At 66.4% G+C, this 57671-nt stretch carries 48 protein-coding genes and 1 tRNA gene (3 of these 49 cut by a window edge); 35 read left to right on the top strand and 14 right to left on the bottom strand.

The window, feature by feature from the left end:
* A protein-coding gene (locus G452_RS0115190; protein ID WP_235619628.1) for an ATP synthase subunit I crosses the window boundary here: on the bottom strand, positions 1-6 show its beginning. 408 nt of this gene lie to the left of the window's left edge; the window shows 6 of its 414 coding nt (coding positions 1-6); it begins with the start codon at positions 4-6; its stop codon lies beyond the left edge, outside the window.
* A protein-coding gene (locus tag G452_RS0115185) for an AtpZ/AtpI family protein (protein WP_022663113.1) crosses the window boundary here: on the bottom strand, positions 1-277 show its 5' portion. 5 nt of this gene lie to the left of the window's left edge; 277 of the gene's 282 nt are visible here — the first part of the coding sequence; it begins with the start codon at positions 275-277; its stop codon lies off the left edge, out of view. Before G452_RS0115185 ends, G452_RS0115190 begins: the two co-directional genes overlap by 11 nt.
* A 443-nt stretch (positions 278-720) precedes the next feature.
* On the opposite strand from G452_RS0115185, the gene serB reads away from it, so the two are divergent.
* The 5 genes from serB to G452_RS0115160 all read left to right on the top strand — a co-directional run bounded on the left by serB (position 721) and on the right by G452_RS0115160 (position 5212).
* Positions 721-1938, top strand: coding sequence for a phosphoserine phosphatase SerB (gene serB, locus G452_RS0115180; RefSeq protein WP_022663112.1), 1218 nt, complete (start codon positions 721-723; stop codon positions 1936-1938).
* Between the two features lie 296 nt (positions 1939-2234).
* Positions 2235-2672: a glycine zipper domain-containing protein gene (locus G452_RS0115175; protein ID WP_022663111.1), complete on the top strand. Its 438-nt coding sequence runs from the start codon at positions 2235-2237 to the stop codon at positions 2670-2672.
* Positions 2673-2829: 157 nt separating this feature from the next.
* The gene (locus tag G452_RS0115170; RefSeq protein ID WP_022663110.1) at positions 2830-3267 is read left to right on the top strand and encodes a 4Fe-4S dicluster domain-containing protein; all 438 of its coding nucleotides are present in this window, start codon (positions 2830-2832) and stop codon (positions 3265-3267) included.
* Positions 3264-5060 (top strand): aldehyde ferredoxin oxidoreductase N-terminal domain-containing protein, encoded by a 1797-nt coding sequence (locus tag G452_RS0115165; RefSeq protein ID WP_022663109.1) that lies wholly within the window; start codon positions 3264-3266, stop codon positions 5058-5060. Before G452_RS0115170 ends, G452_RS0115165 begins: the two co-directional genes overlap by 4 nt.
* Before the next feature lie 76 nt (positions 5061-5136).
* A tRNA-Phe gene (locus tag G452_RS0115160) sits at positions 5137-5212 on the top strand.
* A 292-nt stretch (positions 5213-5504) separates the two neighbouring features.
* Here the strand turns inward: G452_RS0115160 and G452_RS0115155 are convergent.
* Together G452_RS0115155 and G452_RS0115150 are read right to left on the bottom strand one after the other, a co-directional pair.
* Entirely contained in the window at positions 5505-6197 is a 693-nt protein-coding gene (locus G452_RS0115155; RefSeq protein WP_022663108.1) for a hypothetical protein, read from the bottom strand.
* Positions 6190-6678 (bottom strand): hypothetical protein, encoded by a 489-nt coding sequence (locus tag G452_RS0115150; RefSeq protein WP_235619627.1) that lies wholly within the window; start codon positions 6676-6678, stop codon positions 6190-6192. Before G452_RS0115150 ends, G452_RS0115155 begins: the two co-directional genes overlap by 8 nt.
* A gap of 435 nt (positions 6679-7113) precedes the next feature.
* Between G452_RS0115150 and G452_RS0115145 the strand changes: the two genes are divergently transcribed.
* Positions 7114-8574: an MBOAT family O-acyltransferase gene (locus tag G452_RS0115145; protein WP_022663106.1), complete on the top strand. Its 1461-nt coding sequence runs from the start codon at positions 7114-7116 to the stop codon at positions 8572-8574.
* Positions 8575-8590: 16 nt separating this feature from the next.
* Positions 8591-9547: a hypothetical protein gene (locus G452_RS19845; protein WP_022663105.1), complete on the top strand. Its 957-nt coding sequence runs from the start codon at positions 8591-8593 to the stop codon at positions 9545-9547.
* On the opposite strand, the gene G452_RS19840 is transcribed toward G452_RS19845, so the two are convergent.
* Entirely contained in the window at positions 9544-11376 is a 1833-nt protein-coding gene (locus G452_RS19840; RefSeq protein WP_022663104.1) for a right-handed parallel beta-helix repeat-containing protein, read from the bottom strand. The genes G452_RS19845 and G452_RS19840 overlap by 4 nt on opposite strands.
* 798 nt (positions 11377-12174) lie before the next feature.
* Between G452_RS19840 and G452_RS19835 the strand changes: the two genes are divergently transcribed.
* The 7 genes from G452_RS19835 to G452_RS0115090 all read left to right on the top strand — a co-directional run bounded on the left by G452_RS19835 (position 12175) and on the right by G452_RS0115090 (position 20828).
* Positions 12175-12660 (top strand): LexA family protein, encoded by a 486-nt coding sequence (locus tag G452_RS19835; RefSeq protein WP_081650643.1) that lies wholly within the window; start codon positions 12175-12177, stop codon positions 12658-12660.
* A complete protein-coding gene (locus G452_RS0115120; protein WP_022663102.1) occupies positions 12660-13934 on the top strand; it encodes a Y-family DNA polymerase in 1275 nt (424 codons plus the stop codon). Before G452_RS19835 ends, G452_RS0115120 begins: the two co-directional genes overlap by 1 nt.
* Positions 13935-14035: 101 nt before the next feature.
* Complete coding sequence (locus G452_RS0115115) at positions 14036-15313, top strand: MFS transporter (protein ID WP_022663101.1); 1278 nt, start codon at positions 14036-14038, stop codon at positions 15311-15313.
* A 457-nt stretch (positions 15314-15770) separates the two neighbouring features.
* The gene (locus tag G452_RS0115110; RefSeq protein WP_022663100.1) at positions 15771-16550 is read left to right on the top strand and encodes a FadR/GntR family transcriptional regulator; all 780 of its coding nucleotides are present in this window, start codon (positions 15771-15773) and stop codon (positions 16548-16550) included.
* Positions 16551-16622: 72 nt separating this feature from the next.
* Positions 16623-18281: a choline dehydrogenase gene (gene betA / locus G452_RS0115105; RefSeq protein WP_022663099.1), complete on the top strand. Its 1659-nt coding sequence runs from the start codon at positions 16623-16625 to the stop codon at positions 18279-18281.
* Positions 18278-19768: a betaine-aldehyde dehydrogenase gene (gene betB, locus G452_RS0115100; protein ID WP_022663098.1), complete on the top strand. Its 1491-nt coding sequence runs from the start codon at positions 18278-18280 to the stop codon at positions 19766-19768. The genes betA and betB overlap by 4 nt, the downstream gene beginning before the upstream one ends.
* A 103-nt stretch (positions 19769-19871) precedes the next feature.
* Complete coding sequence (locus G452_RS0115090; protein WP_022663097.1) at positions 19872-20828, top strand: ABC transporter substrate-binding protein; 957 nt, start codon at positions 19872-19874, stop codon at positions 20826-20828.
* A gap of 57 nt (positions 20829-20885) precedes the next feature.
* Here the strand turns inward: G452_RS0115090 and G452_RS0115085 are convergent, their stop codons facing one another.
* Positions 20886-21071 (bottom strand): hypothetical protein, encoded by a 186-nt coding sequence (locus G452_RS0115085; protein ID WP_022663096.1) that lies wholly within the window; start codon positions 21069-21071, stop codon positions 20886-20888.
* A gap of 292 nt (positions 21072-21363) precedes the next feature.
* On the opposite strand from G452_RS0115085, the gene G452_RS19830 reads away from it, so the two are divergent.
* On the top strand, positions 21364-22278 hold the full coding sequence (locus tag G452_RS19830; protein ID WP_022663095.1) for a choice-of-anchor A family protein: 915 nt from the start codon (positions 21364-21366) through the stop codon (positions 22276-22278).
* A gap of 102 nt (positions 22279-22380) precedes the next feature.
* Here the strand turns inward: G452_RS19830 and G452_RS0115075 are convergent, their stop codons facing one another.
* The 4 genes from G452_RS0115075 to G452_RS0115060 all read right to left on the bottom strand — a co-directional run bounded on the left by G452_RS0115075 (position 22381) and on the right by G452_RS0115060 (position 26509).
* Positions 22381-24102 (bottom strand): uracil-xanthine permease family protein, encoded by a 1722-nt coding sequence (locus G452_RS0115075; protein WP_022663094.1) that lies wholly within the window; start codon positions 24100-24102, stop codon positions 22381-22383.
* A gap of 48 nt (positions 24103-24150) precedes the next feature.
* A complete protein-coding gene (locus tag G452_RS0115070) occupies positions 24151-24528 on the bottom strand; it encodes a response regulator (protein WP_022663093.1) in 378 nt (125 codons plus the stop codon).
* An 80-nt stretch (positions 24529-24608) separates the two neighbouring features.
* Positions 24609-25505, bottom strand: a complete 897-nt coding sequence (locus G452_RS0115065) for a deoxyribonuclease IV (RefSeq protein WP_022663092.1) — start codon at positions 25503-25505, stop codon at positions 24609-24611.
* On the bottom strand, positions 25502-26509 hold the full coding sequence (locus G452_RS0115060; RefSeq protein ID WP_022663091.1) for a hypothetical protein: 1008 nt from the start codon (positions 26507-26509) through the stop codon (positions 25502-25504). Before G452_RS0115060 ends, G452_RS0115065 begins: the two co-directional genes overlap by 4 nt.
* A 187-nt stretch (positions 26510-26696) precedes the next feature.
* On the opposite strand from G452_RS0115060, the gene G452_RS0115055 reads away from it, so the two are divergent.
* The 6 genes from G452_RS0115055 (at position 26697) to G452_RS0115030 (ending at position 35742) form a co-directional block, all read left to right on the top strand.
* Positions 26697-27179: a rubredoxin-like domain-containing protein gene (locus tag G452_RS0115055; RefSeq protein WP_022663090.1), complete on the top strand. Its 483-nt coding sequence runs from the start codon at positions 26697-26699 to the stop codon at positions 27177-27179.
* Between the two features lie 201 nt (positions 27180-27380).
* Positions 27381-27791 (top strand): Hsp20/alpha crystallin family protein, encoded by a 411-nt coding sequence (locus G452_RS0115050; protein WP_022663089.1) that lies wholly within the window; start codon positions 27381-27383, stop codon positions 27789-27791.
* A 4-nt stretch (positions 27792-27795) separates the two neighbouring features.
* A complete protein-coding gene (locus tag G452_RS0115045) occupies positions 27796-30330 on the top strand; it encodes a Lon protease family protein (RefSeq protein ID WP_022663088.1) in 2535 nt (844 codons plus the stop codon).
* A 217-nt stretch (positions 30331-30547) separates the two neighbouring features.
* Positions 30548-31759: a CDP-glycerol glycerophosphotransferase family protein gene (locus tag G452_RS0115040; RefSeq protein WP_022663087.1), complete on the top strand. Its 1212-nt coding sequence runs from the start codon at positions 30548-30550 to the stop codon at positions 31757-31759.
* Between the two features lie 46 nt (positions 31760-31805).
* A complete protein-coding gene (locus tag G452_RS0115035) occupies positions 31806-33590 on the top strand; it encodes a 6-hydroxymethylpterin diphosphokinase MptE-like protein (RefSeq protein WP_022663086.1) in 1785 nt (594 codons plus the stop codon).
* On the top strand, positions 33577-35742 hold the full coding sequence (locus G452_RS0115030) for an ABC transporter substrate-binding protein (RefSeq protein WP_162141316.1): 2166 nt from the start codon (positions 33577-33579) through the stop codon (positions 35740-35742). The genes G452_RS0115035 and G452_RS0115030 overlap by 14 nt, the downstream gene beginning before the upstream one ends.
* 48 nt (positions 35743-35790) lie before the next feature.
* Here G452_RS0115030 and G452_RS0115025 read toward each other — a convergent pair whose 3' ends face one another.
* Positions 35791-37137 carry a pyrimidine/purine nucleotide monophosphate nucleosidase domain-containing protein gene (locus G452_RS0115025; RefSeq protein WP_022663084.1) on the bottom strand — a complete coding sequence of 449 codons (1347 nt, stop codon included), beginning with the start codon at positions 37135-37137 and terminating at the stop codon, positions 35791-35793.
* A gap of 205 nt (positions 37138-37342) precedes the next feature.
* On the opposite strand from G452_RS0115025, the gene G452_RS21580 reads away from it, so the two are divergent.
* The 14 genes from G452_RS21580 to G452_RS19810 all read left to right on the top strand — a co-directional run bounded on the left by G452_RS21580 (position 37343) and on the right by G452_RS19810 (position 54007).
* Positions 37343-39052 (top strand): sigma-54 dependent transcriptional regulator, encoded by a 1710-nt coding sequence (locus tag G452_RS21580; protein ID WP_022663083.1) that lies wholly within the window; start codon positions 37343-37345, stop codon positions 39050-39052.
* 306 nt (positions 39053-39358) lie between these two features.
* The gene (locus G452_RS0115015) at positions 39359-40108 is read left to right on the top strand and encodes an ATP-binding protein (RefSeq protein WP_022663082.1); all 750 of its coding nucleotides are present in this window, start codon (positions 39359-39361) and stop codon (positions 40106-40108) included.
* Positions 40098-42692 (top strand): chemotaxis protein CheA, encoded by a 2595-nt coding sequence (locus tag G452_RS19825; RefSeq protein ID WP_022663081.1) that lies wholly within the window; start codon positions 40098-40100, stop codon positions 42690-42692. Before G452_RS0115015 ends, G452_RS19825 begins: the two co-directional genes overlap by 11 nt.
* A gap of 39 nt (positions 42693-42731) precedes the next feature.
* A complete protein-coding gene (locus G452_RS0115005) occupies positions 42732-43229 on the top strand; it encodes a chemotaxis protein CheW (protein WP_022663080.1) in 498 nt (165 codons plus the stop codon).
* Between the two features lie 44 nt (positions 43230-43273).
* Complete coding sequence (locus G452_RS20825; protein ID WP_022663079.1) at positions 43274-45433, top strand: methyl-accepting chemotaxis protein; 2160 nt, start codon at positions 43274-43276, stop codon at positions 45431-45433.
* Between the two features lie 56 nt (positions 45434-45489).
* Positions 45490-47703 carry a methyl-accepting chemotaxis protein gene (locus G452_RS19815; RefSeq protein WP_022663078.1) on the top strand — a complete coding sequence of 738 codons (2214 nt, stop codon included), beginning with the start codon at positions 45490-45492 and terminating at the stop codon, positions 47701-47703.
* A 54-nt stretch (positions 47704-47757) separates the two neighbouring features.
* Positions 47758-48264: a chemotaxis protein CheD gene (locus G452_RS0114990; RefSeq protein ID WP_027189307.1), complete on the top strand. Its 507-nt coding sequence runs from the start codon at positions 47758-47760 to the stop codon at positions 48262-48264.
* A gap of 45 nt (positions 48265-48309) precedes the next feature.
* Entirely contained in the window at positions 48310-49137 is an 828-nt protein-coding gene (locus G452_RS0114985) for a CheR family methyltransferase (protein WP_022663076.1), read from the top strand.
* A complete protein-coding gene (locus G452_RS0114980) occupies positions 49137-50195 on the top strand; it encodes a protein-glutamate methylesterase/protein-glutamine glutaminase (RefSeq protein WP_022663075.1) in 1059 nt (352 codons plus the stop codon). The genes G452_RS0114985 and G452_RS0114980 overlap by 1 nt, the downstream gene beginning before the upstream one ends.
* Positions 50195-50683: a chemotaxis protein CheD gene (locus G452_RS0114975; protein ID WP_022663074.1), complete on the top strand. Its 489-nt coding sequence runs from the start codon at positions 50195-50197 to the stop codon at positions 50681-50683. Before G452_RS0114980 ends, G452_RS0114975 begins: the two co-directional genes overlap by 1 nt.
* Positions 50684-50711: 28 nt before the next feature.
* Positions 50712-51104, top strand: a complete 393-nt coding sequence (locus G452_RS0114970; RefSeq protein WP_051142077.1) for a response regulator — start codon at positions 50712-50714, stop codon at positions 51102-51104.
* Positions 51098-51517, top strand: coding sequence for a chemotaxis protein CheX (locus G452_RS0114965; RefSeq protein WP_022663072.1), 420 nt, complete (start codon positions 51098-51100; stop codon positions 51515-51517). Before G452_RS0114970 ends, G452_RS0114965 begins: the two co-directional genes overlap by 7 nt.
* 27 nt (positions 51518-51544) lie before the next feature.
* Positions 51545-52003: a chemotaxis protein CheX gene (locus tag G452_RS0114960; protein ID WP_022663071.1), complete on the top strand. Its 459-nt coding sequence runs from the start codon at positions 51545-51547 to the stop codon at positions 52001-52003.
* A gap of 39 nt (positions 52004-52042) precedes the next feature.
* On the top strand, positions 52043-54007 hold the full coding sequence (locus G452_RS19810; protein WP_022663070.1) for a hybrid sensor histidine kinase/response regulator: 1965 nt from the start codon (positions 52043-52045) through the stop codon (positions 54005-54007).
* 48 nt (positions 54008-54055) lie between these two features.
* Here the strand turns inward: G452_RS19810 and G452_RS0114950 are convergent, their stop codons facing one another.
* The 3 genes in view from G452_RS0114950 to G452_RS0114940 are tightly spaced (at most 3 nt apart) and all read right to left on the bottom strand, a layout consistent with a single transcriptional unit that may run on beyond the window.
* On the bottom strand, positions 54056-55318 hold the full coding sequence (locus G452_RS0114950) for a glycosyltransferase (protein WP_022663069.1): 1263 nt from the start codon (positions 55316-55318) through the stop codon (positions 54056-54058).
* On the bottom strand, positions 55300-57168 hold the full coding sequence (gene asnB, locus G452_RS19805; protein WP_022663068.1) for an asparagine synthase (glutamine-hydrolyzing): 1869 nt from the start codon (positions 57166-57168) through the stop codon (positions 55300-55302). The genes G452_RS0114950 and asnB overlap by 19 nt, the downstream gene beginning before the upstream one ends.
* Positions 57169-57171: 3 nt before the next feature.
* A protein-coding gene (locus G452_RS0114940) for a cysteine hydrolase family protein (RefSeq protein ID WP_022663067.1) crosses the window boundary here: on the bottom strand, positions 57172-57671 show its 3' portion. It continues 682 nt past the right edge of the window; the window shows 500 of its 1182 coding nt (coding positions 683-1182); the start codon falls outside the window, past its right edge; its stop codon occupies positions 57172-57174.

Raw genomic sequence — 57671 nt, 5'->3', positions numbered from 1 at the left:
AATCATCTTCATCCTCGGAGCGCTCCGCGCCCGCGTCGTGTTTCTTGTCGGACCGCTGGATGTGCTGCACCTCGCGGATCACGCTGCGAAAGCCCGCAACGATTCCGAAGAGGAGCATGATCAGCAGCATCCACGGCTTGGTTCCAAGCCACTTGTCCAGAAACCAGCCCATGGCCAGGCCGATGAACGTGGACGAAACCAGGTTCAGGCCGATGGTTCCGGCGGTGGAGAGCTGGTCGATCAGCTCGCGGTGCCTGTCACCCTTGAAAAAGAACATCTTGATCCTTGTTTCCGGGGTCGCACTGAAGCCACCTCATACACCAAACAGGCAACTCGTGCAATCCTTCACAAGTGACCTGCGGCATAGCACAGCCTCGGCGCGGCAGTCAATGTGCAAGCGGGCAAAAAGCGCGGGAACCCTGGAAAAAAAGCATCCCCGCTGCGCTGCGCCGCTCGCCGGAGCAGGCGGGAAAACCACGCCCAAAGTCCGAAAAATGCGCATTGCCCGGCAGGCACATTGCCCCAACTCGGCTTTCGCGGCAAGCAGAGATTGCGGCCTTTCCGATCGCTTGTGAAACCCCGAACGCGCCGCGTCCGCGCGCCAGGGCCGGAGCGTTGCCGCGCAAAGCCCCGCTCCGCTTTACTGCCGGGCCGTTGTGTGCCACATTCCGACCCGGCGCGGGGCCGCCCCGCAGAGCCAGCAGATCCGGAGGAGCACGCATGAAGGACATCATACTCATCCACGTCACCGGCGGAGACAAGCCGGGCGTCACCGCGGGCCTCAGCGAAGTGCTCGCCGCCTATGGCGTGGACATCCTCGACATCGGCCAGGTGGTCATCCACAATTTTCTGACCCTCGGCATTCTCATCCGCATCCCCCCCGAGGCCGATTCCGCGCCCATCGTCAAGGACGTGCTCTTCAAGGCCCACGAGCTGGGCATTTCCCTGCGGCTGCACCCTCTGGACTCCGAAGGCTACGACCAATGGGTCGGCGCGCAGGGCAAGCAGCGGCACATCGTCACGCTCCTGGCCCGGCGCATCACCGCCGTGCACCTGGAGGCCGTGACCAAGGTGCTCGTGGGCAACGGGCTGAACATCGACACCATCCACCGGCTTTCGGGCCGCGTGCCCCTTTCGGGCGAGTCCCCGCGTCAGGCCTGCGTGGAGTTCACCGTGCGCGGCACCCCGGACGACACCTCGGCCATGCGCCAGTCCTTCTTGGATATTTCCGCCGAGATAGGCGTGGACATCGCCTTCCAGGAAGACAACGTCTTCCGCCGCAACCGCAGGCTCGTGGCCTTCGACATGGACTCGACCCTGATCCAGGCCGAGGTCATCGACGAGCTGGCCGCGCGCGCCGGCGTGGGCGCGGAAGTGGCCGCCATCACGGAATCGGCCATGCGCGGCGAACTGGACTTCCAGCAGAGCCTGCGCAAGCGGCTGGCCCTGCTCAAGGGGCTCGACGCCCAGGTGCTCGAGGACGTGGCCGCGGACCTGCCTCTTTCCGAGGGAGCGGAGCGGCTGATCTCCAACCTCAAGCGCGTCGGCTACAAAATCGCCATTCTTTCCGGCGGGTTCACCTTCTTCGGCAACCGCCTGGCCCAGCGCCTCGGCATCGACTACGTCCACGCCAACGAACTGGAAATCCGGGACGGCAAGCTCACGGGCAACGTGGTCGGCGCCATTGTGGACGGCGCGCGCAAGGCCGAGCTGCTCAAGGCCATCGCCGAGAAGGAAGGCATCAGCCTCCAGCAGGTCATCGCCGTGGGCGACGGGGCCAACGACCTGCCCATGCTCGGACTCGCGGGCCTGGGCGTCGCCTTCCACGCCAAGCCCAAGGTCAAGAAGGGCGCGGGCCACGCCATCTCCACCATGGGACTCGACTCCATCCTCTATCTTATAGGCTTCCGCGACCGCGAATCGCTTCCCGGCGACTGAGGCCCGGCAATTCCGCATCGACCGCCGGGCCGATGTCCGGAGTGCAAATTTGCGCTCCGGTGCGCAGCCCGCGTTCGGAAGCCCCGGCGCAGGAACCGGTCTGATTCGTTCAGGCTTCGCCGAAGGGCGCGCCGCTGCGGCTTCCGGAGAATTATCGCCGCGACGGATACTCCTGGCACGCGCGTTGCTACACCGAAAGCGGATTCTCCGAAGGCGGGGCTTGCTTTCGGAACGCATCGTTCATATAGTTCATAGAGAAGTAAAGCTCCGCAGCGGGGCATGAAGGAGGCATCGCCATGATGAAGAAGATGGTATTGATCGTCACCATGCTCGTTTTTCTGGCCGGTTGCGCCAGCAAGGCCCAGCAGGGGGCGTCCACAGGCGCGCTGCTCGGCGCAACGGTCGGCGCGCTCACGGCTGGAAACAAGGTCCAGGGCGCGGCCATCGGCGCGGGCCTGGGACTGCTGCTCGGATACGTCATCGGCAACGAATGGGACAAGTACGACAGCCAGCGCATGAGCAACACCCTGGAAACCGTGCCTTCCGGGAGCACCAGCACCTGGCGCAACCCGGACACCGGGGCCTATTACGAAGCCACGCCCAAGCCCGCCTACTACGAGGACAACCGCGTCTATCGCGACGTGGAGCTGAAGGCGGTCGTGGACGGCAAGGACGAAACCGTGCACGCCAAGGCCTACCGCAACCCGGACGGCTCCTGGACCCTGGTTCAGTAGCGGTCGGCGGCCCGAATGAAAACAGGCCCCCGCGCGCAGGTGCGGGGGCCTGTTTTCATTCCGCAAGCCCCACGTCTCGCTCCATTATTCTTCTTCCAGCCGGAAAGGGGCCAATAAAAGGGTTTTCCTTCCGCAAACCGGGACATATACTCGCAGCATGAAAACATTGATCACACCCCGCATGGAGCGGTGCATCGGCTGCCATTCCTGTTCCCTGGCCTGCGCCCGGCTCGTGCACGGACGCATCTCCTGGGACACGGCGGGCATCCGCATCAAAAGCTCCGGCGGTCTTTCCACGGGATTCGAGGCCCGCGTCTGCGTGGCCTGCGATCCCGCCTACTGCGCCCAGGCCTGCCCCACAGGGGCCATGACCCAGCGCCGGGGCGGCGGCGTCATCGTCAAGAAGAAGCTCTGCATCCGCTGCGGCGAATGCGCGCGGGCCTGCCCCGTGGACGCCATCCATCTGGACCGTTCGAGCGAGCCCTTCGTCTGCATCCACTGCGGCCGTTGCGTGTCTTTCTGCCCGCACGACTGCCTGGAGCTGGCGGACGACGCCCCCGCGAAACCGGAATCCGGCAAGGAGGCGTCCGCATGAGCGCAAGCATGAACGTTTCCCTGGTGCGCGACCATTTCCGCGTGCTCGTGGCCGACCTGGGCACGGGCCGCTCCAGCGTGGAGGAAATGGACGGACGCGACGCCGTGGCGGGCGGCAGCGGCCTGGCCGCGCTGCTCTTCGGGCGCTACGGCCTGCCGGACCAGCCCTGGGACCATCCCGACCAGCCCCTGATCCTGGCCGTGGGGCCGCTCACGGGCCTTTTTCCGCTGATGAGCAAGACCGTGGCGGCGTTCAAGTCGCCGTATCATGACCAATACACCGAGAGCCACGCGGGCGGTCGGTCCGCCCTGTGCCTGGCCTATGCCGGGTACGACGCCCTGGTGGTCCGGGGCCGCGCCGCGCACCTGAGCTGCCTCTGCGTGGGCTCGCAGCGGGTCGAGATGCGCGACGTGCGCTGGATGGCGGGCTGGGATGCGTTCAAGTCGGGCAAGTCCCTGCGCAAGATGTTCCCCGGCTCCGGCCATCGCAGCATCCTGCGCGTCGGCCCGGCCGGGGAAAACGGCTCGGCCATGGCCTGCATCAACGTGGACACCTACCGCCATTTCGGCCGCATGGGCGGCGGCGGAGTCATGGGGAGCAAGAATCTCAAGGCCGTGGTGCTGCTCGGCGACGGCGTCTACGACGCGCCCGGCGGCAAGGAGTATGCGAAGCTTTTCCAGCAGGTCCATACCCGCCTGACCGACACGGACATGATGCGCAAGTATCACGACCTGGGCACCGCCGGAAACGTGGCCGCGCTCAACGAGCTGAAGAGCCTGCCCTGGCGCAACCTCCAGCAGACCACGGATCCGGACGTGGGGGGCATCAGCGGCGAGAGCTTCGCCGAGAAGAATCTCCTGAGGAACATGGCCTGCGCCGGCTGCCCCGTGGGCTGCATCCACATCGGCTACGTGCGGGAGAAGTTCCAGGAGGACCACCGCTTCTTCTATCGCCAGGTATCCTACGACTACGAGCTGATCTTCGCGCTGGGGTCCATGCTCGGCGTGACCGAGGCCGCACCGTCCCTGATGATCATGGACCGGGTCGAGAAGACGGGCCTGGACGCCATGAGCGCGGGCGTCGCCCTGGCCTGGGCGGCGGAGGCCCTGGAAAAGGGCGTCGTCACCGAGGAGCAGACCCTGCTGCCGCTGAAGTTCGGCGACGCCGTGAACTTCGAGGAGGCCCTGGACCTGCTCGCCGGACGGGTCAACGAATTCTGGTCCGCGCTGGCCATGGGCGTGCCCGTGGCCGCGGCGAAATTCGGCGGCGGGGATTTCGCCTGCGTGCTCGGCCAGGAAATGGCGGGCTATGCCACGGGCGAGGTCTTCTTCACCTCCCAGAGCATGGGCTTTCGCCACTCGCACCTGGACGCGGGCGGCTACGCCTGGGACCAGCAGCACCAGGACCAGGATCTGGAAGCGGCCCTGGATTTCCTCGTGGAGGACGAGCGCAAGCGGACCCTGCTCTGCTGCATGGTTTCGTGCCTGTTCGCGCGCGGCATCTACAAGGATGAGCTGGTTTCGGAATGCCTCTCAAGCGTGGGGCAGAGCGCTCTCGCCGGAAAGCTGGACGAGGTGGGCCACGCCGTGCAGGAACTGCGCTGGGCCACGCGCTTCACGACAGGATACGACCCGGCGGCGGTGTCGATCCCGAAGCGGTTCAAGGAGGTCGTGACCTGGAAGGGGCCGCTGGACGAGGATTACCTGAATCGTCTGCGCGCCTCCTATGCGGAGCGCATCCGGGACATGGCCGCCAAGGGGAGCGCCCGCCTGCCCGGAGGCAAGGAAAGTTGAGCCCTGGGCAATTTTTCCCGAAAAAATTCCTTGCAAAGCGCGGAGCGGTTCGGTAGAAACCATTTCCCAACGCGGCGCCGAGGTAGCTCAGTTGGTAGAGCAGGGGACTGAAAATCCCCGTGTCGGCAGTTCAATTCTGTCCCTCGGCACCATCAGAAAAAATGGCTTCACGTGAACACGTGGAGCCTTTTTCTTTGTGTGATTCCAACCACTTCACAGAATTACACACCTTTCAAGGAACCCATCGTTTCCCTGTCCGAACTGGTACAATCTTGGTGCCGAAAGGAGCCGGGACACAGATGCCCAGAAGCTACGGTCACCCCCCCATGTCGCGAGGTCCAGCATGGACAATGGCAGGGTGTCGCGCCAAAATCTGGGAAGGCCATTATAAGAAAAACCTTTTATCGCCAGCCCTCTGAATACTCAAAAGCCGCGACAGAATGCTTACCTCATCTTCGCGATTTCCCGCATCCGCTCCTCAATGATGGGCATCCGCTGCTGGCTTGCGGCATCGCCCGGGAGATGGCCCGGAAGCGCGTCGAGGAAATCGTCGTTCGCCAAGAGGTGGCCCATGCTTTGTGCGAGATAGTCGCGGACCTCGTTGTCGGCGGCTTCCACGTCAGCGACAATCTCCAGTCTGCCGTCGATCAGGGCGATGAGATCCTCCATGTCGTGGCTTGCCATGAAATCGCCCTCACCGCGCCCACGGAATGCTTCCAGCTTGGTGGCGAGGAAATACGGCGAGCTGACCACACGAAGCGGGATGCCGTCCAGTTCCATCGCCAGCGCATGGCGCGCGGCATCCCCGTACCAACGATTGGCGAAGCCGAGTATGGCCGGGTCCGTGGGCATGACATCCAGCACGATGGGACCATGATGCCAGCGGCACACCACGTCCATGTCGTTCTGGAAACCCCGCTCCCGCAGGGCGTCTTCAAGGCGGTAGTACTCGAACCGGGTAGCGACTTCCACGATCACATCCACATCCAGTGTCGGACGCAGGTTGGGGATGGCCGGGTCCGTGATAAGCAGACCCGTTGCCGCACCGCCCACGAAGACGAATTGCTCGGCAAGGTCGCCGAGAAGTCGTGCGGTCTCCACGATCCGATCAACGCACTGGTAGCGGGCTCTAGCCATTGTCGCCCCGCAGCATCGCGGTCAGCATTTCCCCGGCAAGCTTTTGCTCGCGCGCCCTGCCGATGCGGATTGCGTCGAGCAGAGCCAAGGCCCGGTAGAGGCCATTATCTGCCTGCACGATCTTGGAAACCGACTTGAACAGCGGCGAAAGACTCATGCCGCGCACTTCCCCTTCCGCATGAGGCCATACGTACAGGTCATCACCAGACTGCACGAACTGGCCCTGCAATACCGGGGCACCCTGCGCGGTGGGAACGCCTCTGGTGACGGAACCGATGTCCGGGGGAAAGGCGTACTTGACGCCATGCACCAGAAACTCCTCAAGGGCACCGCGTCGAGGACGTTTTCGCACCGAATCAAAGAGGCGGGCCTGCGTGGAACGCTTCACCGCGCTATGAGCCATGGAGGAGCTCATGCCGAGATCGTGGGCCACGCCTTCGTAGGTCCACGACTCCGATCCCGGCAACGCCAGCTTGATCATGACGAGTACGTCTTGAGGGAGTAGATTCATGCTCATTCCATATTCTAGATTCTAGAACATGGCAAGACCTTCCTAGCCAAAGCCGCGCCGGGCTTGCCCAGAGGTTGGTCAAACTTGTACACTGAGGTTGTACAATCTTCGAGGAAGCCACCGGAAGCACACACGTTCAAGCGTGTAATCTCGGTGAGTTACGTGAAGCTCACCACCTATTCTGTCCCTCGGCACCACTGATAAAACAAGCCCTTACGAAGGTAACTTCGTGAGGGCTTTTTCGTGCGCCCTCCCCCCACCCTGTTCCCGCTTGCCGCGAAAGGGGCGTGGTGCTAGCTTCGGCTGCCCTGCGTTTCCGGCCTTTGGCGCGGCGCGGGGCAGGCTTCTCGGCGGTGGCGGCTTCCCGGCCCGGCAACCCGTTTCCATGGAGCGCGTCGGAAATCCATGCTCTTCAACTCGCTCGGCTTCGCGGCGTTTTTTCTGCTCACCGCCTGGCTGCACTTCGTGGTTCCCAGGCGCTACGCCTGGGTTCCGCTCCTGGTGGCCAGCTACTATTTCTACATGTCCTGGCGGCCCGTGTTCGGGCTCCTGCTTCTGGCCTCCACCCTGGTCAACTATGTCGCGGCCCTGCGCATGGCCGCGCTGCCGGGCAAGCCCGGACGCGGCAAGTATCTCCTGCTCTGCCTCGTCTTCAACCTGGGTCTGCTTTTCGTCTTCAAGTATTTCAACTTCTTCAGCCGTTCCCTGGCCGACGCCCTGGCTGTCTGGGGTCTTGCCGTGGACCCGCCCCTGCTGGACATGCTCCTGCCCGTGGGCATCAGCTTCTACACCTTCCAGGTGCTCGGCTACGTCATCGACGTGTACGAGGAGCGGATCGAGGCGGAGCGCCATCCCGGAATCTTCGCGCTCTTCGTGGCCTTCTGGCCCCAGCTTCTGGCCGGGCCGATCAACCGGGCCAAGCTGCTGCTGCCCCAGTTCCGGCCGGAGGCGTTCCGCACCCGGCGCTTCGACGCGGCGCTCGCCGTGGACGGGCTGCGGCAGATGCTCTGGGGCCTGTTCAAGAAGGTGGTCATCGCCGACAATCTGGCCCTGCACGTGAACCACGTCTTCAACCATGCGGGGGAGCTGCGCGGGCTGCCCGTGGTGCTGGCGGCGGTGTTCTACACCGTTCAGATCTATTGCGATTTTTCGGGCTACACGGACGTGGCCCTGGGCGCGGCGCGGTTCATGGGCTTTCGGCTGACCGAGAACTTCGACCGGCCCTATTTCGCCCGCTCCGTGCGGGAGTTCTGGCAGCGCTGGCACATCTCCCTGTCCACCTGGTTTCGGGATTACGTCTACATCCCGCTCGGCGGCAGCCGCGTGGCCGCCTGGCGGCGGCATCTGAACATCCTGCTGACCTTCCTGCTCTCCGGCCTCTGGCACGGGGCGGACTGGACCTTCGTGGTCTGGGGCGGGCTGCATGGAGCCGTCCTCGTGCTGGAGAACGCCACGGGCGGCTTCCAGAAGCGGCTTGCGGACCGGCTCTTCCCTTTGCGGGCCGGGCTGAACAACGCGGTGCAGGTGGGCCTGACCATGACCCTGGTCTGCCTGGCCTGGGTCTTTTTCCGGGCCGACTCCCTGGCCCAGGCCCTGACCGTGCTCCGCAGCATGGCCCCCCGGGCGGGCGGCCCGCTTCTGGGCGACGGCCCCGCGATTCTGGGCGGCTGGACTTTGCTCTTCCACGGCGCGCTGGTGCTGCTGCTCGTGGGCGTGGAGCTGGCGGGCCGTCCCGGCGCGGTGCGCGAGCGCGTGGCCCGCTGGCCGCTGACGCTGCGCTGGCTGGCCTACAGCGCCGGAGCCTGGGCCGTGGCGCTGTGCACGGTCTTCGGCGTGCGCCAGGAATTCATCTACTTCCAATTCTGAGCGGGACAACGAAACCATGCGCATCCTGCCGAACCATCCCGCTGCGCGTCTCGTGCTCAAGGGCCTCGTGTTCGCCGGGCTCAATCTGCTCCTGCTGGCCGCGCTGCTCCTGTTCTTTTCCGGACGGCAGCGCGACATCAGGCTGAGCTACGCCGAGAGCGAATCCAACCTTCTGGTCCAGGGCGGCGGCGGCCGATACGACGCGGTGCTGCTGGGAACGTCCAGGGGCCGGGTGCTCTCGCGCGACGGCAACCACGAGCTGCTGGAGCGCGCCGCAGGCGGGCGCATCGCCAACCTGTCCAAGGGCGGCGGGGGCGGGCTCATGCCTGCGGAGCTGCACCTCGCGCATTTCTTCCGGCGCGGCAACACCGCCCGCCATGTGATCTATCTCGTGGATCCCTGGGTGTTCTTCTCGGCGGTGAACAACGAGGAAAACGACTTTTTCCTGCGCGACGAGCCCTTCGAGCTGGACATCCTGGCCAAGCTTCTGGCGGACGGCTACCCCATGAACCGCATCTCCTCGTATCTGCAAATGATCGCGGTGTCGGACTGGCGGGAGATCTCGCGCTACGCCGCTCCCGGCCTTACCGCGGGCACCCTGCCGCGCATCGACCTGGAAAAGATGGAAAAGGCCCGGCAGCACTACCTGGAAAAATACGACCTGGAAAACTTCAAGAAATACGCGAAATACGTGGAGCGCATCAATGCGCTGGCCCGCAGTCACGGCTGCGACGTGACCTGGGTGATGCTGCCCATCCTCATGCCGGACTTTCCGGGCGCGGCGCAGGTGGACGCGCTTCTGGCCGGGGTCGCGGCCCGCGAGCCGGACGTGCGCTACTACAATTTCATCTCGGCCATGCACGACCGCCGCTGGTTCTACGACCACATGCACTTCAACCGCGCGGGCATCGAGCGGTTCGCCGGGGCGGTTCTGCGGCCCCTGGTGCGGGGCGGGGTTCCGGCCCTGGACTAGGGCGCGGGCCGGGGCGCGCCGCTGCGCAGCGCCCGCTGGGCCTGGAAGAGCGAGGGCAGGGCCAGCCCGGCGCGGTTCAGCCCTTCCACGGTCATCCATTGGTCGCGGCGGTCCGCGCGGGAGCCGCCCAGGCTGAGTTCGCCGCCTTCCCGCCGCACCCCGACGTAAAACGCCTGGGGCAGGTGTTCGTGCATGGTCGCGGGCGTGCCGGACGAGGTGCTCGCGTAGGCCCAGGTCTGCACGAAGCTGTCCCCGCCCCAGTCCGGATATCCGCCCAGCTCCGTCGGAGCGGTCACGTTCCAGAAGACGTTGCGCACCCCGCCGTGGGGCATGACGCTCAGGTCGCCGCCCGGAACCACGTTGAATCCGCGCAGGTTCTCGAAGAGATTCTCGTAGGGGAAATAGCCGTGCAGGTCGATGGCCGGACTGGTTCCGCTGACCGGGTCCGTGCCCTGGTAGCGCGTTTCGCAGTCCGTGACCACGTTGCCCGAGGCGGTCATGGTCACGGTCACGGGGTGGACCAAGCGGCCCTGGAACACGGCCCGCGCAAGAAGATTGTCGTTGCTCCAGCCGAAGGTCACGCCCGCGTGGCCGTCGTGTCCCTCGAAGCGGACGTCCTCGACGCTGACGTGGGCCGCGCGGCTGAGGATGACGCCCTGCGTCAGGTCGCGGAAGACCACGTCGCGGACCCAGCAGTTCGCCGCGCCGCTGATCCAGACGCCGTTCCAGAGGTAGTCCTGCTCCCTGGCGCTGCGCACCGCGACGCCGTTTTCCTCGTAGGGCTTGTGGTGGCGATAGCCGCCGGGCCAGGCGCTTTCGATGCGCAAGTGTTCGACGCCCACCTCGCGGACTCCCTCGAAGCTGGATATGCGCGGCGCGTAGCGCAGGAGCAGGTCGAAGCGCAGGGGCTGTCGCAGGCGCACGGTGCGCGCGTCCGGCACGGCCTCCACCAGGGCGATCCAGGAAAGGCGGCGGGCCAGGGGGCCGAAGGTGTCGCTCTGCTCCGGCAGCAGCCGGAAGGGGCGGGTCAGCCGCGCCGGAAGGTCCGGGGCGTCCGGCGCGGGCGGGGCAAGGTTTCCGGCGGCCTCTTCGGAACCGTCGTCGCATTCGACGACCACGAACATGCCCGGCCTCAGGGCCGAGGCGTCCGAAACCGAAAGCTCCCGCGCTCCGCGCTCCGCGTCCCGCGTGACGCGCGCCAGCTCGCGGCCGGACTCGTCGCCCAGCACGGAAACCGCGGCGAAGCGCCGGGCCTCCTCCTGGCCGGGCACGCTGCCGAGCCGCCGCACCTTGCCGGCCGGGCCGGGCGCGCCCAGGCGGAGGATGGTGCCGTCCGCGCCGGAACCCCGACCCCGCAGGACCACGTTGTTCCGCGAGAGGCGGAGGATGGGACCGTCCTGGGCGGAGTGGACCAGCAGTCGGCCGCGCGGCAGAAGCACCACCCCGCCTCCTGCGGCTCCGGCCGCGTCCGCTGCCGCCTGGATCGCAGCGGTGTCGTCCTGGCCGTCGTCCGGCACGGCGCGAAACGGAGCCGCGTCCGCATCGAAGATCGGCCCGGCGGGCTGGGGCAGCGGCGCGTCGCCCTGGGCGTAGCCCGCCTGGGAGAAGTCCGGCAGGCCCTGGCCCGTGGGGCCGTGGAGCAGATATTCCGTCCAGACCTTGGGCGTCCAGGTCGGGGACGTTCGTGAATCGGAGGGCCGGGAGTCGGAAGCGCTTCCCAGGCAGCCGCACAGCACAGCCGTCAGAAGAACCGGCAGGACAGCCGCCATGAGCTTTGCCGTGGCCGGGGCAAGGCGCGCGGGCGTGCGCCGCTGGGGGTGGTGTTTCATGGAAGGTCCGCCGCGTCCTCGCGTGTGTTCCGTGCGAAGCAGGGAGATGAGCCGTCAAGTGCCGCAGGAAAGCAGGAAATCAGAGTTCGCAGCGGATGTCCAGGGGGTGATGAATAGGGGGTGATGAACAGGGGGGATTGCCGGGAGCGGCGGTCCGCGGGGCGTTTCGCGCTTCCGGGAGCGGGCGGGGCGAACGAGGTCCGTCCTGGGCGGGGCGCGCGGCAGACGCGCCCCGTCGTGGGTCCGGTTCTACTGTTTGTTTTGCTTCACGAAAAAGCGCACGGCCAGAATCACGATCACGACCAGCAAACCAACGGGCAATACGTATTCCACGGAAGTTCTCCTGGGTCAGGTGTTGCGAAAGCCGCTCAACCACAGTCCCGAAACGCATTCTATCGGCTCCGCCCCCTTTCCCCTCGCGGCAGAAGCGGGAGGCCGGGGGCGGAACCTTCACGAGCGCGTTGCATTCGTTCGCACTCGCATGATGGAAGGTGTGCACACGCCAACGCCTAGGTGACCCTTTCGGCGAAGGCAATTAGAAAGAATGATTTGCGGGCATGTCCGCGCCTGCCGACACGGGCCTGCGCGGAGCGGCGGCGGTTTCGCTCCGCATCCGCGAGGCGGCCCGCTGCCGTCTTTGCCCGCCCCCGTCTTTGCCCGCCCCCGGCCCTCGTCGATTTTCGAATGATTTCCGAATATAGACCGGCATTTGTCAACTGTTGTTGCACATTTGTTTGTTTTTGGTAGACTCGCCTTCTGGTCGGGCTGTTCCGGCCGGGACAAGACGAGGTGCGAGAGATGGGCGCGGGCGATTGGAAGTGGACGGACAGGGCGCGCGATGCGCGGGCAGGCAGGGGCGGGGTGGAGCTGCTGGGCAGGGCCAAAGCCGCGCCCGCACCCGGCGGCGCGCCCCTCTACGGCGCATCCGTGGCCGCGGGGTTTCCCTCGCCTGCGGACGACTACGTGGAAAGCGCCCTGGACCTCAACGAATACCTCGTGGGCAATCCCGCGGCCACCTTCATGGTCCGCGTCAGCGGGGAGTCCATGCTCGGCGCGGGCATTCACGACGGGGACGTGCTCGTGGTGGACCGCTCGCGCGACCCCGCGCCGGGCCGCATCGTGGTGGCCGTGCTCGACGGCGAGCTGACCGTGAAGCGGCTCCGCTTCCGCGAAGGCAGCTGGGTGCTGGCGCCGGAAAACCCGGCCTTCGAACCCATCGTGGTCGGTTCCGCCCAGGAGCTGCACGTCTGGGGCGTGGTCACGGGCGTGGTCCGGAGATACTGATGTGCCCGCGCCTGTACGCCATGGTGGACTGCAACAATTTCTACGTCTCCTGCGAGCGGGTCTTCGAGCCCGCGCTGGAGGGGCGGCCCGTGGTGGTCCTCTCCAACAACGACGGCTGCGTGGTCGCCCGGTCCAACGAGGCCAAGGCCCTGGGCATCGGCATGGGCGAGCCGGCCTTCAAGCGCGAGCGCTTCTTCCGGGCCAACGGCGTTCGCGTTTTCTCGTCCAACTACGCGCTCTACGGCGACATGTCCGCGCGGGTGCACCGCGTCCTGAACCGATTTTCCCCGGAAATCGAGCACTATTCCATCGACGAATCCTTTTTGCGCGTGCAGGGCGATTTCGCCCGGCTGCTGGAGTTGTCCCGGTCGATCCGCGAAACCGTGCGGCGCTGGACCGGGATTCCTGTCTGCGTGGGGCTGGCCCGGACCAAGACCCTGGCCAAGGCGGCCAACCGGGTGGCCAAGAAGTCGCCGGAGTGTGAAGGCGTGCGGCTGCTGCATGACGAGGCCGACGTGGACGCGGTCCTGGCCGGGGTGGAGGCCGTGGACGTCTGGGGCGTCGGCCGCCGCTCCGCGCGCAAGCTCGCGGCCCTGGGCGTGCGCACCGCCCTGGACCTCAAGGGCATGGACGAGGGCCGGGCCCGCCGCCTGCTCACGGTCTGCGGGCTGCATACCGTGCTGGAACTGCGCGGCATCCCCTGCATTCCCCTGGAGCAAGGCCCGCCCCCGGCCAGGAGCATCACCTGCTCGCGTTCCTTCGGGGTGCGCATTTCCCGGCTGGAAAGCCTGGAGGAGGCCCTCGCCGCCTACGTGCAGAGCGCCGGAGAAAAGCTCCGGCGGCGCGGTCTGCTGGCCCGCGCCGTGCAGGTCTTCGTGGAGACCAACCGCTTCGCCTCGGACCCGCAATACGAGGCCGCCTCCTGCCTGCCCCTGGAAACGCCCACGGCCTACACGCCGCTGCTCCTGGCCACGGCCCTGAAGATCCTGCGCAAGCTTTACCGCAAGGGCTACAAGTACCAGAAGGCCGGAGTGCTCCTGCTCGACCTCGTGCCGGAAAAGGGACGCCAGTGCTCCCTGCTGGAGCCGGACGCCGGAGAGCTGGAGCGGCGGCGGGCATTGATGCGCGCGGTGGACGCGGTCAATTCCCGCTACAGCCGCGACGCGCTGCGCCTGGCCGCCTCCGGGGTCGGGAGCCGGGAATGGCACATGCGCCAGGAAAAGCTCTCCCGGCGATACACCACGCACTGGCAGGAGCTGCCTCTGGTGCGCTGAGGCGCGGCCGGAAGTCCCGGACAATGCTTTCCCCTCCGTGATTTTCCCCAGCCGGATTCTTGTGTTAGGCTCCCGGCAGCAAACACAAGGAGGTTTTTCTCGTGGTTTTTCATCTCCGGAAGGACCGCCGGGGAACGGCGCTGATCGCCGGAACCCTGGGCAACGTCATGGAATGGTACGACTTCGCGCTCTACGGATTCATGGCGTCGGTTCTCTCCCAGCGCTTCTTCCCTTCGCACGACGCGACCGCCTCCCTGCTGGCGACCTACGGCGTGTTCGCGGCCGGGTTCGTGATGCGCCCTTTGGGCTCGGCCCTGTTCGGCTGGATAGGCGACACCGCCGGCCGCAGCCGGGCCATGCTGCTCTCCGTGATCCTGATGACCGTGCCCACCGTGGGGCTCGGCCTGCTGCCGACCTACGAGAGCATCGGCCGCTGGGCCGCCGTGCTCCTGGTGGCCATCCGGCTGATCCAGGGCCTGTCCGTGGGCGGCGAGTTTTCCAGCTCCACGACCTATCTCGTGGAGACCGCGCCCCAGGGGCGGCGGGGCCTTTCCGGCAGCTTCGCCAACGTGGGCAGCGTGGCCGGGATGCTGCTCGGATCGGGCATGGCCGCCCTGACCTCGGCCTTGTTCAGCCAGGATCAGGTCGCGGCCTGGGCCTGGCGGCTGCCGTTTCTTTTCGCGGCCCTGCTGGGCGCGCTGTCCATCGGCATGCGCACGCGCCTGCCTGCGTCCGAACATTTCACCCGCCACGCCGAGGGCCGGGGCGAGGAATCGCCCATCCGCGAGGCGGTCACGGTCAATCTCAAGCAGACCGTGCAGGGCACGCTCTTCGCCTCGGCCTACGGCGCGGTCTTCTATCTCTCCCTGGTCTACGTGCCCACCTGGCTCAAGGAATACGGCGGGGTGCCTCTGGAAACCGCCCAGCATTGGAACACCGCGGCCTCGGCCGTGGTCCTGCTGGTGGTGCCGCTGGCGGGCCTGCTTTCGGACCGGCTGCTGCGCCGCCGGACGCTGCTGATGTGCGTTTTCGGCGCGGCCCTGCTCGCGGCCTGGCCCCTGCACCGCTGGATGCTCGCCGGGGGCGCGTCCGTGGCCGTGGCCCAGCTCCTGCTCGGCCTGCTCATGGGCGTTCCCTGCGGCGTGGCCCCGGCCCTGTTCGTGGAGCTTTTCCCCACGCGCGACCGCCTTTCGGGCTATTCCATCTCCTTCAACCTCGGCATGGGCGTGGTGGGCGGCTCCACCCCCATGCTGGCCACCTGGCTGGCGCGGGTCACGGCCAATCCCCTGGCCCCGGCCCTGCTCATGGCGGGCTGGAGCCTGGTGGCGGTGGGCGTGCTTTTCTGGATGCGCGACCGCAGCCGTGAGCCGCTGTCCTAGCCGGGGTCGCTCGGCCCGGCGGGCATTGGCCCGGCGCGGAAGCCCCGCTCCCCGTCCCTGGGGGGCGGGGCCTGTTCATTTCTGGCGGGCGTTCTTTTCCCGCGCAGGAGCCGGGCAAGAATCCGACCATTCACCCTTGCTCTGCGTTTTCGCGCAGACGTGCGCGCTGCTTCCGCGCAAAGGGATTCGCAGCTTCTTGTGGCCAAATTCCGGCATGTTGCTCCGTTCCCCTGAAGCGCCGCCGCCTTGCGGGAAGAGACGGGGTTGACAAGGGGTAAATGGTAGGGCATTTAATGGTCGGACCATTGAGGCGGACGCTGCCGCGTGCGCTCGAAATAAGTGCCGCGACTTTTGTGATCGCCACAGAATTTAAGAATATTTTCTATTCGCCGCTGCTCCGCGCTCCGGAACATCCTGCCGGAACCAGCGCGGAATGGTCAGACCTTGAGAGGGGAACATGAACGAAAGCAAAACCGACCTGCTGTTTCTGCCTGCCCGGTCCGGCCGCGCCAGCGAGGACGTGGCCCTGCAGATCGAGGCCGCCATCGTGGGCGGCAGGATCGCTCCCGGAGCGAGCCTGCCCAGCGAGCGCGTGCTCCAGGAGCAGTTCGGCACCGGGCGCGGCGTCATCCGCGAAGCCATCAGCGCCCTGCGCCAGAAGGGCCTGCTCGAGGTGCGCAAGGGCGCCAAGGGCGGAGCCTACGTCAAGCAGATGGAGGTTTCCAACGTCAGCGAGTCCCTGGCCCTGTTCCTGCGCCAGAACCATGTCGGCACCCAGGATCTGATTGAGTTCCGCGAGAGCGTGGACAGGACCATCACCATGCTGGCCCTGACGCGCGCCCCGCAGGAAGCCAAGGACGCGCTGGTGGCCGGGGCCGAGGCGCTCGAGCGGGAGGTGAAGTGCGAAAATCCCGACTTCGCCAGGGTCGGGGAAATGGACCGCGAGCTGAACATCATGCTCGCCACCATGGCGGGCAACCCCATCTTCGAATGGATCATGCGCGCGGTGCAGCTCGGCTTCAGCTCCCACGACTACGCCCTCTACGAGGACGCGGGCTATGCGGAAAAGACCGTGGCCAACTGGACCGAGACGGCCAGGGCCATTGCCGCGGCCGACCCTCTCCGGGCCTTGAACAGCATAGGATTTCACTACGCGCTGCTGCGCCGCCGCGTGCAGGAGCGCGAGGGCGAACGCCCCGCCGGGAAAGCGTTCCTGGGGGCGAAGAACGCCGAATGAGCAAGGAACAGACGGCCCCGGCGCGCGCGTCCGGGCCGCAACGGGAAATGATAACAACGAACCAGGAGAACCATGCGCAACAAGCAATATGACTTCATCATCGTGGGCGGCGGCTCTGCCGGAAGCGTGCTGGCCAATCGGCTCAGCGCCAACCCCAAGCACGAGGTGCTCGTGCTCGAGGCCGGACGGACGGACCATCGCCTGGATTTCCGCATCCATATGCCCGCCGCCCTGACCTATCCCCTTGCGGGACGCTTCTACAACTGGTGGTACGAGTCCGAGCCCGAACCCTACATGCACAACCGCCGCATCTACCAGCCGCGCGGCAAGGTGCTCGGCGGCTCCAGCTGCATCAACGGCATGATCTACATTCGCGGCAACGCCATGGACTACGAGAAGTGGGCGAAGAACGAGGGCCTGGAGAACTGGGACTACGCCCGCTGCCTGCCCTATTTCAAGCGCTTCGAGTACCGTCTGTCCGGGTCCGACGAGTATCAGGGCCTGGGCGGTCCGCTCTACCTGACCACGCCCGAATGCGAAAACCCGCTCTTCGAGGCCTTTTTCCAGGCCGTGCAGCAGGCCGGGTATCCCTTGACCAAGGACGTCAACGGCCGCCAGCAGGAAGGATTCGGACGCTTCGACCGCACCACCTACCGGGGCCGGCGCTGGAACGCGGCCCGCGCCTACGTGCATCCCGTCAAGAACCGCTCCAACCTGACCGTGCGCTGCAAGGCCCAGGCGACCAGGATTCTCTTTTCCGGCAAGCGCGCCGTGGGCGTGGAGTTCCGCCGGGGCGGCAAGGTCGAGAAGGTCTACGGCAACGAGATCATCTGCTGCGGCGGCGCCATCAACTCGCCCCAGCTCTTGCAGCTTTCCGGCCTGGGCAACGCGGACGAGCTGCGCGCCCTGGGCCTGGACGTGGTCCACGACCTGCCCGGCGTGGGCGAGAATCTCCAGGACCACCTGGAGCTGTACGTCCAGTATGCCTGCAAGAAGCCCGTGAGCATGTTCCCGGCCCTGAAGTGGTGGAACCAGCCCAAGATCGGCTTCGACTGGCTCTTCCGCCGCAAGGGCGCGGCCGCCACCAACCATTTCGAGGCGGGCGGCTTCATCCGGGGCAACGACCGGGTCAAGTATCCCAACATCCAGTACCACTTCCTGCCCATCGCCATCCGCTACGACGGCTCCGCGCCCAACGAGGGCCACGGCTACCAGGTCCACGTCGGCCCCATGAACACGGACGTGCGCGGCCACGTGAAGCTCAAGAGCGCGGACCCGCTGGAATATCCGTCCATCCTCTTCAACTACCTTTCCACGGAGCAGGAGCGCCGCGAGTGGGTCGAGGCCATCCGCAAGACGCGGGAGATCATGACTCAGCCCGCCTTCGACGAGTTCCGGGGAGCGGAGCTGGCTCCGGGCGAGCGCGTCCAGACCGATGAGGAGATCCTGGACTTCGTGGCCCGCGAGGGCGAGAGCGCCTACCATCCGAGCTGCACGTGCAGGATGGGCTACGACGACATGTCCGTGGTGGACGCCGAGCTGCGCGTGCACGGCGTGGAAAACCTGCGCGTGGTGGACGCCTCGATCATGCCCTCGATCACCAACGGCAACATCTACGCCCCGGTGATGATGATCGCGGAGAAGGCCGCGGACCTCATCCTGGGCAACACGCCCTGCGCCCCGGAGGAGTATGGGTATTACCGCCACGAATCCGCAAAGGAGAACGCATGAGCGAGAAGAGCGTGATGGAGCGCAGGATGTATCTGGACGGGAAGTGGGTCGAGGCCGCTTCCGGCGAAACCACCGAAGTGCGCAACCCCTTTGACGGCTCCGTGATCGCGCGGGTGCCCCACGGCGACAGGGAAGACGCCCGCGCCGCCGTGGCCGCCGCCCGCCGGGCCTTCGACCACGGCGACTGGCCGGGTCTGCCCGCGGTGCAGCGGGCCGCCGTGGTCCGCCGCATCGGCGACCTGGTGGAGCGCGACCGCGAGGAGCTGGCCCGGCTGGAAACCCTGGACACGGGCAAGACCCTGGAGGAAAGCCGCTGGGACATGGACGACGTGGCGGGCATTTTCCGCTACTTCGCCGGATTGGCGGACAAGGACGGCGGCGAGGTCATCGAGTCGCCGAATCCGGATTCGACCAGCCTGGTGGTGCGCGAGCCCGTGGGCGTCTGCGGGCAGATTTCGCCCTGGAACTATCCGCTGCTCCAGGCTTCCTGGAAGCTGGCTCCGGCCCTGGCCGCGGGCTGCACCCTGGTCATGAAGCCCAGCGAGATCACCCCGCTGACCACCATCAAGATCACCGAGCTGTGCGAGGAGGCCGGGGTGCCCGCCGGAGTGGTCAACACCGTGCTCGGACCCGGCTCCCGCGCGGGCGCGGAACTCTCCGAAAGCCCGGACGTGGACCTGATCTCCTTCACGGGCGGCATCGACACGGGCAAGCGCATCATCCGGGCCGCCAGCGGCAACGTCAAGAAGATGGCCCTGGAGCTGGGCGGCAAGAACCCGAACATCGTCTTCGACGACGCGGACTTCGACCTGGCCCTGGACCACGCCCTGAACGCCGTGTTTTTCCACGCCGGGCAGATCTGCTCTGCCGGCGCGCGGCTGCTGGTCCAGGACGGCATCCATGATCGTTTCGTGGACGCCCTGGAAGCCCGCATCCGCAAGATCCGGCTGGGCAGCGGCTTCGACCCCAAGACCCAGATGGGCCCGGTGATTTCGCCGGAACACCTGGCCAAGGTCGAGGAATACGTGGCCATCGCCGCGGCCGAGGGCGCGCGCCTGCGCTGCGGCGGAGCGCGCCCGGACGACCCCGCGCTGCAAGAGGGCTGGTTCTACCTGCCGACCCTGTTCGACAACTGCGAAAACGACATGCGCATCGTGCAGGAGGAGGTCTTCGGCCCGGTCATCAGCGTGGAGCGCTTCCACTCCGAGGAGGAGGTCGTGGAGCGGGCCAACGCCACGGTCTACGGCCTGTCCGCCGGGTTCTGGACCCGCGACCCGGACCGCATCCGGCGCGTCTCGCGCGCGCTGCGCTTCGGCACGGTCTGGGTCAACGACTTCAATGTCTATTTCGTGCAGGCTCCCTGGGGCGGCTACAAGCAGTCCGGCCTGGGCCGCGAGCTGGGCCGCATCGGACTCGAAGAGTACACCGAGGTCAAGCACGTCTATCAGAATCACGCCAACAAGCCCCTGAACTGGTTCGGGGCGTAAGGGCAGGGGAGGGCCGTCGCGGTCCTCCCATTTGCGTTCCGGTCCCGGAGCGGGCGGGATGGTCCCGGGCTTCGGTCGGAGGAACAGCAACCGAGGAGATTTTATGTATTGCGTCCAGAAAATGAAACGATTGATCGTGGTGGCCGCCTTCGCCGCCACGCTGCTCCTGAGCGGCACGGCCCTGGCCGGGAAGTCCGTGCGCTTCGTGAACGTGGGCTGGACCGGGGTCACGGTCAAGACCGAGCTGGGGGTGAACATCCTCAGGAGCCTGGGCTACGACGCGGAAAACCTGCTGGTGTCCGTGCCCATCGCCTACAAGGCCATGTCCATGAACGAGGCGGACGTGTTCCTGGGCAACTGGATGCCCTCCATGCAGAGCATCGCGCAGCAGTTCTTCGACGACGGCTCCGTGGTCAACCTGGTGGCGAACATGACCGGCGCGAAATACACGCTGGCCGTGCCCGCCTATGTGCAGGAGGCCGGGCTCAAGGATTTTTCGGACATCGCCAAATACGCCGACAAGCTCGACCACAAGATCTACGGCATTGAAGAGGGCAACGACGGCAACGAGATCATCCAGGCCATGATCGACAAGGACATGTTCGGGCTGGGCGGGTTCGAGCTGGTGCCCTCCAGCGAGGCGGGCATGCTCGCGCAGGTGCAGGACGCGGTGCGCGAGAAGCGCTGGATCGTGTTCCTGGGCTGGGCCCCGCACAGCATGAACGAGCGCATCGACATGCGCTATCTCACGGGCAGCACGGCGGAAACCTTCGGCGGCAACGACGGCACGGCCACGGTCTACACCAACGTGCGCGCCGGCTTTCCGCAGGAGATGCCCAACGTGACGCGGTTCCTGAAGAACTTCACCTTCCCGGTGAGCATGATGAACCAGATCATGACCGAGATGAGCAAGAGCGACAACCTCGGCACGGAAAAGGCGGGCCTGCAATGGGTCAAGCGCCATCCGGAGATCTACCGCCCCTGGTTCGAGGGCGTGACCACCGCGGACGGCAAGCCCGCGCTGCCCGCGTTCGAGAAGCGTCTGGCCGAGGTCGAGTAGCGGCCGGGCCGGACCAGGACGACCGGAACGAGGGAGGCCGCCGCCGGGCGGCTTCCCTTATTTTTTGTCCTTGACCATGTCCTGAAGCTCTCCGGCCTTCTGCTTGAGGGTGTCCACGACCTCTCCGGCCTTCTGTTCGTTGAGCTTGACGGAAAACTCGCCGTCGCCGCTGCGCACGGTGACCACGCCGAAATAGATCGCTGCCGCGGCCAGCAGCAGCGCGAGAATGAGCAGTCGTTTCATCTTTCCCTCCGGATTGACGTTGTCCCGTGCGGTTCCCCCAGGCGACTATCGCAGGTTGCCGGGTCCGGCGCAACGCCCGAAGCCGATGTTCCGTCTCCCCGCTGCGGGAAAAGGGGCCGGGCGTCGCCTGCGGCCCGGTATTTGCTTCCGATTCCCTCTTGGGACGGAGCGGAGGTTTTTTCCTGTCCCTAAAATCATACTTTGTACCGATGGTTGATCCGCATCGGTCCGCGTACATTCTTATAAACGGAAGAACCCGAGGCGTTACCGCCATAACCCTCCGGAGGAAGTCATGGACAGAAAGAAGATCATCACCCCCCTGCTGCTCGCGGCCCTGCTGGTCCTGGCTGCGGCTTCGGCCCAGGCCGACAGCTACGGGCTCGGCGTTGCTGGAGATTTCAATACCTTCATCTTCAACGATTTTCAGGGATCCTCGGATACCGAGGGCAAGCTCGCCGTGGGCGGCAACGCCGTGCTCGAGCATTACAGCGTGGGCGACAAGCTCTCCTCCGGCTCGGGCGACGTGCTCGTGGTCGGCGGCGACCTGACCTACACCGGAGGCCGGGTCTACAACGGCGACATCCGCGTGGGCGGCTCCCTGTACGGTCCGGGCTACGACCTCTCCGACGGCGAGACCTACACCGGAGCGACCCTGCCCTTCAGCTTCTCCTCGGCCCAGGCCCAGCTCACCTCCCTGTCCCAGAGCCTGTCCCAGGCGGCCGCCACGGGCAGCTCCACCTACCAGTGGGGCACCGTCACCCTGGTGGGCACGGGCGCCACGGTCGAGGTCTTCAACCTGGACGGGCAGCAGCTTCTCGACGCCGACAACCTGACCTTCAGCGGCGTGGCGGACGGGGCCACCGTGGTCGTGAACGTGTCCGGAGCGAACTCGGGCTTCACCAACATGGGCATGCAGGCCTTCTCGGACAGGAACGAGAAGGTGCTCTTCAACTTCTACGAGGCCACGAACCTGATCATTTCCGGCGTGGCCGTGGAAGGCAGCATCCTGGCCCCCCTGGCGCACGTGGACGCGCAGAACGGCGTGATCTACGGCCAGACCGTGGCTTCGTCCTGGTCCGGGCCTGCCCAGCAGAACTACGCTCCCTTCGACGGCACCCTGCCCACGCCCATTCCCGGCGCGGTCTGGCTGCTCGGATCCGGGCTGCTCGGCCTGGCGGGCCTGCGCCGCGTCCGCACCCGGAGCTGACGCCCTCACCGGAGAATGCAAGCCGAAAGGGCCGCACGTCGACGAGGCGTGCGGCCCTTTTCGCTGTGCGGCGGCGGGCCGTGCGGGCGCCCCCGGCCCGGCTCAGAGCAGGAAGGAGATGTAGGAGTAGCCTGAAATCTCGACGTGCTTCGGCTCGCGGGCGAATTCCGAGAAGAGCAGCAGGCCGAGCTGCTGGAGTTCTTCCGGCCGCGCCAGCAGCAGGCTGTCCGGCGGTGCGAAGTTGTTGATGTCGTCCATCTTGTGTCCGCAGGCCGCCTCCGTGAAGATGCCGTCCTCGGTTCTGGAAACGCGCAGGGTCAGCCTGCGTTCCTCGTCCTCCACGGCTCCGGCGTCCGGCCCGGCCATGTGCATGAAGACCTCCTCGCAGCAGAGCGAAAGGCGCATCATGTCCTGGTCGGAGATGCCGAGTCGTTTTTGCCCGGCGGCGATCATTTCCTGCACGCCGGCCAGCTCGCCGGGCACGGCGCGAAAGCTGCCCTGCACGCTCTTCTTGGGCGCGAGGTAGGCCAGGGTGCTCAGAAAGAACGCGGTGAACCCGCCCACGGCCACGCTGTTTTCCAGCAGAGGAGCCAGGGAGGCCGGAACCACGCCGGGGAAGTAGCTGCCGCTCTCGGCCACGAGCCCCACGGTCAGCGCGAGTCCGAGGATGATGCCGTGCTGGTTGCCGAGCCGGTTCATGGTCACGAGGCCGATGCCCGCGTGGAAGAGCATGGAGGCGATGACGATGAGCAGGCCGCCGATGACCGGGCCGGGCATGTCCAGGATGATGCCGCTGATCTTGGGCATGAAGGCCAGGGCGAGCAGGATGGCCGCGCCGAAGGTGCCGATGCGCCGGGAGGCGGCTCCGGTGATTTCGATCAGGGGCAGGTTGTCGCAGTAGATGGAAGGCACGGCCGTGCCCAGCAGACCCGCCGCCACCTTGCTCAGGCCGTCGCCGTACAGTCCGGCCTGGACCTGATCGTAGGAAACCCGCCGGAACTCGCGCTTCGAGATCTGCTGCACGAGCATGATGTTGCCTGTGTTCTCGATCATGCTGGCGATCATGGCCATGCCGAAGGCCAGGAGCAGCGGGGTGTGCAGCGTGGTGATGTTGGTTTCGATTCCGGGCCAGGCCAGGGGCGGCAGGCCGATCCAGGCCGCTCCGGCCGAATGCTCGAAATGCAGCAGCCCGGCGGCCAGGGCGGCTCCGTAGCCTCCGAGCAGGGCCAGGATGGGACTCCAGAGCTTGAGCTTGCCGTTGCCGAAGAGCATCAGCAGGGTCAGGATCAGCACGGTGACCCCGCCCACGCCCAGGCGGGCGAGGCGGACCTCCGGCAGGGTGTCCGGCGCTCCGGCCCAGAGATCCAGGCCGATGGGCACCAGGGAGATGGCGATGAGCAGCACGACCACGCCGCCCACGGCCGGGGTGATGATGTGCCGGAAGTGGCGTATGAAGTAGGTGTAGAGGAAGATGACCGGGACCGTGAGCAGGGACATGCTCGCCAGCAGGGGCAGCCCGCCCATGTTCACGGCGTCGAGAGAGCAGGCCAGGAAGGCGCTGTAGGAGCCGCAGAAGAGGATGAACCCTGCGCCGATTCTGGATTTTCGTCGGCTCTGCAGAAACGTGAAGAGCGCGGCCACGAGGATGGTGGCGAAGGTGATGAAGCGCAGGGCGTCGTGGTCGAGTCCGGCGGTTTTGCCGAGCACGTTGGGCACGAAGATGATGCCGTCGAAGATCAGCAGGACGTGCGTGAGCGCGAGCGAGAGCGTGAGAAAAAAGGAGGGCTGTTCGGAGACGTCGAATTTGAGCTGGTTGCCTTGCATGGTGGTCTCAATGGAGAGCTGTTCCCTCCATGCGGTTTTCGGAGTTCTTCACGGCTCGCAGGGCGAAGGGCCGAGCCGTTCGGCCACGTCCCGGAAATGTTCCTCGTCCACGGGTTTGGTCAGAAACGAGTTCATCCCGGCCCGAAGGCAGCGCTCCAAGGCCTGCGAGGCCAGCAGGGCCGTGACCGCCACGATGGGCACGCGGGATTTCTCCCCTTCCATCCCGCGGATGCGCCGCGCGGTTTCGTAGCCGTCCATGTCCGGCATCATCAGATCCATGAGCACGAGGTCGAAGCCGGAGGAATCGAGTATTTCCAGTGCTTTCCGCCCGCCGTCGGCGTGCAGGATCTCATGCCCCCGGCGTTCGAGAATGCGTTTCAACGCCAGGGCATTGAGCAGATTGTCTTCGACAAGCAGAATTCGCACGGTCCATCCTGACGATAGTGTGTCCTCTTCACTGCTTATACGATACGAAGGGGGACTGCGTCATCAAAAAACGCGAAAAATCAGCGGGTGAGCCCTCGCAGAATGTTCATGTTCCGCACGTCGTCGGCCAGGTCGTCCTCCTTGTCCGTTTCCAGCACCAGGGGCAGCCCGGCGAGGCGAGGCTCGTTCATCAGCGCGGCAAAGCCGGAAAGGCCGATCTCGCCCTGTCCGATGTGCTCGTGGCGGTCTTTTTTCGAGCCGAGCGGGGTCTTGCTGTCGTTGACGTGCACGAAGCGCAGCCGCGCAAGGCCCACGGCCCGGTCCAGCTCGTCCAGGGTCGCGCCCAGGGCTTCGGGCGTGCGCAGGTCGTACCCGGCGGCAAAGACGTGGCAGGTGTCCAGGCAGACGCCGAGGCGATGCGCGTGGCGGGAACGTTCCATGATCTCGGCGAGGTGCGCGAAGTCCGCGCCGAGGTTGGTGCCCTGGCCGGACGTGGTTTCCAGGAGCACGGAAACGGATTCGGCCTTGTTGCCGTCCAATTTTTGAGCCGGTTCCTGGGCCAGCTCTCCTGCCAGTTCCAAGGCGCGGTCCAGGTTCACGGCAAAGGCGGCCAGCCCCTCGGCAACGCCCGCGCCCAGGTGCGAGCCGGGATGCATGACCGCGAAGGGAATCTCCAGCGCGGCGCAGCGCAGCAGCTCCTGCGCGAAGGCGTTGACGCTCCGTTCCGCCTTGTCCGGGTCCGGGTTGGCCAGATTGATGAGGTAGGAGGCGTGGGAGGCCACGGGATACGGCCCCCAGTCGCGCACGGCGCGCTTCCATTGCGCGGCTTCTTCGCCGGACACGGGCGCGGCCTTCCACTGGCGCTGGTTGCGCGTGAAGATCTGCAAGGCCGTGCCGTCCACGGAGCGGATGCGCTCCACGGCCTTGTGCAGCCCGCCGGAAACGGACATGTGCGCTCCCAGGAGCGGTCCGGTCATTGTGCGTTTTCCCTGGCCTCGGCGCGCTCCGGGCAAAGCCCGTTGCGCCGCGCCCAGGCTCCGGCGCAGTTGTCCACGGCAAAGGAGAAGCCGCCGTCTCCGTCCGTGCGCGCGTCCCTGGCCACGCTTGCCGCGGCGTAGTCCGTGGGCGCGCTCGAAGGCACGAAGGGCGCGGGCGGGGAAACCCTGCCCTCCACGCGGTCCAGGGGCTCCCCGCTGGAGAGCAGCAGGAGCATTTCGTATTCGCCGGGCGCATGGACCACGGCGGAATAGACGTTGTCCTCGGCACCCAGGGATTCCACCCTGGCCGTGTGCTCGGCTTCCGGGTCGCTGACGAAATTCACCGCGATCACTTCCACGTCCGCGTCCTGGTCGCGGCTGAACGCGATCTGGAGCGGGCCGGGCCGCAGGTCGGAAAAGTGGAAGCCCACCAGGGTGTGCTGCGGGCCACCGATCCAGCCGAGGTTGCGCGGGGCCGTGCGGTTGTCCATGATTTGCGGCTGGCCCGCGATCCAGGCTTCGGCGTGGGCGCAGCCGTGCCGGAGCAGGATTTCCGGCGGGGAGCAGCCTTCGGGGCAGTCCACGGGAATGGTGGCGGCGAGGCCGCCGCGTTCGCAGCCGCCCAGGCGTCCCCGGAGGGTTTCGGCGTCCTTTCCCCGGAAGATGTCCGTGATCCGCAGGCAGGTTTCGTCGCGGTCCAGCTGCTCCACGCCGGGCAGCATGGCCACGGGCCGGTCCGCGTCCAGCTCCAGGTCGAAGTCGGCGCGGTCCGGGCAGCCCGAGAACTGGACCACCAGGGTGTAGCTGAGCAGTTTGCCCTCCCTGGCCGAGGAATATCCTTCATAGACGGTGCTCTGGGGGTCGCCCGCGAAGCGGGGCAGCTCGTCCGGGCGCGGCCCCATGGCCGATGCCTGCGCCGCGGCCAGGAGCAGGCCCAGGCAAAGGCCCAGGCAATAGCCGAGGCGCGGGGCGGGTTGGGGCGGGTATGGCGATGGCGAGCGCATGGAAATCTCCTGGCGGTCCGGACGAAATCCGGAAAATCCCCGATAGCAGAATTCCCAGGGGCGGGCAACGCGTGCGGACGCGGGCGAGGCCCGCCAGGGGAGGTTGGCAAGTCCGGGCCTCGGGCGTAGGCTTTGCCGAGCAGCGCCCCGGCAGGGGCGAGGAACTCAAGGCGCATATGGAGACGACATGCAAGGAAACGGAATTCAGCGACTGGCCGAGGCTTTTGTGAACGAATCCGCTGCGGCGGCCCGCTCGGAAATCGCCGCGCTCAAGGCGCGCTCCGAGGGACTGCTCCAGGCCGAGCGGCTCTTCAAGGCTCTGGGCGTGGCCCAGAAGGTTCATGCGGAAAAGTGCCTGATGATCCTGCGCGGCAAGGTCGAGAGCACCGGGGAGAACCTCGCGGAGCTTCTCGACTCCCTGGAGAAATCCGCCGCGCACTACAAGGAAGCGCTGGACTGCCTCGCGAGCTGTCCCGGCCCGGCCGGAGGATTTCTGGACCAGTTCCGGCGCACGGCCCTGAACCACGCCGGGCTCGCGCGCAAGCTGGACGAGGAAAAACCCGCAGCCTATCACGTCTGCACGGTTTGCGGCTTCGTGGCCGAGGGCGTCGCCCCGGAGCGCTGCCCGGTCTGCCAGGCCGTGCCCGAGCGCTTCGCCTCGGTGGAGTGAGCCGCGAATCAGCGCCGCCGCCCCGATCATGCGGGACCGCGAACCAGCCCCTGCCGCAGCGCGCGCCAGGGGCTTTTTTTGCGCCCCGGCCCGGCGACGCATGAGAAAAATCACTCTTCGGCTTGGTATTTATTCGAGGATTTGATAATGGGACTTGGTGGTCCATGGCCCTGCAACGGGACGTGCAAGGAGGTCCGAAACATGCCCGACCTGAAAATCTGGAGCAGCCGGGAGATCAACAGGCTCAAGCGCGACATGAACCGGCTTTTCGAGAGCCTGTGCATCGATTACGGCCTGCCCGGCACCTTTTGCCAGGAAGAGATGGAAGTGGAGGAGGACGACCGGGAGATCCGCGTGCGGCTGGCCGTGCCCGGCCTTTGCCCGGACGACATGGAAGTGAAGGTCACGCAGTACGGCCTGGAAATATCCGGCCGCCGCGAAGTGGCCGGCCCGGAGGGCCGCAGGGAGGAGCGCTTCACGCGCCATCTCGGCCTGCCCTGCCGGGTGCTGCCCGGCGAGGTCAAGGCCGTCCACAAGGAAGGAACCCTGCGGGTCGTCCTGCCCAAGTGCACGGACAACCAATGCCGAAGCATCGACATCGTCAAGGAGTGATTGAATGCCGTCCACAACCGACAAGCACAAAGTGGCACTGGAAAATCTGCGGTGGCGTCTGGACCCGGCGTCGTTGTCCTTCAAGAGCACGGATGATCTCGAACCCCTGGCGGACATCGTCGGCCAGCAGCGCGGGGTGGAGGCGTTCCGCTTCGGCATGGGCATGGACCGCAAGGGATACAACATCTTCGTCACCGGCCCGGCGGGCACGGGCAAGATGTTCACGGTCAAGAAGCTGCTCAAGGAGCTTTCCGGCGGCGACGGCGTGCCGGACGACCTCTGCTACGTGAACAATTTCAAGCATCCGGAATCGCCCATCCTGCTCCGTTTCGACGCGGGCCGGGGCGCGGGGTTCAAGAAGGGCATGCACGACTTCCTGGAGAGCATCAAGAAGGAGGTTCCCCAGCTCTTCGAGTCCGAGGAATACATCGGGCGCAAGAACCAGATCATGGAGGCCCACGAAAAGCAGGTCCGCGAGTTCTACAAGGCCGTGGAAGACAAGGTCAAGGACACGGACCTGGTGGTGGTCAACATGCAGATGGGCCCGGTGCAGCGGCCCGACGTCGTGCCCCTGGTGGACGGCGAGCCCAAGCGCATGGTCGAGGTCGAGGAGATGGTCGAGAAGGGCCGTTTTCCGGCGGAGGAGCTGGAACGGCTCAAGAAGCGGCGCAGCGAGATCAAGGAAGAGCTGGACCACATCGTCATCGAGGTCAAGCGGCTGAACAAGGAGGTCAAGGAGAAGAGCGAGGAGGTGGACCGGCTCATGTTCCTGGCCCTGGCCAAGGAATACATCCGCCCGCTGCGGGAGGAGTATTGCGGCGAGGGCAAGGACGATACGGACGAAAAGGGCGAAAAGGACGAGCAGGAGGCCAAGGTCGCGCGCTACGTGGACGCCGTGCTCGACGACATGGTCGAGAACCTGGACACCATCAAGATGCTCGGCGCGCGGCCCCAGCAGGCCGGGCCCATGATGATGATGGCCCCGCCGCCCGAGGTGGTCTTCCACCCCTATCAGGTCAACCTGCTGGTGGACAATTCCGAGCAGGACGGCCCGCCCGTGATCATCGAATCCTACCCCACCTACCGCAACCTCTTCGGGTCCATCGAGCGGATCATGGACCGCAACGGCGGCTGGCGCACGGACTACACCAAGATCAAGGCGGGTTCCTTCGTCAAGGCCAACGGCGGCTTTCTGGTGCTCAACCTCATGGACGCGATCATGGAGCCGGGCGTCTGGCAGACGCTGAAGCGCTCCCTGAAGACCGAGGAAATCGAAATCCAGACCTTTGACCCGTATTATTTCCTGACGGCCACGGGCCTGAAGCCGGAATCCATCCCCATGCAGGTCAAGGTCGTGGTCATGGGCGACCCCTACCTCTACCAGATGCTGCGCCGCTACGACCCGGACACGCACAAGATATTCAAGGTCCGGGCCGACATCGAGACGAGCATGGACCGCACGGACGAGCGCGTGCTCCAGGTGGCCCGGTTCATCCGCAGCGTGGCGGACAAGCGCGGCCTCAAGCCATTCGACGCCTCGGCCGTGGCCCGCGTGACGGAGCGCGCCGTGCGCATGTCCGGCCGCCAGGAAAAGATCTCCACCTTCTTCCCGCACCTGGCCGACCTCGTGGACGAGGCCGCCTACTTCGCGGACCAGTGCGAGAGCTGCGCGGCCGTCACCGCCGAGCACGTGGAAAAGGCCATCGAGGCCAAGATCTACCGCTCCAACCAGGTGGAGGAGCGGCTCCAGGAGATGATCGACCGGGGTTCGCTCTTCGTGAGCACGGACGGCGAAGAGGTCGGGCAGATCAACGGCCTGGCCGTCTATTCCATGGGCGACCACATGTTCGGCAAGCCCTCGCGCATCACCGCCGTGACCAGCCTGGGCAAGGAAGGGCTGATCAACATCGAGCGCGAGGCCGACCTCTCCGGCCCCACCCACAACAAGGGCATGCTCATCCTGGCGGGCTGGCTGCGGCGTATGTTCGCCCAGGACAAGCCCATGGCCCTGGCCGCGTCCATCGCCTTCGAGCAGAGCTACGGCGGGGTGGACGGCGACTCGGCCTCCAGCACCGAGCTTTACGCGCTGCTCTCCAGCCTCTCCGGCCTGCCCATCCGCCAGGACATCGCCGTGACCGGCTCCGTGAACCAGAAGGGCGAGGTCCAGCCCATCGGCGGGGTCAACGAGAAGATCGAGGGCTTCTACCTCTGCTGCAAGAGCGCCGGACTGACGGGCAGGCAGGGCGTGATGATCCCCAAGGCCAACGTCAAGGATCTGATGCTCCGCCAGGAAGTGGTGGACGCCGTGGACCAGGGCCGCTTCAACGTCTGGGCCGTGGCCCGCATCGAGGACGGGGCCGAGCTGCTCATGGGCAAGCCCGCGGGCAGCCGGGGCAAGAACGGCAAGTACCCCAAGAATTCCATCTTCGGCCTCGCGGACGCCAAGCTCCTGGAAATGGCCGAGGCCATCCAGAAGTTCGGCAAGGACAAGGACGAGGACAAGAAAAAGAGCGGGAAGAAGTCCGCAGCCAAGAAATAAGCCGGAAACCCGAAGGGCGGATTCGGAATCCGGATCGGCCCGCGGCAGGCGAGCCGCTCCTGTGCCGCGCACGGGGGCGGCTTTTTGGAGGCGTCGTCGTTTTCCCGGCCCCGCTTTCTGGACAGCGCGGCACGCCCTGTGCAACGCTCCGCCGGAACGGACAATTAACCGACAAGCGGGGCGCGGGCCTGGGGCGCGCCCGGCCGGAGGGGAAGCGATGGGGAACGAAGGGCTCGACGAGTATTTGCGAAAATACGTCAAGATCAGGGCGCAGTATACGATCGTGGGCAACCGCACGCCCAAGTCGAAGCGCGTCTACGTGTTCATCGGACGCGGACGCGGCGGTTTCGCCGGAAACACGAAATACCTCTTCCTGCATTTCCTGAAGCACCACCCCGAGCTGGAGTGCTGGTATCTGACCCAGGAGAAGGCCGACTACAAGGAGCTGCGCGCGGCCAAGCTGCCCGTGGTCTTCCATCCCTCGCCCGAGGCCGTGGACATCCTTCCCCGCGCCGGGACCGTGGTGGTCGAGGCCATCAGCTTCCGCAACCATCTCTACTATCCGCTCATCGAGGGGGCGCGGCAGGTCCAGCTCTGGCACGGGGTCGGCAACAAGAAGATCGGATTCCAGCTCGCGGGCGCGTCCGTGCTCGCCGGCAAGGACCAGACCCTGATCGAGGACCACAGCGACTACGACCTGATCGTTTCCACCTCGCCGTTCTACACGGACGAGGTCTTCCGCAAGTCCATGCACGCCAGGGAATTCGTCTCCCTGGGCTACCCGCGCACGGACGTGCTCTTCCGGCCGCTGGACGCCTGGAGCATGGTCGGCTGCGACCGCGAGGCCTACACCGCCGTGGTCAAGGCCCGCAAGAAAGGCCCGGTGGTGCTTTTCGCGCCCACGTTCCGGGACACGGACGTCAATCCACTGACACAGGACGCGCTCGATTTCGAGCGTTTCGCGGATTATTTCGGCAAGCGCGGCGCGCACCTGCTGATCAAGCCCCACGGCCGCGTGCCCGTGCGCATCGGCCACCTGCCCCCGCACGTGACCATTTGCAACGCGGACAGCGACATCTACCCGTTTTTTCCCCTCGCGGACTTGATGATCACGGACTATTCCTCCATATTCACGGAGTATTTGCTCATGGATCGGCCCGTGCTCTTCTTCTGGGCCGACTTCGAGAGCTACATGTCCGTGGACCGGGGATTCCAGTTTCCCTTCGAGGAGATGTGCCCCGGACCCAAGTGCCGCGACGCGACGAGCCTGTTCCGCGCGCTGGAGCATGTCCTCTCCGGCGGGGCGGACGAGTGGGCCGAGGCCCGAAGGGCGCTGCGGGACAAGGCGTTTTTGCACCAGGATGGAAAAGCCGGCGAGCGCATCGCCGCGCACCTGCTCCAGGGCGAATACGCGCCCGGTGCGTGCTGAAACAAGAAGGACGGTCCTTGCGGGCCGCGAGTAAAAGAGGAATCGGATGAATCTTGCCGCATGTCGAACGGACAGGCTGGCGCTTTCGGAGTGGAACGGGGAAACCGTGGTCGCCCTCGGCCCGGTGGACGTGGACCCGAAGATTCCGCGCAGCCACGTCCTCTCCATTCCCAAGCTGCAATTCGTCAATCCGGCCAAGCTGTGCGCCCGGCTGCCCGAAGCATTCTGGGAGCGCAAGGTCTTGTTCGTGCTTCCCGCCGAGGCGGACAAGGAAGAGGCGCAGGCCACGCTCCTGGTCCAGAAGCATGTCCTGGCCCGCGTCTATCTCGCCTTTTTCCACCGCAGACCCATGTCGGAGATGGACCAGACCCTGACCTCGCTGATGGGCGCGCTCAAGGATCCGACCAGGAGCCTGAGCCAGCTGCGCAACTACCCCTGGCTGCTGCGCTACCCTCTGGCGGACAAGCTGCGCGGCCTGGGCGCGGGCAGACCCGCCCTGATCCTGCTGGCCGGGCCGTCCCTTCAGGAAATTTTGCCGCGCCTGCCGGAGCTGGCCGAGCGCTGTCTGGTCATCTGCATCGCCCGGACCCTGCGCCCCTGCCTGGAGGCCGGGGTGGAGCCGGATTTCGTGATCCAGTACGACACGAACATGGAGCAGCGCCAGTTTTACGAAGGGGTGCCCCGGCTGGAGAATACCGTGCTGGTGTGCCTGTCCTCGGCCCACGTGCATCCCGTGGCCGAGCTGTTTCGCGGGCTGTTCCTGCGCGCCAGCTTCGGGCAGGCCTTCCTGCCCAATTCCTTTGTCCTGCGCGACGGCGTGGAGGGCTCGCTCATCGCCTGCCTTGGGCTTGTCGAAGCGCTGGGCTCGTCCAAGGTCTACGTCAGCGGTGCGGATCTGAGCTGGCCCGGCACGGGCGAGCGCTACGTCGGGCAGGGGGACAACCAAGCGGTAGAGGCCGGAGATAGGGACGTGCGGGCCTACACGCAGGACGGCATGAGCGTGGAGCTCGGCCGTCGCGACAATCGGCTCGTGCATTCCTCGATAGGCTTTATCGCGGCCGCGCTCAAGGCCGGGGAGGCCGCTGCGGAAATCTCCGCCGCGACCGGGGCAAGCTTTTATACGCTCAGCGAGGCCACCCTGCTCCCGGAAAAGGAATTTCCCCCGTCGGCCTTGGATGAGGTTCTGGCCCAGCCTCCCCTGGACCGCGCCGGCCTGCTGGCAGGCCTGGACCGCGCCCTGGCCGTGCGCGAGCCCATCGACCTCAAGTCGCTCTGGACCTTCCTGCACGACAACGAGCGCGGCCTGCGCGCATACATCGACCTCTTCACGCTCAAGCGGGTCGATCCCGCCAGCCGCAAGACCATCATGGACGATCCCATGGTCCGGGTGCTTTCGAACATGCGCGGCGCCTGCTGGCACAGGCTCAACGATCCCCTGCGCAGCGCGGAGCGGCTGTTGGTCGCCTGGCGCGACGCCTACGCGGATGCCCGCAAATTCACGCTGGCGCACCTCCTGACCGCCAAGAAAGCGCCGCTGCTGCTGCTCTGCGCCCAGGACGAGGAGCAGCAGCTGCGAGTACTGCTGGAGCGTCTGATTCCGGGCTGCGTCTTGGCGGTTCGCCGGAGCGCGATCCTGGGTCACCGCGGGGATCAGGACGACTTTTTTGACGACCGCCACCTGCCGCATCTGCTGGCCGACGCCGAGCTCGTGCTGGTTTCGCCGAAGGCCATGGAGCGCCATGCCCATTTCTGGGAACTGGCTCCGGACGACAAGGTCATTGACCTGCGCGCGCTGGGCCCGGCGGTCGGCAGCCGGGATGCCCGGAAATGAAGGCTTTCCTGTGCGGTTGAGCTTCGAGTCCCTGCCTCGGCTCCCTGGCCCGCGCTGGCTGCGGCTCGCTGCGCCGCTGCTGCTCGGACTTCTGCTGGCCGGGATCCTGTTCCGGCAGGGTTTCTGGCAGGGCCCGGAGCCGTATCAGATAGGCGTCATCGGCACCATGGAACGTTCGGACACGCCTTTTGGACGCTCGACGCGGCTGTTCCTCGAACTTCGAAAGGACGAGATCAACCGGGCCGGGGGCCTGGGCGGAGTGCCCGTCACGTATCGATTCCTTTCCCCCAAAGATCCGGACTTCCGCGAGCAGGTCGAGCGGGCAGCGGCCGACCCGCAGGTCATCGCCCTTGCCTGCGGATCGAGTTCCACAAGCGCCGACAAGATTATCGACGTGGTGGGGCGGTCCGGGATTCCGTGGATCGCAGGCAATTTTTCGCTGGAAAGGCTCTACCGCGGGCGTCCGAACGTGTTCACCGCCGATCCCGGCGAGGGCGCGAACATGACGATACTCGAAGCGTTCCTGGACGACGGCGGGTTCGACGTGGTCCTCTACGCCGGGGACAAGGGTAACGTCTTCGGGAATGCCATCGCCGGAAATTTGGCTGCGCGCACGGATGCGCCCTATGGATTCCAAGCCCTGATCAACGACTGGAACGGGGGAACGCAGACTTGGGAATTCTTGCGCGACCGGATCGCCGCTGCAAGGCGGCCGATTATCGTCAGCGGATACGGAAGCTCCGATACCAGCGAACTCCTCGCGTTGTTGCATCAGAAGGGGGTTTCGTGTCCGCTGATGCCGACGTATTCGGACATGATCTCGATGTTGGGCAAGCTTGACGAGCGCATCCGGCCGGACGTGTCCCTGCTGCGATTGCAGATGCGCGGCGACGACATCATGTCCCTGGAATACCTTCGTTCACGCGAGCGCTTCGTCAGGGAAATCCGTCGGCACGGAGTGCAGGACGACTACGTGCTTCGAGGCATGGAATATGGCGACCTCGTCGGCGTGACCGCGCATGCGTGGAGGGTCGGCAGCCGCAGCGGGGAAGCGTCCCCGCGCGAAGCGATCCTGAGGGGCATGGCGGAACTGCAGGACGGGAAGGGATATTACCGTGGATGGACGCGGGACTGGGCCTATACGCGGGAAGGAGCGCTGGACGACGTGCCTTCGCTGCTCTGGAAGGCGCCCGGCAGCCTCCAGGTCAAGCTCTACCCCGTGCAGTACGTTCTGGTCGGGGGGCAGGTCCGGCGCAGCTTCACCAAGTACGTTCATATGGATGTGGCGAACGTCAGGGACGTCAACGTCAGCACCGGCACGTTCGACGCGGAGGTGAACGTCTCCTTGCAGTGCGCGGAGCCTCTGGCCCTGGATCTTTTGGATATTCTCGATTTTTCCAACGTCGCCAGAAGTCCGGAGACGAACCGTCCGCTGCTGGATTCCGTTCCTCTTGAAACCAACAGGAAGCTGGGGGGGGAAATCCCCCTGTATCGAAGCCGCTACAAGGTCTTCGCAAGATTCAGCTTCACGCCCCGTCTGGCCGCGTATCCCTTTGACGTGCAGGAGATCGGCATCGGACTGCGCTCTCCCGATCCCGAACTGCCTTTGGAGGTGCAGCCCGCGAACGGGCATGCGCTGGATGAGGAGTTCAGCGCGGAGGGCTGGAAGGTTGTGGACAGTCTGGTCGGCACGGAAACGGAACACATCTCGGACGTTGATCTTTCCACGGACCGGCTGGTCCAGGCGGGAAACACGCGCTACGTGTTCCATTGGCGTCTGAAGAGGCTGCCGGTGGATTTTCTTCTCAAGACAGTGGTGCCGCTGGCGATCATTCTTCTGCTGGCCTACCTGTCGATCTTCGTTTCCTCCGAGGCCTCCTCGCGGGTGGAGATCCAGGCGGTCTGTCTGCTGGCCGTCGTCGCCCTCTACTTCACCGTCGCCAAACCCTCCTCGGGAATCGCCACGATCTACGACAAGACGTTCCTATTGGCCTATGTTTCGATTCTTGCCGTGGTGCTGCCGACCATCCTGGTCCGGATATGCGAAAAGCGCGGCCTCGCCCGGGCCGGGATTGCCATGCGCCGGGTGCAGCTCGCGCTCCAGCCGCTGCTCATGTGCGCCGGGGGAGTCTGGCTCAGCTTCGGATGCTGACGCAGGCTTTGCCGCCCTTTCTTGCCCCGTCCGCGCCGTCCGCGCGCTCTACGCCACCCTGTACGGGGTGGCGTATTTCTTTTCGGGGTGGATGCGGCCCTGGCGTTCCAGCTTCTTGACCAGGTCGTCCGTGGCCCGGAGGATGTCCCTGTCGCCCCGGATCAGGGGGCGCTCGTCGCCCCAGGAGTCGAGCATGTCCGGATCCTTGACGCTGAGGTGGACCACGGCGGAGAAGAATCGCCGCAGATTGATGAGCAGGGAGCAGGCTTCCTGGTTGCGGGAGAGGTCGAGCGCCTCCATGCTCTCGAAGCTGACCTCGAAGGGGGTTTGCAGCCGCTCCTCGAAATGGAAGTCGTCGTTCCAGAGGTAGCGCATGGGCAGCTTGCGCGTGGTTTCGGCCACGTGCCGGGCATAGGTCTGGGGCTCGCAGCAGAAGACATCGTAAAGCCCGTCCAGGGCGTCCTTGAAGCAGATCCGCAGATATTCGTCCAATTCCTTGAAATAGACCCCGCCCGTCTCCTCGACCATCTCGAAGGAGAAGGGGATGTTCTGGTTTTCCGGGTTGGAGAGCAGGGCCAGCATGGTCATGATCTCCTCGATGGTGCCGGGGCCGCCGGGGTGGGCGCGCCCCCGGTGCGACGCGCGGATGAACGCCTCCATGCGCTGCTCGATGGTGGGGAAGACCACCAGCCGGTTGACCAGCTCGTTGGGCGCTTCGGCCGCCAGGATGCCCTGCTCGGTGAAGCCGATGTAGTCGCGCATGCCGAAGCGCTTGAAGGTGCGCTGCTTGCCGTAGGCCACCTGCACGCCCTTGAACGGGGCCTTCATGATGCCGTCGCCGCAGCCCGTGATGTTCTCCATGTCCGGCATGAACAGGCCCAGCCAATAGGCCAGCACCTTGGCGAAGTCGTACTCCTCGCGGCTGACGCGGTGGCCGCCCCAGGTGAAGACCACGAGGCCGCGCTCGCCGCGATAGAGCATGCCGGAGTGCTCCACGAACTTCTTCACGTAGGCCGAGCGTTCCTCGGAAGTGCCGAGCCCGTTTTTCGGCGCGGGCGGGAAGACGATGTCGCGCATGGCCGAGGAAACCTGCTCCACGGACTGTTCGATGACGTGCTCGCCGTCGTAGAGGCAGTCGCGGGGCACGCCCGTGCAGATCAGGGCGTAGTCGCCGTTCTTCTTCTGCAGCTCCACGCGCATGTGCCGGAATTTTTCGCGCACGGCGCGGGTGTCGTTGTAGTCCTTCTTATGGATGTTGATCAGGGCGCCGATGATCTCCACGAGGCGGTGGCTCTCGCAGGTCAGGGCCGTGCGGATGCGTCCGGCCTCGCGTTCGGTGAGCTCGGTCACGCCGAGCTGGCGGCTGATGATCGGAATGGTCACGATGGTGCTCATGTCGGTGCTGCGTCCTTGTTTTGGTTCGGCTCAAGGCCAAAGCAGTACCCGATGGCGTCCGGGCATGCAATCGCACTCGTCGCGCCGGGGCGCTTCCGCTCGCCGGGCGATTGCGATACGGTGCGGAGGCAACGGGCAGGAGGTTGTTCATGGTCGGAATGATATCGCGTCCGGACGGGCGCGTCCCCAGGCGCGGAGGCCCGGCGTGAAGGGCCGCGTGCTCATTGTGGACGACGAACCCGGCATCCGCTCGTCTTTCGGCTTTCTGCTGCGCATGGAGGGCCTGGAAACCCACGAGGCGGACGGCTGCGAGAGCGCGCTGCTCGCGCTGGAGGAAGCGGGCGAGGGCGGATTCGACCTCGTGCTCGCGGACATCCTGCTTCGCGGCCCGTCCGGCATCGAGCTGCTCGAGCGCGCCAAGGAGATTCGTCCGCTTCTGCCCGTGGTCATGGTCACGGGCGAACCTTCCGTGGACACGGCCGCGGCCGCGCTGCGCCACGGCGCGTTCGACTACGTGACCAAGCCCGTGGAGCGCGAGACCCTGCTGCGGGTCGCGGCCCGCGCGCTGGAGCACGGCGCCCTGCTGCGCAGCGAGGCCTGCCTGCGCCGCGAGCTGCGCACGCGCGAGGAGAACATCCGCGCCCTGCTCAACGCCACCACGGAATCCGCCCTGCTCATGACGCGGGAGGGGATCGTCATCTACGCCAACCGGGTGGCTGCGGAGCGGATCGGCCTGCCGCTCGACGAGATGCCGGGCCTGCGGGCGGAAGACATGGGCCTCGCGTCCGACGTGCTGGCGCGCCGCAAGGACAAGGCCGAGGAAGCCTTCGCCCTGGGGCGACCGGTCCGCTTCCGGGACGAGCGCCTGGGGCGGGTCTACCTGAACAGCTATTATCCGGTCCTGGGCGAGGAAGGCTCCGCCGAGCGGCTGGCCATCTTCGCGCAGGACATCACCCGGCTCACGAACCTGGAGGAGCGCCTGCGCGAGCGGCGCGGGCCTGCGGGAATGATCGGCGTCGCCCCGGCCATGCAGCAGGTCTACGAACGCATCGAGCAGCTCGGCGAAGTGGATTCCTCGGTGCTGCTCGCGGGCGAGTCCGGCACGGGCAAGGAGCTGGCCGCCGCCGCGATCCACGCGGCCAGCGGGCGGTCCGGGGGGCCGTTGGTCAAGGTCAACTGCGCGGCCCTGGCGGACTCCCTTCTGGACGCGGAACTTTTCGGCCATGTGCGCGGGGCGTTCACCGGGGCGGTGCGCGACAGGGTCGGCCGCATCGAGGCGGCGGCGGGCGGAACGCTCTTCCTGGACGAGATCGGCGACATCCCGCTGCGGACCCAGCAGAAGCTGCTGCGCTTCCTGGAAAACAGGGAATACGAGCGGGTCGGGGATTCCCGGACCCTGGAGGCGGACGTGCGCGTGGTCGCCGCCACCAACGCGGACCTGCCCGCCAAGGTGGCCAGGGGCGAGTTCCGCGAAGATCTGTACTATCGGCTCAAGGTCATGGTGGTGCGCATGCCGTCGCTGCGGGAGCGCGCCGAGGACATTCCCGCATTGGCCGAACATTTCGCGCTGGAATTCGCGCAAGCGTTCGGCAAGGACATTTCCGGCCCGGACCCGGCGGCCCTGCGCGTTCTCCAGGCCCATTCCTGGCCGGGCAACGTGCGGGAGCTGCGCCACGCGCTGGAGCACGCCTGCATTCTCTGTCCGGGCGGCGAAATCGGCGCGGAACATCTGCCCAGGGATCTGCTTTCGCCGCGTGCGCCGACCCGTCCGGCCACGGGGGCCGGGGAGGACGAGCGGCGCGAGTTGCTGGACGCGCTGGAACGGACGAACTGGAACAAATCCCAGGCGGCGCGCCTTCTTGGCATCAGCCGGGGCAGCCTCTACAATCGGCTGCGCGCGCACGGCATTGCGTGAACCCGCGACCGCGCAGGGGGTCGCGCAGCGCGATTTTCGCGCGGCGGCGCGATCTTCGTTCGGGCCGGACCAATAATCAGGTTTCCTTTTTTTGGAAAAGCTCGTATTCTCATTATGAACAGTACTCTCTTTCCTTTTGGGGATATTTGCGGGAAAGCTTGCGAAAACGACACGAAAACGGCACCGTTCTTGCGTTGCCTCCGGGGCCGGACTCGCCGCGAAGGCGGCTTTCGGGACCAGGGCGACGGAACATTGACGAAGGAATGGAGATAGGCCCGCTGCGGGCCGGGCAGAGGGGTGACAGGAATGATTATTGATCGTGATGAAAACGGGATCAGCCTCGAATTGCCGTCGGACCTGCGGCTGGTGGACCAGCTCGTGGAAGATGTCCGGGGCTTTGCCAAGGAGTGCGGCGTGGAGCGCGCGCCCGGTCTGGGGCTGATTCTTCGCGAGCTCGTGAACAACGCCATCGAGCACGGCAACCGGAGCGAGCAGGAACGCAAGGTCGGCGTCCGCATCGAGAGCGCGGGGCCCATGCGCTTCAAGGTCGTGGTCGAGGATCAGGGAGCCGGCTTCGAGTACGAATCCCTGGACCTGCGGCTCTCCGAGGATCCGAACCAGGAGCGCAACCGAGGCCTGCCCATGGTCAACGCCTACGCGGACGAACTGGTCTTCGACAAAGGGGGCACCCGCGCCACGGCCTATGTGACCGTGAAGCGGGACACGCTGTTCGAGACCGTGGACGAGGACGGAATCCGGCGGATCATCCCATCGGGGGATCTTTCCTCCTCGGTGGCGGAGCCGTTTCGCTCCCTGCTGGTGGGGCTGCTGGAGCAGGGGTTGACCCGCTTCCGGTTCGACCTGACCAACGTCACGGACATCGACTCCGTGGCCCTGTCCATTTTCGTCATCTTCGCCAACATGGTCGCCAAGAGCGGGGACGAGGGCCTGCTCGAGGTGGTCAACGCCAACGGGGACATCCGGGAAATGTTTCATCTGACGCGGTTGAGCCGAATCTACAGCGTCATCGAAGAGGGGCAGCAGCATGGGGAATGATCCTTCCATCGTCGAAGAATTCGTGGTCGAGGCCCAGGAGCACCTTGAAAACATCGAGGACGACTTCCTGCAGCTCGGCAACCAGAAGGAAAACCCCGACCCGGCCATGATCGACAAGATCTTCCGGGCCGCCCACTCCATCAAGGGCGGTGCGGGCTTCCTCCAGTTCACGAGCATCAGCGAACTGGCCCACATCATGGAAACCCTGCTTTCCTCGCTGCGCTCCGGCGTGGTTCCGGTCACGGACGCCATCATCGAGGGCCTGCTCGCGGGCGTGGACAAGCTCAGCGAGCTGCTGGCCAACGTCGACGTGAGCAACGAGATGGACATCTCCAAGGAGCACAAGCTCCTGAGCGACCTGCTGGAGGGGCACGTGCCCGGCCAGAAGGACCAGGAGGACGTCGCCGTCACCGACCAGGGCGGGCAGAAGACCGGATTCGAGGTCACGCCGCTGACCCTGCGCAACATCCCCAAGAACCACGAGTTCATCTACGTTCTCAAGTACGATCTGGCCGAGGTTTCCAGCGAGAAGGGCGAAGGCCCGCTGGCGCTGATCAAGCGCCTTTCCAGCACGGGAGAGATTCTCGACGCGCGGCTGGAGGCGGACGACACCGACCTCAAGCAGGGCCTGCCCGAAGGGCCGCTCTGGTACGAGCTGCTCTACTCCTCCATCATCGGGCCGGACATCATCGAGTTCGCCGTGGGCCTGCCCCAGGACCGCGTGACCGTGGTGGACCGCGAGCAGCTCGTGGCCGAGGCGCAGCAGCAGGGGGCCAAGGCCGCCAAGGCTCCGGAACCCCCGGCGGCCGCCCCGGCTCCGGCTCCGCAGCCGGAGGCCGAGACGCCCGCGCCGCAGGAAAGCTTCGCCCAGTCGGATTATCCTCAAAGCATCATGGACGAGCTGCAACTGCCCGTGACCGAGGAGATGATCGAACAGTTCACCACCGAGGCCGAGGAGTCGCTGGACGCGGCCGAACAGGCCCTGATGCAGATTTTCGACGAGCCCGAAGGGGCCGAGGAGTCCCTCAACGAGGCCTTCCGCATGATCCACAGCTTCAAGGGCAATTGCGGCCTGCTCGGCTTCAAGCCCCTGGAGCGCGTCAGCCACACCATGGAGACGGTGCTCGACTTCTTCAAGACCGGGACCACGCCCCGGCGGGAGTCGGACCGGGCCACGCTGATGAAGGGCCTGGACACGCTCCGGGCCGGGCTTTCGGAGATCGCCGCCGAGGGCAAGCTGACCATGGGACCGGTGGACGAGCTGGTGGGCGAGCTGGCGGGCCTGCTGCCCGGCGGCGGCGCGGCCAAGGCCCCAGCCGGCGCGCCCCGCGAGCCCAAGGCGGCCCGCTCCGCCCCGAAGAGCGCGCCCGCGGCCAGCAAGATCGAGCGCCGCGACATCCGCGTGGACCTGGAAAAGCTGGACGTGCTCATCAACCTCGTGGGCGAGCTGGTCATCGCCGAAAGCATGACCACCCGCCACCCGGACCTCCAGGGGCTGAACCTGGAAGGCTTCGAGCGCGCGGCGCACAACCTGCGCCGCATCATCGCGGATCTCCAGGACGTGGCCATGCAGGTGCGCATGATCCCGCTCTCCCGCACTTTCCGGAAGATGATCCGTCTGGTGCACGACCTTTCCACCAAGGCGGGCAAGAAGGTCCGGCTGGAGCTGCTCGGCGAGGAGACCGAGGTCGACAAGACCGTCATCGAGCAGATCGCGGACCCGCTGGTGCACATCATCCGCAACTCGGTGGACCACGGGCTGGAGCCGCCGGAAGAGCGGCTTGCCGCGGGCAAGTCCGATACGGGCGTGGTCACCATCGAGGCGCGCCACGAGGCGGGCGAGGTGCTCATCGCGGTGCGCGACGACGGCCGCGGGCTCTCCCGCGAGCGCATCCTCAAAAAGGCCATCGGCAACGGCATGATCCAGGGCGACGGAAGCAACCTCCCGGACAGCGAAGTCTTCAAGATGATCTTCGAGCCGGGCTTTTCCACCGCCGAGAAGATCACGGACGTTTCCGGCCGGGGCGTGGGCATGGACGTGGTCCGTCGCAACCTGGAAAAGCTCAAGGGCCGCGTGGACGTGCAGAGCAACCAGGGGCAGGGCGCCACGGTGCTGCTGCGCATCCCGCTGACCCTGGCCATCATCGAGGGCATGCTCATCCGCGTGGGCTCGGCCCAGTACACGCTGCCGCTGCTTTCCATCCGCGAATCCTTCCGCCCGGACATGCACCAGGTCACCGTGACCATGGACGGCCAGGAAGTGGTCAAGGTCCGGGACGACATGATTCCCGTGGTCCGGCTGCACGAGCTCTACAACGCCGAGCCGGACGTGGTGGAGCTGGACAAGGGCATCCTGGTCATCGTGGATTCGGGAAACAAGAACGTCTGCATCTTCTGCGACGAGATCCTGGGCCAGCACCAGACCGTTATCAAGGGGCTGCCGAGCTACCTCGGCAACGCGCGCGGCCTTTCGGGCTGCACCATCCTCGGCAACGGCGAGGTCAGCCTGATCCTGGACGTGGGCTCGCTGATCGCCATGGCCGAGAGCAAGGGCGCCAAGGAGGCGGCGGCGAACGAAGGCTGAACAGCGAAACGGGCGTGACGCGCGCCTCTGGGGGAAAAGATGGGCAACGAGGACATGTTGAACGCGCAGCTGCTGCTCGACGAGGACGAGGACGCGCAGAAGGACAAGTATCTGACGTTTCATCTCGGCGACGAGCAATACGGCGTGGAAATCGCCTACGTCACCGAGATCGTCGGCATCCAGAAGATCACTTCGGTGCCGGACATGCCGGAATTCGTGCGCGGGGTCATCAACCTGCGGGGGCAGGTCATCCCGGTCATGGACGTGCGCACCCGCTTTCGCATGCCTCCGCGCGACTACGACGACCGCACCTGCGTGGTCGTCGTGCGCATCGGCGAACAGACCATCGGCCTGGTGGTGGACATGGTCAACGAGGTCGCCGATATCCCCAAGGATCAGATTTCCCCGCCCCCGTCTTCGGGTGTCGGCAAGGGCAGCCGCTACATCCAGGGCCTGGGCAAGATCGATGACGACGTGAAGATTCTGTTGAACGTTCCCATGCTTCTCGGGGAGGAGGAGCTTGAAGCCCTGGCCTGAACGACAACGGCCGCGACGCGGCCACAAATTGCACGGAGGCTGCAATGTTGTTCAGGAAGCTCGGGTTGGAATGGAAGATCGGAGCGGGGTTCGCCGCTCTGCTGCTCTTTGTGTTCATCGTGGGCGCCACGGGTTTCGTGGGCATGGCCCGCATCGAGGGCGCGGTCCAGACAGCGACGGACGCTTCGGATCTTTCGAGGCTGATCGGCACGGCCCGCGTGAATGCGCGGACCTACATGACTTCGGCCGATGAAAGCTACGTGGCCAAGTGCCACGAGGTGCTGGAGCAGGTCGCAAAGGGGCTTTCGGCCATGAAGGCCGGGGCCGACCCGGCCGAGATCCGGCTCATCGACGCGGCCCTGGAACATGTGGCCGGCTACGGCAGGCTCTTTGACGAATACGTGGCCGAGGACAAGCACCGCGCCGAGGTGGACTGGCAGATGGTCCTTTCCGCGCGGGCCATGTCCAAGCACGCGGGCGAGCTGCGCGACGCCCTGGACGAGCGGGCCCTGGCCGCGGCCGGCGGTCCGGCCGGACCCGGACTGGCGCGCATGGCGCGCATGGCTTCGGACGTGCTCGTGGACCATCTTCAGGCCAGGCGGCACGAGAAGAACTACATCATCCGCGAGCAGCAGGAGTACCTGGACCGGGTCGCCAAGCTCGTGAAGACGGCGGTGCAGCGCAGCGCCGAGCTGGAGCAACGTCTCGGCGAGCCCGAACTGGCGGCCCTGGCTGCGGGGTCGAAGGTGGAAACCGCCAAGTACGAGGAGAACTTTCTCGGCATGGTCGCGATCATGCAGAAGCTGCACGAGATCGACGCGTCCATGAACCAGGAGGCGGCGTCCGCGGCCGCGGCCCTGGAAAAGGTGGTCGCGGTCAAGACGGAGGCCACCCGGCGCACGCAATCCCTGGCCGTCTGGCTGATCGTCGGCGGATTCGTGCTCGCGGCGGTGTTGGGAACCGTGGTCGCGGCGCTGATCGTGCGCGGCGTGACCCTGGGCATCCGCGCGGCCCTGGAGGGCCTGCGTTCCGTGAGCGAGGGCGACCTCGAAGCGGAAATGCCGGAGCGGATGCTTTCGCGGGGGGACCAGATCGGCGATCTGGTGCGCATGCTCGACCGGACCATCACGGCCCAGCGCGCCAAGGCCGCATTGGCCGAGGCCGTTGCCGGGGGCGACCTGACCCGCGAGATCGTGCCCGCGTCCGGGCGCGACCAGCTCGGCCAGGCCCTGGAACGCATGACCGCGAGCCTGCGGGGCGTCTTGGGAGAGGTGCGCGAGGTCAGCCTGCAAATCGCGTCCGGATCGGAACAGGTCTCGGATTCGAGCCAGTCCCTGTCCCAGGGGGCCACGGAGCAGGCATCGTCCCTGGAGGAAATCACCAGCTCCATGGCCGAGATCGGCTCGCAGACCAAGAGCAACGCGGAAAACGCGGGCCAGGCCAACCAGCTCGCGTCCAAGGCGCGCAAGCGCGCCCAGGAGGGAGCCGAGCACATGGGCCGCATGGTCGAGGCCATGACCGATATCGGCGAATCCAGCCAGGCCATCGGCAGGATCATCAAGGTCATTGACGAGATCGCCTTCCAGACCAACCTGCTGGCCCTGAACGCGGCAGTGGAGGCGGCGCGGGCGGGCAGTCACGGCAAGGGCTTCGCCGTGGTCGCGGACGAGGTCCGCAACCTGGCCGGACGCAGCGCCAAGGCCGCGCGGGAAACCGCGGAGCTGATCGAAGGCTCGACCGCGCGGGTCCGCGCGGGAGGCGACATCGCCCGGCAGACCGCCGAGGCCCTGGAGCGCATCGTGGGCGACGTGAGCAGCGCCGCGGACCTCGTGGCCGAGATCGCGGCCGCTTCGAGCGAGCAGGCCGAGGGCGTGTCCCAGGTGAACATGGGCCTGGGGCAGGTCGAGCAGGTCACGCAGCAGAACACGGCCAGCGCGGAGCAGACTGCCGCCGCGGCCTCGCAGCTCTCGGCCCAGGCCGCGACCCTGCGCCGGGTCTTGGAAGGATTTTCCCTCGGCGGGCCGCGGCCGTCCCGGCCGCTGAAGGCCGGAAGCCGACGTCCCGAAGCGCTGCCCCAGGGCGAGGGAGGCCGGTCCGAGCGCGCCGATGCGCCGCAGCGGTCGCAGAGAGGCCTGGAGGGCGCGCAAACAGTGCGGCCGGAGGAAATCATCTCCCTGGATGGAGAGGAATTCGGAAGATATTAATGTAGAATGCGGAGGCGATCCTGGGTCGTGACGCCTCGAAGCAATGGGGGGACTCCATGCGGCTGACAAGCGGAATTCAGTTCAAAATCGCGCTCTGGACCAGCGCCGCGCTTTTCGGCGTGTGCATCGTGCTGACCACGTTCGCCTCCGTGAGCATGTTCGAGAGGCAGGTGGACGGAGCGCGCGAGCAGGCCATGAACCTTGCGGAGAACTATTCCAGCCGCGTGGAGTCCATGCTTCAGGAGCCTCTGGGCGCGGCCAAGACGCTGGCCAACGCCCTGGCCGCGATCAAGCAGGGCAACCTCGGCGTGAGCCGGGCGGAGGTTTCCGCCATGCTCAAGAGCGAGCTGGAGCGCAACCCCCAATTCCAGGGCGTGTACACGCTCTGGGAACCCGACGCCTTCGACGGCGCGGACGCCCTCTACCGCAACGCCGAATACCATGACCAGACGGGCCGGTTCATGGCCTATTGGAACCGCATGGGCGGCAGCGTGGCCGGAGAGCCTCTCTACGGCTACGACGACGAGACGGAGGGCGGCTACTACCTGATTCCGAAGCGCACGGGCAAGCCCGTGGTGGTGGACCCGATCCCGTTCAAGGCCCAGGGCAAGGACGTCCTCCTGGTTTCCATAACCGCCCCGATCATGGTGGGCGGCGTTTTCCAGGGCATCGTGGGCGTGGACGTGACCCTGGACCAGATGCACGAGATGGCCCAGAACGCCAAAGTGTTCGACCATACCGGGCTGCTCGCGATCATCTCCTACAACGGCACCTTCGCCGGGGTCACGGGACGACCGGAGCTGACGGGCAAAAGCGCGGAGGCGCTGCATCCCGACATCGCCGAGGATCTTCCCCGGCTTCAGGCCGGGGAGGTCATCAGCGAATACCAGGGCTCGCAGTTCGAGGTCTTCGTGCCCGTGCACATCGGCGCAACGGGACGTCCCTGGTCCGTGAACCTGCTGGCGGACGACGCCTCGGTGCGGACCAAGGCCTGGAGCATGGCCTGGAAGATGATCTGGGTGGGCCTGGGCCTGCTGGCGGTCGCCACGGCGCTGGTCTGGTGGCTGGCCGGGCTCATCGCCAAGCCCATCCGCTTCATCTCGCGCAGCGCGGAACTGACCGCGCGCGGCGACGTGGAGATGGCCGAGCTGGACCGCGCCGAGCGCGGCAGGCTGCTGAAGCGCAAGGACGAGCTGGGCGAGGCCGGGCGATCCTTCGCTGCGTTGGTGGACTACTTCCGGGCCAAGACCGGCGCGGCCGAACGGGTGGCGGCGGGGGACCTGACCGTGCGCATCGAGGTCGCCTCGGAAAAGGACGTGCTCGGCAAGGCTCTGAAGAGCATGGTCGTGTCCCTGAACGAGGCCATGCGCAGCATCCAGGACGCGGCCTCCCAGGTGGCCGCCGGTTCGGGAGAGGTTTCGGATTCGAGCCAGGCCATGTCCCAGGGCGCCACGGAGCAGGCTTCCTCCCTGGAGGAAATCACCAGTTCCCTGACCGAGATCAGCTCGCAGACCAAGGCCAACGCCGAGAACGCCTCCCAGGCCAGTCGGCTCACGGGCCAGGCCAAGAGCGCGGCGGGCCAGGGAGAGGAGCACATGGAGCGGCTCACCGAGGCCATGAGCGCCATCAGCGAGTCGAGCCAGGCCATCGGCAAGATCATCAAGGTCATCGACGAAATCGCCTTCCAGACCAACCTGCTGGCGCTGAACGCGGCGGTGGAGGCGGCCCGCGCGGGCAGCCACGGCAAGGGCTTCGCCGTGGTGGCCGAGGAGGTCCGCAGCCTGGCCGGGCGCAGCGCCAAGGCCGCCCAGGAAACCGCGCAGCTCATAGAAGGCTCGGCGGACCGGGTCAAGGTCGGCGGCAGAATCGCCCAGGAGACCGCGGAATCGCTCTCGGAAATCGTGGGCAACGTGACCAAGGCGGCGGATCTCGTCCAGGAAATCGCGGCCGCGTCCAATGAACAGGCCGAGGGCGTGGGCCAGGTCAACGAGGGACTGCACCAGGTCGAGGCCGTGACCCAGCGCAGCACGGCCACAGCGGAGCAGACCGCCTCGGCTGCGGAACAGCTCTCGGCCCAGGCCGAGACGCTGCGCGAGATCGTGGCCCGCTTCCGGCTCGCGCAAGAAAACGGGCCCAGGCCGCTTCCGGGCGCGGCGCAAGGCGCTGCAAGGCGCGCGTTGCCGGGCACGGAGCTTGCCGATCCCGAAAATGATCGCTACGTGGACGCGGAAGAGGCCATCTCGCTGGACGAGGAGTTCGGGAAGTATTAAGACGGCAACATGGGGAGGCTCGTTTCAACGGGCCTTCCCGAAACGGGAAGCGCCATGGATGACGACGGGCGGCAGGTCGTTGCCAATGAGTTCATGCTCGGAGCCGGGTGCATCTGCCTGCCTTCCAAGGCGGCGAAAATCTGCGCCGTGGTCGGCTCCGGAGCCGTGGTCGCGGTCTGGGACCGCCGCCGCAGGCGGGGCGGCATGACCCACTACGCCCGGCCCTATCGCGAGCCCGGCGGGAGATCCACGGCCATGTACGCCGCGCCCGCCATCGTGACCCTGGTGCGCATGCTGCTGGATTCGGGCTCGTCCCCGGCGGACCTGGAAACGCACCTTTTCGGCGGCGCCAGCAACAGGAAGGTCGAGGGCTTTCGGGAAGGGCTGGGCGAGGACAACGTCAAGGTCGGCCTGGAGATTCTGGAGAAGCTCCGCATCCGGGGCGTGCAGCGGGACGTGGGCGGCACGCGCGGACGCAAGGTGGTCTTCAATACGGGAACCGGAGAGGTCGTCCTGGCCAAGGTGGAACGCATCCGCGCTTCGGACTGGTACCCGCAATAGCGGGGCGGACGAATCCGCACACAAGAGCAGAGGAAGAGGCGGCGAATGTATCAGCTGACGGAAAAGGAATTCAAGGATCTCCGCGACTTCATCTATGAGTATGCCGGGATCAACCTCACGGACCAGAAGCGGGCCCTGGTGGTCGGACGTCTGCAGAAGGTGCTCTCCCGCGAGGGGTTTTCCTCCTTCGCCGAATATTATAATTACGTTCGCGCGGACAAGTCCGGCAAGGCCGTGGAAGAGCTGATCAACCGCATATCCACGAACCACACCTTCTTCTTCCGCGAAAAAGCCCATTTCGACTACCTGCATTCCACGGTTCTGCCGGAGATCACCGAGCGCATCGCCCGCTCCGGCAAGAAGGACTTGCGCCTGTGGTGCGCGGCGGCGGCCACGGGCGAGGAGCCGTACACCCTGGCCATGGTCCTGCGCGAGTTCTTCGGGTCGCAATATCCGCAGTGGCAGGCCGGGATGCTGGCCACGGACATCTCCACGCAGGCCCTGGCCACGGCGCAGCGCGCCCTCTACCCGGACGAGCGCATGACGCACACGCCGCCCGGCCTGCGCAACAAGTATTTCCAGCGCCTCGGCCCGGACCAGTGGGCCGTGCGCGAAGAGCTGAAGCGGGACGTGATCTATCGGCGCTTCAACCTCATGAGCACCCGGTGGCCCTTCAAGGGCAAGTTCCACATCGTCTTCTGCCGCAACGTGATGATCTATTTCGATCAGGTCACCCGAAGCAGACTGGCGAAGATGTTTCACGAATTCATGCAGCCCGGCGGGTATTTCTTCATCGGACATTCGGAAACCCTGGGGCGCGACGACTGCCCCTTCGAGTACGTCATGCCCGCCGTGTACCGGAAGGTGGTTTAATGGAGAGACGAGTGATCAAGGTTCTGGTGGTGGATGATTCCGCGCTGGTGCGCAGCGTTCTGGAGCGCGGGCTGTCCATGGATCCTGGAATAGAAGTGGTCGGCACCGCTCCTGATCCCTACGTCGCGCGCGACAAGATCGTGCAGCTCAGGCCGGACGTGGTCACCCTGGACGTGGAAATGCCGCGCATGGACGGGCTGGAGTTTCTGCGCAAGCTCATGCCCCAGTTCCCGCTGCCCGTGGTCATGGTCAGCTCGCTGACGGAGCGGGGCAAGCAGATCACCCTGGACTGCCTGGACGCGGGGGCCGTGGACTTCGTCACCAAGCCCACCTCGGACATGGCCTCCGGCCTGAACAGCATGCTCACGGAGCTGCGGACCAAGATCAAGATCGCCTCCACGGCCAATGTTTCGCACTGGAAGCACAAGCGTTCCGATTTCAAGCCGCGCTCGATCCAGGGGCGCGCTCTTTCCGGCACCACGGACAAGGTCATCGCCATCGGCGCGTCCACGGGCGGCACCGAGGCCATCCGCGAGGTCATCACGGCCTTCCCGGTGACCACGCCGGGCGTGGTCATCGTGCAGCACATGCCCGCGGGCTTCACGCGGATGTTTTCCGAGCGCATGAACACGCTCTGCAACATGGAAGCCAAGGAAGCCGCGGACGGCGACCGGGTCATGCCGGGCCGGGTGCTCATCGCTCCGGGCGGCATGCACATGCGCCTGGTCCGCTCCGGCGGCATCTATCAGGTCCGCTGCAAGCCCGGTCCCCTGGTCAACGGCCACTGCCCTTCGGTGGAGGAGCTGTTCAAGTCCGTTGCCGAGCACGCCGGAGCCAACGCCGTGGGCGTGATGCTCACGGGCATGGGCGCGGACGGAGCCGACGCCATGAAGATCATGCGCGACGCCGGGGCGCGGACCCTGGCCCAGGACGAGGCCACCTGCGTGGTCTTCGGAATGCCCAAGGAAGCCTATGCGCGCGGAGGGGCCGAACGGCTCGTTCCGCTCGGCAACATCGCGCAGGAGACGTTGAACCTGCTCGGCAAGATGGGGGGCTAATGGGAGTGATCACGCTCGGAGTGGGGGATCACGGCGCATCGCGAAAGCCTGGAGAGGTCATCAAGACCTACGCCCTGGGCTCGTGCGTGGCGGTGATCCTGCTCGACCCCAGGACGCGCACGGTGGGCATGGCCCATATCGCGCTTCCCGATTCCAGCATCCAGCCGGACCGCGCCAAGGAGCGTCCGGCCTATTTCGCGGATACGGGAATCCCCGTGCTTTTCCAGGCCATGGAGAAGGAAGGGGCCGCCAAGAACGGCCACGGCATGATCGTCAAGCTGGCCGGGGGCGCCAAGGTCATGGACCATAACGAAGTATTCAATATCGGAAAACGCAACGTGCTGGCAATAAAGAAAATATTATGGCAATATAAGCTCGGCCCCGTCGCGGAGGACGTGGCGGGCAGCATCAGCCGCACGGTCAGCCTCGAGGTGGACACGGGCAGAGTGACCATCGCTTCGGCGGGCAGGGAATCCTGGTATTTGTAGCAGGGCACGCGAGCATTGGGGGACGATGATGGAACGGGTGATCATAGCAGACGACTCCGCAACGGCGCGCATGGTGATCAAGCGCTGCCTGGAGATCGCCGGTCTGGCCGGAGCCGAATTTCTCGAAGCCGCCAACGGGCTCGAAGCGCTGGAGCTGCTGGAGTGGGGACCGCCGGACCTGCTGGTCACGGACCTGACCATGCCGGTCATGGGCGGGCTGGACCTGCTCAAGCGGCTCAAGCAGGAGGAGGAGTACCGCGACATGCCGGTGCTCGTCATCTCAAGTGCCAAGAACGATGCCAACGCGCGGGAACTCATTGAGCTGGGCGCTTTCGCCGTGCTGCCCAAGCCGGTCAATCCGGCCATGCTGGCCGAAGCGCTCGCGCCCCTGCTTCCTGCGAAAGGAGGTGCCGCATGGTGATGAACGTGAAGCAGGCCGTGAACTCGGCGGTCAACGCGACCATGGAGGAGATGTTTTTCGTGGAGTCCAGGGAATCCGACTTCCTCTGGTCCAAAGTCCGCGTGCTCGAACCCTGCGAAGGCTCCGTGACCCTCGCCTTCGAGCGAAACCTGCTGGAACACGTGGCCCAGGCCATCTTCGGAGAGCAGGAGCGCATCCGCGAGCAGACCCTCTGGGACACCCTGGCCGAGGTGGTCAACACCGTGGCCGGCCGGGTCATGAGCGCCCTGCTGCCGCCGCAGACGCCCTTCCGGCTCAGCGTGCCCGAAAACGGCACGGGCTGGCCGCCCAAGGGCAGCGAGCCCACGCTCTACGTCACCGACGAGGGCGGGTTCGTGGTCATGGTCAAGGGACTGGAAAGCTGTTCGGGCTAGGCCCGCATCGGCCAAAGGGGAATCCGGATGGACATGGAAATGGCCAAGGCCGTCATCAAGGCCGCGCAAGACGTTCTTTCAACCATGGCCGGAGTGGATCCGCAGCCGGGCAAGCCCTACGTCAAGAAGGGCCAGGTGGCCAAGGGCGACGTGACCGGGATCATCGGCATCACCGGGGACATGACCGGATCCATCTCCATCTCCTTTGAGAAGGCCTGCGCCATAGCCGTGGTCAAGAGCATGCTCGGACCGGACATCGGCGACATCCTGCGGGACGTCAAGGACGCCGTGGGCGAGATTACGAACATGGTCTCGGGGCAGGCCAGAGCCGCCATCGACAAGCAGGGAGTCAACCTGCAGAGCGGAACCCCCACGGTGGTCATGGGCGACAACCACACCATCCAGCACATCACGAGCGCGCCGATCATGGCCATCCCCTTCACCACTCCGGACGGCTCCTTCACCGTGGAATTCTGCGTGGAATAGCGCATGAGAGAACAAGGGAGAGCAGCGCGGGAGGAGGGCATGGAAGAGCAGCCCGTCAACATTCTGCTGATCGAAGACGAAAGCGCGCATGCGGAGCTGATACTGGAGGCCTTCTCCCGCGAGGTGACGCGCTTCGAGCTGCGCGTGGCCGACACGGTGGAAAAGGCCCGCGCCGCCCTCGACGAGAGCGTGCCGGACCTGATCATCGCGGACTGGCTGCTGCCCGACGGCAACGGCATCGAGATCCTTCCGCCCAATCGCGAGGAACCCCGCTATCCCCTGATCCTGATGACGAGCCAGGGCAACGAGCAGGTCGCGGTCGAGGCGCTCAAGGCCGGCGCCCTGGACTATGTCGTCAAGTCGGCGGACACGTTCCTGGACATGCCGCACATCGCCCGCCGGGCACTGCGCGAGTTCGCGCAGATGCGCCGCCGCCGCGAGGCCGAGGAACGCTTCCGGCAGATGGCCGAGTCCATCAGCAGCGTGTTCTGGCTCGGCTCGCCCAACGGGTTCATCTACCTCAGCCCGGCCTTCAGCCAGATCTGGGGTGTTCCGGTCGAAGACGTGCTGAACGACCCCAATCTTTTTTTCGACGCCATCCATCCTGACGACCGCGAAAAAGTCCGCAACGCCCTGAGCCTCAGCCTTGGCCCGGACGGCAAGCCCCAGGTCGTGGAATACCGGGTCAGCCGCCCGGACGGGACCATGCGCTGGGTTTCCGGCCGGAGCTACCCCGTGCTCTCCACGGGCGGCAACGCCCGCGAGGCGGGCACGGCCGAGGATGTGACCGAGCGCGTGCTGCGCGAGCAGGAGCTGGCCCGCGCCAAGGAGGCGGCCGAGGTCGCGGACAGGGCCAAGAGCCAGTTCCTGGCGAACATGAGCCACGAACTGCGCACCCCCATCAACGGCATCGTGGGCATGACCGACCTTCTGCTGCGCACCGGCCTGAACACGGATCAGCGCAAATATCTGGAAATGTCGCGGGAAGCGTCCACCAAGCTGCTCAGCGTGGTGGAGGACATCCTGGAGCTTTCCAGCATCGAGGCCCGCGCCGTGCGCCTGGAGCGCCGCCCCTTCCGCCTGCGCGATCTGGTGAATTCCATCTGCGAGAACCGCCATACCGCGTTCCGGCTGAAGCATTTGAAGTTTTCCTGGGAAGTGGCCGAATCCGTGCCGGACGAGGTCGAAGGCGACCCGACCCGGCTGGCCCAGGTGCTTTCCAACCTGCTGTCCAACGCGGTCAAGTTCACGGACAAGGGCACGGTCAAGGTGCGCGTCTCCCTGGCCAGCCGCCACCGCCGGGGCGCGGACGAGCTTTCCGAGGGCGCCGTGGTGGTGCTCTTCACGGTGCAGGACACCGGCATCGGCATAGCCCAGGACAAGCAGAAGGAGATCTTCGAGAGCTTCACCCTGGCCGAGGACTGCATGACCAAGGCCTACGGGGGCACCGGCCTCGGCCTGTCCATCGCCCGGCAGCTCGTGGAGATGCTCGGCGGACGGCTTTGGGTCGAGAGCGCGCTCGGCGAGGGCAGCAGCTTTTTCTTCACCACGGTGCTGCGCCTGCCGGGAAAGAAGCGCAAGACCGACGCTCGAAGCGCTGCGGCAAACGAGGGCGGCGAAGCCAAGCTGAGCATTCTCTATGCGGAAGACGACGCCACCAACCGGTTCGTCGTCACCCGCTACCTGGAAAAGCTCGGCCACCGCGTCATCGAGGCCGAGGACGGAGAGCTTGCACTGGAGGCTCTGGCCAAGGGCGGCATCGACCTGGTGCTGCTGGACATCCAGATGCCCAAGGTCAACGGCCTGGAGGTGCTCGACGCCATCCGCAAGGGCGAGATCGCCAGCGTTCCGCGCAGCCTGCCCGTGATCGCGGTGACGGCCTATGCCATGGAAAGCGAGCGCGAATCCTTCATGGCGCGGGGCATGGACGGCTATCTGGCCAAGCCCTTCGAGGTCGAACACCTGCGCGACGCCATTCAGCGGATCCATAAGAAGCGGACCTGAGCGGAGCTTCGGCCCCGCCGGGACCGGCCCTGCCGCGAATCCCGTGTTTCAGTGCAGCTCCGCGTAGAGCGCGGCGTAGCGCCGCGCCGTCCTTTCCAGCGAATATTCCCCGAGCGCCTTTTCCCTCGCCCCGGCCCGCAGCTGCGCGGCGCGTTCCGGCGCGCCCAGGGTCGTCAGGGCCGCTCGCAGGGTCCGGGCCAAGGCTTCGGCGCGTTCCTCCCCGCGCATTTCGGCCGCGCCGGCCACGAGAAATCCGTTTTTCCCGTCCTCGATCATTTCGGGCACCCCGCCCACGTCGTAGCTCAGCACGGGCGTTCCGCAGGCCAGGGATTCCAGCACGGTGTTGGGCAGATTGTCCTGGAGCGTGGGCAGGACGTAGAGATCGCAGGCGGCGTAGACCTCGGCGAGGTGCGCGTCGTCGCGCAGGTATCCGAGGCCGTGGACCCTGCATCCTTCGACCTGCGGAGCCGGGCCGTCGTGCCCGAAAATGGCCAGGTCCGCTTGCAGCCCGCTCCGGGCCAGGGCCGCGAGCAGGTCGCCTCCGCCCTTGCGCGCGTCCCGCAGGGCGAAGTCCGCGCCGAAGAGGAGCAAGGGCCGCTCGGCGTCGGCGGGCAGTCCGAGCCGCTGCCTGGCCAGAACGCGCCCGGCGGCGGAAAGGGGCGCGAACGTCTCGGTGTCCAGGCCGTTGGGAATGACCTCCACCCTCTTCCCGCCGAGAAGCGGGCTTTTGCGCGCCAGCCGGGCGAGCCAGCGGCTCGGCGAAACCACGGTCAGGTTCATGCGCGGCCAGGCGGCGGCCTTGCGGGCGAAGGTCCGCGCGGACACGTCGCCGGGATTTTCGCTGCGCAGGGCCGGGCAGGAGCCGCAGCCGTGCAGGTAGCGCTCGCAGCCGCCCGCGTAGTGGCAGACTCCGGTAAAGGCCCACATGTCGTGGATGGTCCAGACCACGGGAACCTCCAGCCGGGCCAGGCTCTCGATGCGGGTGAGGCCGCAGTGGAGCCAGTGCAGGTGGGCCACGTCGGGCCGCAGGCCGCGCAGGGCGGCGGCCGCGAGGCCGGGCACGCGGTTCACGGAAAAGGGGATGCGCTCGCGCCGGGGGTGGGCCGCCTTGAGCGCGCGCTGGTCCAGGCGCGCGGTCCAGGCCGTCGGCAGCCCCGGCAGCACGCGAACGCCCGGCCTGCCCGCTCCGGCCTCGCGCACGAGCATGCGCGCGTCCAGCTCCGGCAGCCCCCGCAGCCCCTCGAAGAGGCGCACAGCGGCCCGCGCAGCGCCGCCCTTGTCCTCAAAGGTGTTCAGCAGGACGACGCGCACGTTCCCCCCTTGGGCTCGCCCTTGCCGCGCAGCACGGCCTCCTCCCAGAAAAATGGCAAAAATGCGGTCCAGCAGGCCTGGGCCTGGTCGAAGGTGGGCCGCTCGGCATCGACCAGGGCCTGAAAGCGCCCGGCCGCCAGGGGCTGGTCCGCCAGTCCGGACTCGCGGAAGGCCCGCGAATGCAGGGCGTCCTCGAAGAACGGGCGCAGCGGCCCGCGCATCCATTCCAGGGCCGGGGCGTTGAACCCGATCTTGGTCCTGGCCCAGGCGATTTCGCGTGGCATGAGCGGGGCCATGCCCGCGCGGACAACGGCCTTGCTGAACCCGCCGCGCAGCTTGGAGGTCCAGGGCAGGGAAAAGGCGAAGGTCACGATGCGGTGGTCCATGAAGGGCATGCGCACCTCCACGCCGCAGGCCATGGAATAGCGGTCGTAGTTGCGCAGCAGCGTGGGCAGGATGGTGCGGTGGAAGCCGTGGTGGAGCAGCCGGTTCAGGCGGCCCATGCCCTGCCAGGCCGGGTGGTCCGCGTCCGGTCCGCCGAACATGGGCGCTGGCTCGCGGCGCAGCCGGTTTTTCAGGTGGTCGCGCACGAGCCGCAGGGTCGAGGGCCGGGGAAATTGCGGTCCGCGCGGCAGTCCGGCCCGGTAGGCGGCGGCCACGTCCGGCCAGCGCCAGGGCGGGGCGTCGTGCATGGCGTGCAGGTAATCAAAGCCGTAGCCCGCGAACATCTCGTCCGCGCCGTGCCCGTCCAGGCTCACGCGCACGCCGCTGCGCCGCTGCGCCGCGTAGACGCGCATGAACGGCGAGGGCAGGGTCAGGTGCTGCTCTTCCAGCAGCCAGAGGTCGCGGTAGAGCGTGTCCGGAACCGAGGCCGGGTCGGTTTCCACCAGATGCGCGTCCAGCCCGGCGTGGCGCGCCGCGAGCGTGGCCGGGGCGGACTCGTCCAGGGGCGTGCCCGGAAACGCCGCGCAAAAGGCGTTGCGCCAGTCGCGGCCCTGGCGCGGGGCGCGGCCGCCCTGCCGTTCCAGGTGGGCCAGGGCGCAGACAACGGCTCCGGAGTCCAGCCCGCCGGAAAGGGAGGTGCCCAGGGGCACGTCGCTGCGCAGGCGCAGGCGGCAGGCGTCCAGGAACAGTTCGCGGAAACGTTCCGCCTGCTCCTCGAAGCGGGCGGGCGGGGTTTCCAGGTGGTCCAGGGTGTTCCACCAGCGCACGGGCCGGGGGGCCTCGCCGCGCGTCCAGGCTAGGTGCCCGGCCGGAAAGCGGTTGATCCCGCGCACGAGGCAGTCCGGCGTGCCCTCGTAGCTCATGATCCGGCGGCTCGACCCGGCCAGCTCCGGATTCGCCTCCAGCCTGTCCAGCAGGGGGAAGAGCGCCTTCATTTCCGAGGCAAAGGCCAGGCCGTGGCGCGTCTCGGCCCAGAAGAGCGGCTTCTTGCCGAAACGGTCGCGCGCCAGCAGCAGCCTATGTTCGCGCCTGTCCCAGAGGGCCAGCGCCCACATGCCGTTGCAGCGCGAAAGGCAGTCCGGTCCCCAGAGGACCAGCGCTTCCAGAAGCACCTCGGTGTCGCTGCCGGAATGAAAGGTCCGGCCCCGCGCTTCCAGGTCCGCGCGCAGTTCGAGAAAATTGTAGATTTCGCCGTTGAAGCTCAGGGTCCAGCGCCCGCAGGCCGAGGTCATGGGCTGCTTTCCGGCCTCGGAGGCGTCCAGGATGGCGAGGCGGCGATGGCCGAGCACGCAGCCGTCGAGGATTTCCAGGCCCCGGCCGTCCGGGCCGCGATGCGCGAGGCGGTCCAGGCAGCGCCCGGCCGTGTCCGCGTCGAGCCGTCCCACAACGCCGAAGATGCCGCACATGGCCTAGCTCCGCTCCCTGCCCGCGCTCGGAGCGTCCAGGGCGTCGCGCAGGTCGGTGATGGTCGTGGAGAGGCCGCAGAGATTTTCGAAACAGGCCACTCCGGCGGCCTGCATGTCCACGAGCGCGCCGTCCACTTCCTGGAGGTTGTCGGCAGTGGCGTCGCGCACCAGGATGGGCTGGTAGCCGTGCCGCGCGAGGTTCAAATAGCCTGCGGGCTTGAACACCAGGCATTGCAGCGTGCCGCCCCCGGCGTAGAGCGGATAGAGGATCCGCCGGCGTTCGAGGATTTCGAGCACGCCTTCCAAGGAGGACTCCACGTATTCGTTGGGCCGGTCCACGGGCATGGCGCAGTCGAGCAGACCCAGGGGCCGGGGGTCGCCGGCCTTGAGTCTCCGGGCCGTGTGGTCGCAGTGTCCGAATCGGCCCTGGCGGTTGCGGAATTCCAGGGGGGGCCACTCTTGGGACGCGGCAACGGGCGTTTCCAGGGACTTGGTCACGAACC

The sequence above is a fragment of the Paucidesulfovibrio longus DSM 6739 genome (assembly GCF_000420485.1).
GTDB lineage: Bacteria > Desulfobacterota > Desulfovibrionia > Desulfovibrionales > Desulfovibrionaceae > Paucidesulfovibrio > Paucidesulfovibrio longus.
The sequence above is the reverse complement of the archived record's forward strand: the minus strand, read 5'-3'. Positions and strand labels throughout refer to the sequence as shown.

Excerpts from the sequence above, each read along its gene's own strand:
- serB (WP_022663112.1), top strand. The coding sequence starts at position 721 with ATGAAGGACATCATACTCATCCACGTCACCGGCGGAGACAAGCCGGGC.
- G452_RS0115175 (WP_022663111.1), top strand. The coding sequence starts at position 2,235 with ATGATGAAGAAGATGGTATTGATCGTCACCATGCTCGTTTTTCTGGCC.
- G452_RS0115170 (WP_022663110.1), top strand. The coding sequence starts at position 2,830 with ATGAAAACATTGATCACACCCCGCATGGAGCGGTGCATCGGCTGCCAT.
- G452_RS0115165 (WP_022663109.1), top strand. The coding sequence starts at position 3,264 with ATGAGCGCAAGCATGAACGTTTCCCTGGTGCGCGACCATTTCCGCGTG.
- G452_RS0115155 (WP_022663108.1), bottom strand. The coding sequence starts at position 6,197 with ATGGCTAGAGCCCGCTACCAGTGCGTTGATCGGATCGTGGAGACCGCA.
- G452_RS0115150 (WP_235619627.1), bottom strand. The coding sequence starts at position 6,678 with ATGATCAAGCTGGCGTTGCCGGGATCGGAGTCGTGGACCTACGAAGGC.
- G452_RS0115145 (WP_022663106.1), top strand. The coding sequence starts at position 7,114 with ATGCTCTTCAACTCGCTCGGCTTCGCGGCGTTTTTTCTGCTCACCGCC.
- G452_RS19845 (WP_022663105.1), top strand. The coding sequence starts at position 8,591 with ATGCGCATCCTGCCGAACCATCCCGCTGCGCGTCTCGTGCTCAAGGGC.
- G452_RS19840 (WP_022663104.1), bottom strand. The coding sequence starts at position 11,376 with ATGAAACACCACCCCCAGCGGCGCACGCCCGCGCGCCTTGCCCCGGCC.
- G452_RS19835 (WP_081650643.1), top strand. The coding sequence starts at position 12,175 with ATGGGCGCGGGCGATTGGAAGTGGACGGACAGGGCGCGCGATGCGCGG.
- G452_RS0115120 (WP_022663102.1), top strand. The coding sequence starts at position 12,660 with ATGTGCCCGCGCCTGTACGCCATGGTGGACTGCAACAATTTCTACGTC.
- G452_RS0115110 (WP_022663100.1), top strand. The coding sequence starts at position 15,771 with ATGAACGAAAGCAAAACCGACCTGCTGTTTCTGCCTGCCCGGTCCGGC.
- betA (WP_022663099.1), top strand. The coding sequence starts at position 16,623 with ATGCGCAACAAGCAATATGACTTCATCATCGTGGGCGGCGGCTCTGCC.
- betB (WP_022663098.1), top strand. The coding sequence starts at position 18,278 with ATGAGCGAGAAGAGCGTGATGGAGCGCAGGATGTATCTGGACGGGAAG.
- G452_RS0115090 (WP_022663097.1), top strand. The coding sequence starts at position 19,872 with ATGTATTGCGTCCAGAAAATGAAACGATTGATCGTGGTGGCCGCCTTC.
- G452_RS0115085 (WP_022663096.1), bottom strand. The coding sequence starts at position 21,071 with ATGAAACGACTGCTCATTCTCGCGCTGCTGCTGGCCGCGGCAGCGATC.
- G452_RS19830 (WP_022663095.1), top strand. The coding sequence starts at position 21,364 with ATGGACAGAAAGAAGATCATCACCCCCCTGCTGCTCGCGGCCCTGCTG.
- G452_RS0115075 (WP_022663094.1), bottom strand. The coding sequence starts at position 24,102 with ATGCAAGGCAACCAGCTCAAATTCGACGTCTCCGAACAGCCCTCCTTT.
- G452_RS0115065 (WP_022663092.1), bottom strand. The coding sequence starts at position 25,505 with ATGACCGGACCGCTCCTGGGAGCGCACATGTCCGTTTCCGGCGGGCTG.
- G452_RS0115060 (WP_022663091.1), bottom strand. The coding sequence starts at position 26,509 with ATGCGCTCGCCATCGCCATACCCGCCCCAACCCGCCCCGCGCCTCGGC.
- G452_RS0115055 (WP_022663090.1), top strand. The coding sequence starts at position 26,697 with ATGCAAGGAAACGGAATTCAGCGACTGGCCGAGGCTTTTGTGAACGAA.
- G452_RS0115050 (WP_022663089.1), top strand. The coding sequence starts at position 27,381 with ATGCCCGACCTGAAAATCTGGAGCAGCCGGGAGATCAACAGGCTCAAG.
- G452_RS0115045 (WP_022663088.1), top strand. The coding sequence starts at position 27,796 with ATGCCGTCCACAACCGACAAGCACAAAGTGGCACTGGAAAATCTGCGG.
- G452_RS0115040 (WP_022663087.1), top strand. The coding sequence starts at position 30,548 with ATGGGGAACGAAGGGCTCGACGAGTATTTGCGAAAATACGTCAAGATC.
- G452_RS0115035 (WP_022663086.1), top strand. The coding sequence starts at position 31,806 with ATGAATCTTGCCGCATGTCGAACGGACAGGCTGGCGCTTTCGGAGTGG.
- G452_RS0115030 (WP_162141316.1), top strand. The coding sequence starts at position 33,577 with ATGCCCGGAAATGAAGGCTTTCCTGTGCGGTTGAGCTTCGAGTCCCTG.
- G452_RS0115025 (WP_022663084.1), bottom strand. The coding sequence starts at position 37,137 with ATGAGCACCATCGTGACCATTCCGATCATCAGCCGCCAGCTCGGCGTG.
- G452_RS0115015 (WP_022663082.1), top strand. The coding sequence starts at position 39,359 with ATGATTATTGATCGTGATGAAAACGGGATCAGCCTCGAATTGCCGTCG.
- G452_RS19825 (WP_022663081.1), top strand. The coding sequence starts at position 40,098 with ATGGGGAATGATCCTTCCATCGTCGAAGAATTCGTGGTCGAGGCCCAG.
- G452_RS0115005 (WP_022663080.1), top strand. The coding sequence starts at position 42,732 with ATGGGCAACGAGGACATGTTGAACGCGCAGCTGCTGCTCGACGAGGAC.
- G452_RS20825 (WP_022663079.1), top strand. The coding sequence starts at position 43,274 with ATGTTGTTCAGGAAGCTCGGGTTGGAATGGAAGATCGGAGCGGGGTTC.
- G452_RS19815 (WP_022663078.1), top strand. The coding sequence starts at position 45,490 with ATGCGGCTGACAAGCGGAATTCAGTTCAAAATCGCGCTCTGGACCAGC.
- G452_RS0114990 (WP_027189307.1), top strand. The coding sequence starts at position 47,758 with ATGGATGACGACGGGCGGCAGGTCGTTGCCAATGAGTTCATGCTCGGA.
- G452_RS0114985 (WP_022663076.1), top strand. The coding sequence starts at position 48,310 with ATGTATCAGCTGACGGAAAAGGAATTCAAGGATCTCCGCGACTTCATC.
- G452_RS0114980 (WP_022663075.1), top strand. The coding sequence starts at position 49,137 with ATGGAGAGACGAGTGATCAAGGTTCTGGTGGTGGATGATTCCGCGCTG.
- G452_RS0114975 (WP_022663074.1), top strand. The coding sequence starts at position 50,195 with ATGGGAGTGATCACGCTCGGAGTGGGGGATCACGGCGCATCGCGAAAG.
- G452_RS0114970 (WP_051142077.1), top strand. The coding sequence starts at position 50,712 with ATGGAACGGGTGATCATAGCAGACGACTCCGCAACGGCGCGCATGGTG.
- G452_RS0114965 (WP_022663072.1), top strand. The coding sequence starts at position 51,098 with ATGGTGATGAACGTGAAGCAGGCCGTGAACTCGGCGGTCAACGCGACC.
- G452_RS0114960 (WP_022663071.1), top strand. The coding sequence starts at position 51,545 with ATGGACATGGAAATGGCCAAGGCCGTCATCAAGGCCGCGCAAGACGTT.
- G452_RS19810 (WP_022663070.1), top strand. The coding sequence starts at position 52,043 with ATGGAAGAGCAGCCCGTCAACATTCTGCTGATCGAAGACGAAAGCGCG.
- asnB (WP_022663068.1), bottom strand. The coding sequence starts at position 57,168 with ATGTGCGGCATCTTCGGCGTTGTGGGACGGCTCGACGCGGACACGGCC.